This is a genomic window from Microbacterium jejuense (assembly GCF_039544225.1).
GTDB lineage: Bacteria > Actinomycetota > Actinomycetes > Actinomycetales > Microbacteriaceae > Microbacterium > Microbacterium jejuense.
Genome location: NZ_BAABLG010000001.1, coordinates 57,672 through 112,668, shown reverse-complemented (window position 1 = coordinate 112,668; position 54,997 = coordinate 57,672). Strand labels below are relative to the sequence as shown.

The window sequence follows — 54,997 nt, the reverse complement described above, 5'->3', positions numbered from 1 at the left end:
GACCATGTCGGCGGATGCGAACGCCTCCAGGCCTTCGTCGACGGCGATGCGGTACCCGGCGCCCGTCACGAGCGAACCCGGCTGCTCGGCGCACACGACCACCTCGTACAGCGGCTCGGCGCTGTCGAGCCCCGCGGCTGCGAACACGAGCGTCGGCACCGAGAGGTGGAACGGGCTGATGCCCTCGAACGCCAGCACGGCGACGCGGCGGAGGGGGGAGGCATCCATGGCCCGATCTTATCGAAATGGTGCCTTCGGGCCACTGTTGCTTCGCTGTCGGCGACGCGAGCATCGTGTCATGACCGAAACGACCGCTCCCGCCTCCCTCTCCGCCCTGCTCGTCGGCGGACCCACCCTGCAGTTCGACTACGCCGGGCTGTCGTTCCTGACCGACCCGACCTTCGACGAGCCCGGCGACTACGACGGCCCCGTGGTGCTGCACAAGCTGACCGGACCCGCCGTCCCCGCCGACGCGCTGGGGGCGGTCGACGTCGTGCTGCTGTCTCACGACCAGCACTTCGACAACCTGGATCACGCGGGTCGCGCGCTGCTCGAGCGTGTTCCCACGGTGCTGTCGACGCCCGACGCCGCAGGCCGCATCCCCGGTGTCACCGGACTCGTGCCGTGGCAGTCGACGACGGTCGGCACCGTCGAGATCACCGCCGTGCCGGCGCTGCACGGGCCCGAGGGCGCCGAGGCGCTGAGCGGCGTCGTGACCGGCTTCGTCCTGCACGCCGACGGCGAGCCCACCGTGTACGTGTCGGGCGACAACGCGTCGGTCGACCTCGTGCGCGAGATCGCCGCCCGGTTCGCGCCGATCGACGTCGCGGTGCTGTTCGTCGGCGCCGCCAACCCCGGACGCTTCGGCGACACCGACGTGACGCTCAACGCCCACACGGCGCTGCAGGCCGCCGACGCGCTCGGCGATGCGCTCATCGTGCCCGTGCACGGCGAGGGCTGGGCCCACTTCAGCGAGACGCTCGACCGCCTCGAGCTCGTGTTCGGCTACGCCGGCAAGGCCGCGCGGCTGCTGGTCCCCGTGCGCGGCGAGCGCCTGACCGTCGCGTAGCCCTCGGGCGGGGGGTGCCGGCGCCCCGGCATCCCCGTCGCGCGTCGCGCGCGCGACCGCCTGCCGCCGCTGGGCGCGTGACGCCGAGAACGGTGGATGCCGCCACCCCGCGCCCCGGTCGGGCAGGGGTGGCGGCATCCATTCGTCTCACTCGTAGCGCAGCGACTCGACCGGGTCGGCCTTGGCCGCGCGGGCGGCGGGCAGGGTGCCGGCGAGGAACGCGATCACCATCACGACGAGGATGATCGTCGCGATCGACACGGGGTCGAACGCGATCAGCGTCAGACCCGGCAGGTCGGCGAGCAGCGAGTCGGCGAGCGCGGCGCTGACTCCCGTGCCGACGAGCATCGCGATGACCACGCCGACCGCGCTCCCCAGGAACCCGAGGAAGGTCGCTTCGAGGCTGAACAGGCTGAAGACGCGTCCCGATCCCATGCCCATGGCCTTCATGAGGCCGATCTCGCGGGTGCGCTCCTGCACCGACATGAACAGGGTGTTCACGATGCCGAAGCTCGCGGCCAGCAGCGCGATGATCGCGAAGGCGTTGAGCACGAGGACGATGCCGTCGATCACCGTCGTGAAGGCGCCGATCTGGTCGGCGACCGTGGTGCCGGTGAAGCCCGCGTCGGCGAGGCGATCTTTGAGCGCGGCGATGTCGTCGTCGCTCGCGTTCTCGTCGAACCACACTGTCGCCTGGGCATAGCGATCGACCTGGTCGGCGGGCACGCCGATGTTCTGCGTCTCGAACAGGGCGTCGGTGAGCGCATCGTTCGGGATGATGCTCGTGCCGTTGGGCGAGGCGAGCGCCTCTTCGGCGACGCCGACGACGGTCGCCTCGATCACGTGCTGCTCGCGGTTCGCGTCGGTGATCGCGATCGACACCGTCGCGCCGAGGGCATCGTCGGCGCCGGCGAAGCCGAGCGGGTCGACGTACGACGTCGGCAGCACGAGCTCGTACGCATCGGTCGTGTCATCGGGGTCGACGCCGGCGCTCAGCTGGGTCGTCTGACCGGGCACGAGACTGCCCACGCTCACGACGAATCTCGTGCCGCCGTCGTGTTGGATGAAGTCGGGGCTGATCGACTTCGTGGCGTGCACGTCGGTGACACCCTCGATCGAGGCGAGCTCGTCGAGGTCGTCCGGGGTCATGGCGGTGACCGTGCCGCCGCCGTTCGGGCCGAAGCCGCCCGCCGACACCGCGTCGGGGTCGTACTCGGCCGGGCCGGAGTCGCCGCCGAAGCCGGCATCCGCATCGCCCGACGTCTTCGTGACGGTCATCGCGTTGGATGCGCCGATGCCGCTCACGGTGTCGTCGATGTAGGCGTTGATGCCGGTGCCGAGGCCGCTGGTGAGCGTGAGGGTGAACGCGCCGACGAAGATCGCGAGGATCGTCAGCAGCATGCGCGTCTTGGAGCGGAACGTGTTCGAGATCGCCGAGCCGACGAGGTCGGTGGTCTTCATGCCGCCACCCCCTCAGGAGCGGAGCCGGAGTCCTCGACGATCTCACCGTCGCGGATGAGGATGCGGCGGTCGCAGCGGGCCGCGAGCTCCTCGTCGTGCGTGACCACCACGAGGGTGATGCCGTGCTCGCGGTTCAGGGTGAACAGGATGTCTTCGACCACCGCGCCGGTGTGCGAGTCGAGGTTGCCGGTGGGTTCGTCGGCGAAGATCACGCGCGGGTTATTGACGAGGGCGCGGGCGATGACGACGCGCTGCTTCTGACCGCCCGACAGGTTCACGGCCTTGTTCTTCGCCTTCTCAGCGAGGTCGAGCTGCGCGAGGGCGGCGAGGCCCCGCCGGCGCCGTTCGGCCCGGCCGATTCCGGCGATCTTCATCGGCAGGATGACGTGCTCGAGCACCGACTGCGAGCCGGTGAGGAAGAACTGCTGGAACACGAAGCCGAAGGTCTTGTTGCGGGTGCGGTTGAGCTTCGCGCCGCGCAGCTCCCGGGTGTCGACGCCTTCGAGCGCCAGACTGCCGGAGTCGGGGGCGTCGAGCAGGGCGAGCACGTGCATGAGCGTGGACTTGCCCGAGCCGCTCTTGCCGACGATCGCCACGGACTCGCCCTCGCGGACGTCGAAGCTCACGCCCTTCAGGGCCTCGAAGCGGTTCTGTCCCTTGCCGTAGGCCTTGCGGACATCACGCGCCGAGAGGATCGGCGCCGTGGCGGGTGGGGAGGAGGACAGGGTTGCGGCATTCACTCTTCCAGGCTCGTCGCAGGGCGCCGTCCGCGCGTCCTCCCGCGGGAGACACCCGCGTACCGCATCCGCGGTATTTCACGCGCCCGGCGTCAGCAGTCCCGTCTCGTACGCGACGATCACCAGCTGCGCGCGATCGTGCGCGCCGATCTTGGTCATGATGCGGTTCACGTGCGTCTTGGCCGTGTGCGGCGAGATGAACAGCTCGGTCGCGATCTCCTGGTTGGAGCGCCCCCGCGCGACCAGCACGAGCACCTCGAGCTCGCGCTCGGTGAGGTGCTGGAGCGCCGAGCGGTCGGCGTCGACCGGCTCAGGCGCGAGGTACCTGGTGATCAGTGCGCGCGTCGCGATCGGCGACAGCAGCGCGTCGCCGGCGTGCACGGCACGCACCGCCCGCACGATGTCGGCGGGCTCAGAGCCCTTGCCGATGAACCCGCTCGCCCCCGCGCGCAGCGCCGACACCACGTACTCGTCCTCTTCGAACGTCGTGAGGATCAGCACGCGGGTCTCGGCGAGCGCCGGATCGGCGCAGATCTCGGCTGTCGCGGCGATCCCGTCGAGCTCCGGCATCCGGATGTCCATGAGGACGACATCGGGATGCCGCACGCGGGCCGCAGCGACCGCCGCGCGGCCGTCGGCGGCCTGACCGACGACCTCGATGTCGTCGGCAGTGGCGAGGATGTCGGTCACGGCCTGACGGATGAGCGCCTGGTCGTCGACGACGAGCACGGTGGTCACGGGGCGGCCCTCTCGTCGTCGCGTGAAGGGGCCAGCGGCAGTCGCGCCTGCAGCCGCCAGCCGCCGGGGACCGGGCCGGTCTCGACGGTGCCGCGCACGCTCGCGACGCGCTCGCGCAGCCCGGTCAGGCCCAGCCGCGAACCCGGAGCCGCGGCATCCACCCCTCCGCCGTCCGTCCGCCCGTCGTCGACGGGGTTGGTCACCACGACCGTGAGCGCGTCGGCCCCGGCCGCCAGCAGCACGTGGGCGCGATGCTCGACGCCGTGCTTGTGCGCATTGGTCAGCGCCTCTTGCACGACGCGGTAGGCGACGCGGCTGGGCGCATCGCCCACCGCGCGCAGGTCGCCCTCGGTGCGGACTGTCACCTCGAGGCCGCCGTCGATGAAGCCCTGCACGAGCCGATCGAGCTGGTCCAGGCTCGGCTGCGGAGCCGTGCGCACGGCCGACGGGTCGCCGGACTCGTCGGCGCGCAGCACCTCCATGAGGTCGCCGATCTCGCCGAGCACGGTGCGCGCCGCGCTGCGGATCGTGGCGAGCGCCTGCTCGGCGCGCTCAGGCCGTGAAGCCAGTGCCGACGAAGCGACGCCCGCGTTGAGGCTGATGACCGATATCTGGTGCGCCACGGCATCGTGAAGGTCGCGCGCGATGCGCAGTCGCTCCTCGCTGACCCGGCGCCGCGCTTCGGCCTCGCGGGTCTGCTCCGCGCGTTCGGCACGCTCCGTGATGGCGGTGATGTAGTCCCGCCGTGAACGCGTCGCGTCGCCGACCGCCGCGCCGATCACCGTCGTGAGACCGTACTGGATGACCCGCGGGTCCCAGTCCGGCAGCACCACGATCAAGCACAGCCCGACCACGACGACGACAGTGAGGGCCGTGGCGATGAACCCGGCGCCCCGTGTCAGCCGGTTGGTGACGCCGAACATGCCGACGGCCACGGCGAGCGCCAGTCCGGGGTTGAGCGCGCCGGTGAACGCCGCGACGGCGAAGAGCACGACGACGCCCGCCAGCACCGGGAGGGGCCAGCGCCGACGCAGCGGAAGGACGAGCACCGCGACGACCGCGAGGCCGATCGTCAGAGGCGCCGGCGGCTGATAGGCGTCGCCGGGCGACGGCGCGAAGGTCAGCATCAGCACGAGCACCGCGACGATGACGTCGCCCGCCGCGCGCGGGAGCCGCGGACGCGGGTCGACGATCGCGGGCGGCGCGTCCTCGGTGCCGGTCATGGGTCCAGTGTGCCGCCTGGTGGCGCGCTGACGCCCGCCGGGAGTCACGCGAACGCGAACTTCAGGGTGTTCAGGTGCGCACGGCTGAGCTCGGCAGCGCGGCGCGCGTCGCGGTCGGCGATGGCGTCGACCACCGCGGCGTGCGCGGCGTGATCGGCCTCATGCGACGCCGTCGGACGGATCTTGAGCATGTCGACCATCGCGGTGCGCACGCGCGGCACGAAGCCGTCGAAGAGCTCGACGAGCACCTCGTTGCCTGAGGCCACGACGATCAGCCGGTGCAGCGCCATATCGACGTCGACGTGCGGCTCTGGCGCGGGATCGGCCGTCGCCCGGGCGGCGAGCGCGGCGCGCAGCGCCCGCAGCTGCGCGGGGCTGCGGCGCTCGGCGGCGAGCGCCGCAGCCTCGGCCTCGATCGCGATGCGCGCCTCGATGACGGTGGTGATGGAGGCGCGGCGCAGCACCGTGTCCCAGTCGTCGGCGACGTCGAGCGCCGTGACGAAGACCCCCGCCCCCTGTCGCGAGTCGAGCACGCCCTTGCCCGCGAGCTCGCGGACGGCCTCGCGGATCGTGGAGCGCCCGACGCCCAGCTGAGCGGCCAGCGTCGTCTCGCCCGGCAGTCGCTGACCGAGCACGAACTCGCCGGCGCGGATGCGGCCGAGCAGGATCTCGGCGGCCTGCGCAGCGAGCGGGGCACGGTGCACGATCGCGGCCATTCACAACCTCCGGTTGTCGGACGGGCGGCGGTCCGACTCATGCACAGCATACCCAGATGCCACGCATCACGGACTTGACTTATCAACTTGTCTGAGGAGTAAGGTACCGCCATGACTTCTGCACCACCCGTCGCCCCACCGCGTCGCGCCCTGTTCTGGTCACTCGTCGGCACGCATCTGATGAACGACTTCCAGACCGGCGCGGCCGCCGCACTGCTGCCGTACTTCGTGATCGAGCAGCGGTACGACTACGCCGCCGTAGCCGGCCTCACGCTCGCCGCGACCTCGCTGTCGAGCGTCTTCCAGCCGGTGTTCGGCTGGCTCACCGACCGCTTCTCGCTGCGACCGCTCATCGTCGTCGGCCTGCTCGTCGCGGCGCTCGGCATCGCGGTGGCCGGACTGACCTCGGAGAACTACTGGCTCACGTGGATCGTGTTCTCGCTGTCGGGCCTCGGCGTGGCCGCCTACCACCCGGCGGCGACGGTCGCAGCGAAGGAGGCGGGCGGGGGCACCAACCGCGCGATGAGCATCTTCTCGGTCGGCGGCAACGTCGGTGCCGCGATCGCCCCGATCGGCGTCGGCCTCACCGTCGGCATCATGGGCCTGCAGGCCACGCCGCTGCTGCTGATCCCCACTGTCGCGATCGCGGCGGTCTACCTCGTGCTCAACCGTCGTGCGGCCCTCACCCCGACCCCGACGATCGCGACCGGGCTCGGCGCGGCGGGAGCGGCATCCATCTCCCCGCCCCGGGACCTGTGGGGGAGGTTCGCGTGGCTGCTGCTGATCGTGAGCCTGTGGTCGGTCGCCTACGTCGGGGCGCGGTCCTTCGTCGCGCTCGACGTCATCGACCGGTTCGACGCTCCCACCGACGTCGGCACTGTCGCGCTCACCGTGTTCTCACTCGCGGCCGCGCTCGGCACGCTGGTCGGCGGCTTCTTCGCAGACCGGTTCGGGCGCACGCGCACGCTCGTGCTCGGCTACGCCCTCGCCACGGCGGCCGCGATCGGGTACGTGTTCGCGCCGGCCGAGGTCACCGCGATCGTGCTGGCGGGAGTGCTGGGGTGGGCGCTGTTCCTGCCGTTCGCGCTGCACGTCACGCTCTCGCACGCGTACCTGCCGCGTCACCTCGGCACCGCGAGCGGCGTGACGCTCGGCATGGCGACGGCGCTGGGCGGGCTGCTCACGCCGCTGCTCGGCGTGCTCGCCGACGCCGTCGACCCGCGCGCCGTGTTCGTCGTGCTGGCGGCGGTGATCGCGGCGGCGTTCGTGTGCGCGCTGTTCGTGCGCGAGCGCACGGACCTCGGCAGAGAAGGGGATGCCGCCACCTCGGCCGATACCGAGATCGAGGCCGCGACCACCCGGACCTGAGGGCCGGCGTCACCCGCTCCGGGGCACTGGTTCGGCGGCGGGAGAAGCCGGCTCGGCGACGGGAGCCCGCTCCGCGCGGAGCGGAGACGACGGCGCAGTGGATGCCACCCGCCGGGCGCGCAGCCCCGTGACCAGCACGCCCCCGACGAGCAGCACGCCGCCGACGATCTCGGCCGGCGCCGGGATCTGCCCGAGCAGCAGTGCGGCGGAGGCCATGGCGACGACGGGCGCGAGCAGCACCCAGGGCACGACGGCGGCCGAGGGGTTGCGCGCCAGAAGGCCGTTCCAGATCGAGTAGCCGACGATCGTGCACAGCCCCGCCGTGTACAGCGTCGACAACGCGGACTCCCACCCGAACGCGGCGAGGCCGGCAGCGATCGCGTCAGGCCCCTCGACCGCGAACGACAGCGCGAGCGCGGGGACGGGCACGACGATCGCCGACCACACCGTGAGCGACAGCGAGCCCAGCCGGCCGGGTCCGCTCACGGCGCCGGCCCGCCGCGAGATGACGTTGCCGATGCCCCACGAGAACGCGGCGGCGAGCGCCAGCGCCACCGCGAGCGCCGGGGCGTCGCCGCCGCGGCCGGCCGCGACGATCGCGAGCCCGACGATGCCGAGGCCGACGCCGATGATCTGCGGCACGGTCGGGCGCTCGCGCAGCACCGCCGCGGCGATGAGGATCGTGAACACCGCCTGCGCCTGCAGCACGAGAGCCGCGAGCCCCGGCTGCAAGCCGAGCGCCATCGACGTGTAGAGCAGCCCGAACTGGCCGAGGCTCATGAACAGGCCGACGCCCACCACGGTGCGCCACGAGGTGCGCGGTCGCGGCACGACGAACGCGGCGAGGGCGACGGCCGAGAAGCGGATCGCGACGAACAGCACCGGCGGGACGCCGTCCATGCCCCAGTCGATCACGACGAAGTTGAAGCCCCAGAAGGCAGCGACGATCGCCGCCAGCACCATGTCACGCCTGTTCATGGATCCAGCTTCGGGGTGATACTCAATGAAGCACAAGCAACCCTTTTCGCATGGAATCTTGTAGCGTTGCTTCATGATCGATCTCGAAGCCGTACTGTCGCTCCGCGCCGTCGCGACCCAGGGCAGCGTCGTCGCCGCGGCGACGAGCCTCGGCTACACGCCGTCGGCCGTCTCGCAGCAGGTCAAACGGCTCGAGCGCGAGACCGGCATCGCCCTGCTGGAGCGCGCCGGCCGCGGCGTCATCCTCACCGAGGCGGGCACGCGCCTCGTCGTCGCGTCCACGCCGATCCTGGCCGACCTCGAACGCCTCCGCGCCGACCTGCAGCTCACGGCCGGCGCCGACGACCGCGTCGTGGGCGAGATCCGGCTCGCCGCGTTCTCGACTGTGGTGCGCGGCCTCGTCATCCCGGTGCTCCACGAGCTCGCCGACCGCCACCCCGATCTGGCGCTGCCGCTGCGCGAGAGCGAGCCGTGGGAGACGATCGCGCTCGTCGCGTCCGGCCAGCGCGACCTCGGCATCGTGCACCGCTGGGGCGGGGTCGCCCTCGCGATGCCCGACGATCTCGTGTCGACGCCGCTGTTCATTGACGTCGCCGACGTCATCCTGCCCCGCGACCACCCGCTCGCCGATCGCACCGAGCTGCACCCCGAGGAGCTGGCGGGCGAACGCTGGGTCGCCACGTTCGAGGCCACGATCTGCCGGCAGTGGCTGCGGCGCCTGTTCGACGGCGTGCCCAACGCGCCGCGGATCGTGCACGAGTCGATGGAGTTCCCCAACCATCTCGAACTCGCCCGCGCCGGCCTCGCCGTCGCGCTGGTGCCGCGCCTCGGCCGCGGCGAGATCGGCCCCGACCTGGTCGCGATCCCCACCGTCGCACCGGCATCCACTCGCGACGTCCTGGCCGTGCACCGCCGCTCGCAGGGGGACTCCCCGGCACTGCGTGCCACGCTCGACGCGTTCGTCGCGCAGGCTCGCGACATGTGACCGCGAACGAGTGAGGGAGTGGATGCCGGGCCGCCGGCATCCACTCCCTCCTCAGTCCTGCACGCGGACGTTCAGTTCCAGGCGGTGCGACCGAAGCGCTCCCAGCGTTCGACGACGCGCGAGCCGCCCTCGGCGGGCTCGTAGACCGGGCGGCCCTCGATGAACACGCGCTGCACGCGCGAGTCGACGGCGAGCGGGTCGCCCGACCACACCACGACGTCGCCGTCACGGCCGACCTCGAGGGCGCCGACGCGCTCGTTCAGGCGCAGGATGTCGGCGGGGTTCGCGGTGAGCGCCTCGAGCGCGGTCGTCGCGGGGAGTCCGTCCCGCACAGCCAGGATCGCCTGCAGGCGGATCTGGTCGATCGGCACCACGGGGTGGTCCGTCGTGATCGCGACCTTGACGCCGGCCTCGGCGATGAGCGCCAGGTTGCCGATGGCGCGGTCGCGCAGCTCGACCTTGGATCGCGAGGTCAGCAGCGGTCCGAAGATCACCGGGATCTTCTTCTCGGCGAGCACGTCGGCGATCTTGTGCGCCTCGGTGCCGTGGTTGACGACGAGCGTGTACCTGAACTCGTCGGCGATGCGGATCGCCGTGGCGATGTCGTCGTGACGGTGGCAGTGCTGGTCCCACAGCAGGTCGCCCGCGAGCACCGCGGCCAGCGTCTCCTTGCCGAGGTCCCGCTCGAACGGCTCGCCCTTCTCGGCCGCCGCGTCGCGCTTCTCGGCGTATGCCTGGGCGGCCGCGAACGCGTCGCGGAGGACGGATGCCACACCCAGGCGGGTCTGCGGCGTCTTGCCCTTGTCGCCCCACACGCGCTTGGGGTTCTCGCCGAGCGCAGACTTGACCGAGACGTCGGCGGCGAGGATCTGCTCGTCGACCGTCCGGCCGCCCCATGTCTTGATGGCGACCGTGCGGCCTCCGATCGGGTTGCCCGAGCCGGGCTTGATGACGGCCGTGGTAACCCCGCCGCGCAGGGCGTCGCGGAAGCCCTCCTCCTCGATGTCGATGCCGTCGAGCGCCCGGAACCGTGAGCCGTTCGGGTCGGTCATCTCGTTGGTGTCGTTGCCCGACCAGCCCTCGCCCTCTTCGTGCACGCCGATGTGGCCGTGCGACTCGACGAAGCCGGGGACCACCCAGCTGCCGGCGGCGTCGACCACCTCGGCGCCGTCCGGCACCGGGGTGTCGGATCCGCCGACGGCGGTGATCCTGCCATCGGTGACGATCACTGTGCCGTTCTCGATGGGGTCGGAGCTGACAGGGACGACGTAGCCGCCGGTGACGGCGAGGATGCGAGCCATGCCTCCAACCTACGCCCGCCCTCACGCGACGCCGCCGGCTCATGCCGCCCTGCGAGAATGCGGACATGACGTTCTCGACCGAGGTCTCGTGGCAGCTCGACGGAATCACGATGTACGGCACCGTGACCCGCCCCGACGGAGAGGGACCGTTCCCGGGGGTCGTGCTGGTCGCAGGAAGCGGCCCCACCGACCGTGACTGGAACTCCCCGCTGATGCCCGGGACGAACGGCAGCGGCCGACTCGTCGCCGAGGCGCTGGCCGAGGCCGGGTACGCGTCGATGCGCTACGACAAGCGGGCGTCGGGCCCGCACGTCATGCAGAACCTGCCGGCGCTGGCCGGTCGCATCAGCATGCAGGCGCACCTCGACGAACTGGTCGCGGCCGTCGAGCAGTTCGCGGCGGACCCGTCCGTCGACGCGTGGAGGCTGGTCGGCTTCGGCAACAGCGAGGGATGCCTGCACCTCCTGCACTACGCGACGGGGGACCGGCAGCATCCTCTCTCGGCACTCGTCCTCACCGGAGCACCCGGCCGCTCGGTCGGCGAGGTGTTCGTCACCCAGCTGACGCAGCAGCTGGCCGCGGCCCCCGACCTGCTCCCGCTCGTGCTCGAGGCTGCGGCACGCTACTCGGCGGGCGCGCCCGCCGACCCCGACGAGCGTCTGCCCGAGCCGGTTCGGCTGGCGTTCCAGAGCTTCGAGACGCCCATGAACCTGCCGTTCGCACGAGAGCTGTGGAACGAGGATGCCGCCGACGCGCTCGCCCTCGTCACGGTCCCGACCCTCGTGCTCATCGGTGGCAAGGACGTGCAGATCGACGTGCACGCCGACGGCGATCCGCTGCAGGCCGCCGCGCGGGGCACCGCCGGCGTGAGCTTCGTGTTCCCCGCCGACGCGAACCACGTGCTGAAGGAGGAGCCGCGCTCGCGCGAGGAGGTGCTGGCGAGCGGTGTCTCGTCGTACAACGCGGACGGCACCCGCCTGGACCCCGAGGCGATGGGCGCGATCCTCGGGTGGCTGCGCGCGACGCTCGCCTGACCGACGCGATCAGCCCGCCGAGCCCTGCCGCGGCGCGCTGCTGCGCCCGACGGCCGACCCGCTCAGCTCGGCGTCGAGCGACTCCTGCGCGTACCTCATGTTCTCGGCGTACTCCGGCTGCTGCAGGCGCTGCCACATGACGTCCTCGGGCACCGATTCGACCTGTTGCGTGACCCACCAGATGTTGCCGAACGGGTCCTTGAGCCGGCCGCCGCGCTGGCCGAAGGCGTTGTCGCCGAGGCCGGTCACGACGCTCGCCCCGTGCTCGAGGGCACGTCTGAACGCCGAGTCCGCGTCGGGCACCCACACGCGCAGCAGGCTCGGCATCACCGGCCACTCCGGACGGCGATCGAAGGCCAGCACGACGGTGTCGCCCACCCGGATCTCGCCGTGCCCGATCGACCCGTCCTCGGTCTGCACGCGCGCCAGCTCCTCTCCGTCGAAGGCGGCCGAGACGAAGTCGAGCAGCGCACCGGTGTCGTCGGTGACGACCCACGGCGCGACAGTGCTGTAGCCCTCGGGAGTTGCGGAATCGGTCGTGGCCATGGCGGCTCCTCTCGTCGGTGACACGACGGTACGAAGCATCCCGGTCATCGGCTGTCCTGATTCATCCCGGCGGCGCCCCACGACCTTCGAAATCCACCCTCGCGGTTGGCCACGGCGTCTGTCATCCTTGGCTCAGCAGGTAGGTAGTCGCCGTGAAGCCGCCATCAGAGGTATCTTCGCCGTTCGCGCCAATACCGCGAACCAGGCGCACGGCCGCCGGGGTGCTCGGCGGCATCATCGGAGTGCTGGCTCTCAGCGCGACAGCCGGGGTGCTGATCGTCGCACCGCTCGCCCCGGCCATCGCGATCTCGGGCAATGCGGCCAGCACCGCCGTCTCGCTGTTCGACAGCATGCCGAGCTACCTCGAGATCGACAGGCTGATGCTGCCCACGACGATCTACGCGCGCGATCCCGCCAGCGGGCAGGACGTGGAGCTCACCTCCTTCTACGACCAGAACCGGGTGCCGGTCACGTTCGACGAGGTGTCCCTCGTCATGTACGACGCGATACTCGCCTCGGAGGACCCGCGCTTCTACGAGCACGGCGGCGTCGACCTGCTCGGCACGACGAGAGCCCTCATCAGCAACGTCCAAGGCGGCGTCACGCAGGGCGGCTCGTCGATCAGCCAGCAGTACGTCAAGAACGTGCTGGTGCAGAAGTGCGAGCAGGGCGCGAAGACCGAGTACGAAGTCGACAAGGACGGCAAGACGATCCTCGACGAGAACAAGAACCCCGTCGTCAAGGTGAGCCGTGAGAAGGCGCTCCTGGACTGCTGGCTCGACGCGACCGATGCGAGCGGCCCGGACGGCTATGAGCGCAAGCTGCAAGAGATCCGCTACGCGGTGGCGGTCGAGCAGGAGTACTCGAAGAACGACATCCTGCTCGGCTACCTGAACATCGCCAATTTCGGTGGCACGACGTACGGCATCGAGGCGGCAGCGCGCTACTACTTCAGCACGACGGCCGCGAACCTCACCCTCGGGCAGGCGGCGACCTTGGCGGGGATCGTGCAGAACCCCAACACGTTCCGCATCGACCGCCCGGGCGGGTCGATCACGGGCACCGACGGCTCGATGTTCAACAAGGCCGCCGACAACTCGGTCGATGACGTCAATCCAGGAACGCTGGCAGGACTCGACACCCTCCTTCGCAAGGGGACGATCACGCAGGAGCAGTACCTCGCGGCCGGCGACGCGTACAGCGCGACCAAGGGGCGGCAGCTCTACGTGCTCGACCGGATGAGGGAGGACGGACGCATCACCGAGAAGCAGTACGTCGCCGCGGCGATCGAGCCCATCGCGCCGGTGCTCCAGCCCGCGCACGTCGGATGCGTGGCGAGTCCGGCGCCGTTCTTCTGCCAGTACGTGGTGAACACGGTGCGCAACGACCCCGACTACGCCGCCGCCTTCGGCGAGACGCCGCAGGACCGCCAGCGCTCGCTCACCCGCGACGGCCTGAACATCTACACGACCCTGGACTGGGGGCTGCAGAACGCGTCGCAGGGTGCGATGCAGCAGTACGCCCCGCAGACGGTGGCGGGCATGGACTTCGGCGCGGGGACGGTCAGCATCGAGTCCACGACGGGACGGATCCTGGCCATCAGCCAGAACAACCTGTTCACCGAGGACCGCGACCTCTCCGCCGCGGATCCCGCCTACACGTCGCTCATCTACGCGGGCGACATGGTCCACGGCGTCTCGACGGGCTTCCCGACCGGCTCGACCTTCAAGCTGTTCACCCTGGTGGACTGGCTCGAGAAGGGCCATTCGCTCTACCAGAGCGTCAACGGCAACCTCAGGCTGATCCCGCGGCTGGCCAACCGCTGCGAAGGCGCCTGGATCAACGAGGAGAAGCACATCGTCCGCAATTTCGGCGGCGTGCGCGGCTACACGGGCACCCCGATGCAGTTCACGGCGCAGTCGCTGAACAGTGGGTATCTCGGCATGGCCGAGCAGCTGGACCTCTGCGACATCGAGGAGGTCACCGCGCGGCTGGGCGTGACGCGCGGCGACGGCAAGCCGGTCGACATCGACGGCGCGGCGGCCATCATCGGCACGAACAACATCGCCCCCGTCGCGCTGGCCGCCGCTTATGCCGCCATCGCGAACAACGGCGTCTACTGCATACCGCGCGTGATCGAGCGGGTGGTGGATGCCGACGGCACCGAGCTCTCGGTGCCCGGCGACCGCTGCAGCCAGGTCGTCAGTCCCGGGGTGGCGGCCGCCGCCGATTTCGCGCTGCAGGGCGTCACGCGTTCGGGCGGCACCGGCGCCGCCGGCAACCCGAACGACGGCACCCCCACGATCGGCAAGACCGGCACGCACGAGCAGTACCAGACCTGGTTCGTCCAATCGAGCACGCGCGTGACCACGACGGCATGGGTGGGCAACACCTACGGGTACGGCGACCTGTTCCACACCTCGTACAACGGCCGCCTGCTCTCGGCGATCCGCCTCCCGCTGGTGCGCGACATCCAGCTCGTCGCCGACCAGCTCTATCCCGGCGGGGCCTTCGCCGAGCCACCCGCGGAGTTCGTGCGCCGCGCCGCGCCTCCGCAGCCCAGCACACCGGCGCCTGCGCCGCCGACCACGCCCGACCCCGGCGGCGGTGGAGGTGGCGGCGGCGGTGGTGGGGACGACAACGGCGGCGGCCGCGGTGGAGGAGGCGGCGGCCGCGGCAACGGCTGAGCCGTCACACGCGCGCCGCCCACCGCCGGCCCGGCTAGCGTGAGCGCATGGAGATCGCCGAAGCACGCCGGTTCGCACACGAGTGGGTCGCGGCGTGGAACGCGCACGACATCGACGGGGTGCTGGCGCACTTCGCCGACGATGCGGAGTTCTCATCGCCCGTCGCCGCCCAGCTGCTCCCCGAAACAGGCGGGGTGCTGCGTGGCAAGCCGGCGATCCGCTCCTACTGGGCGGTCGGCATCGAGCGCATCCCCGACCTGCGGTTCGAGGTGGTCGATGTGTACACCGGCCTCGACATCATCGTGATCAACTACCGCAACCACACCGGCGGGCTGGTCAACGAGGTGCTCCGTCTCGGCGCCGACGGCCTCGTCGTGAGCGGCGCGGGAACCTACCTGGTCGCCGATGCGGCGGCGGTCAGCGGCGTCCAGTCCGACTGATCCGCGTCAGAGGCCACGACGATTCCCCTGTCTCGTCGAAGCAGGGGATTCGCGTCGATACCCAGGGCGACGCCCCCGGTCTCGCGACGATTCCTCGGTTTCGGCGCCCAGATCCGCCGGTCCGGGATGCCGCACGCGGGTGAGACCGGTCAGGGCCGGAGCAGAACCTTGCCCACACGGCCGGGACGCGAGTTCGCCTCCACGGCGGCGCGAACGTCGTCGAACGAATGGATGCTGTCGACCGGAAGCGACAGCCGGCCGCTGCCGACCAGCTGGAACAGCTCGCCGAACAGCGCACGGCGCGTCTCGGACGACATCGTCGCCGAGACCTTGCTGCCCCAGAAACCCTTGACGACCGCCTGCTTGAAGATGAGGTCGCCCGACGACAGCTCCAGGCGGTCGGCCGCCATCGCGCCGAACGAGACGAGCGTGCCGCCCTCGCCCAGCAGGTGCAGCAGGTCGCCCGCGGCCGGACCACCCACCGAGTCCACGGCCGCACGGATCGGTCGATCCCCGGCGAGCTCGCGCACCCGGTCCCGCCATGCGGGGTCCTCGGTTGCGACGACATCGGGGATCCCGGCGGACGCCAGCTCTGCGGCATCCGCTTCTCGCCTCACGACGCCGATGACGTGGATGCCGCGACTCGCGCCGATCTGCGCCACCAGCCGGCCGACAGTGCCGTTGGCGGTGTTCTGCACGATCACGTCGCCCTCGGTCACCTCGAGGAAGTCGACGAGCGAGATCGCGCTGAACGGCATCGAGATGAGCTGCGCGGCGACCTCGTCGGGGATGGCGTCGGGCACCGGCACGACGGCGCCGGCCTTGGCGAGCGCGAACTCCGACCAGACGCCGAAGGTGCCACCCGAGGCGACACGCTGGCCGACCGCAATGCCCTCGACCTCGTCGCCGAGGGCGTCGACGATGCCGACCGCCTCGGTTCCGGCGCGGGCGGGCAGGTCGGGCTTGAACCCGTAGGTGCCGCGGACGGTCCACAGGTCGTGGTTGTGGATGGGCGCCAGGAGGATGTGCAGGCGCACCTCGCGGGATCCGGGCTCAGGAAGGGGCAGGTCTTCGACGCCGAGCACCTGGGCCGGGTCGCCGAACTCGTGATGGACGATCGCACGCACGCAGCGAGCCTACGCTCCGCATCAAGCAGCAGCGCCGACGTGCGTTCAGTCGGCCTCCGCGCGTTCCGCGCCGTCTTGCGCGCCGGACCGTCGGTCGTGATAGTCCAGCAGCTTGGCGAGCAGTCCGGTGAGCTGGTCCTGCTCGGCGGGTGACAGCGGCGCCAGCAATGCGGACTGTGTCCGGGCGAGATGCGCCTGCAGCTGACCGAGGTGCTCCCGACCGGCGGCAGTGAGCGAGATGACGTTTCGTCGCCGGTCGGTCGGGTCGGGTGTGCGCTGCACCAGGCCGCGATCCGAGAGCTCGTTGATGGCGGCGACCATGTCGCTGAGGTGGATTCCGCTGCGACGGCCGAGCTGCGCCTGACTGGCCGATCCGTGATCGGCCAGCGTCGACAGCAGGCGGTAGTGGTAGCCGCGTGCGCCGGCGGCGGCGAATCCCTCCGCCACGAGACGGCTGCCGTGGGCCGCGGTCTGACTCAGCAGCCAGCTCGGCATGCGTCGCCATCCCGCCAGGTGCTGGTCGATCGGATCCGTCATCCGCCCAGTGTACTCAATCGTTAGTGTGACAAACGTTTTATGCTATCGTTAGTGCTCCTAACGTTTGTCGCACTAATCTTCTGGGAGTCCAAGATGATCTCACCGTTCCGCATCGCCGTCCCGCAGGCCGACCTCGACGACCTCCATGACAGGCTCGCCCGCACCCGCTGGCCCAACGAGGTCGCCGACGCAGGGTCGGACTACGGCTTCCCGTTGCAGCGACTTCAGCAGCTGGCGGAGTACTGGCGCACCGAATACGACTGGCGCGCGCACGAGGAGCAGCTGAACGATCTCGATCACTTCACGACCGAGATCGACGGTCAGAACATCCATTTCGTCCACGTGCGGTCGTCGAAGCCCGACGCCCTTGCGCTGGTCCTGACGCACGGCTGGCCGGGCTCGTTCCTCGAGTTCCTCGATGTGATCGAGCCGTTGTCGCGCGACTTCCATCTCGTGATCCCCTCCATCCCCGGCTTCGGCTTCTCAGGTCCCACCCACGAGCGGGGTTGGGACGTCGTCCACATCGCTCGCGCCTGGGCCGAGCTCATGAGCCGCCTGGGCTACGAGCGCTACGGGGCGCAGGGCGGTGACTTCGGGGCGGGGATCTCGGCAGCGCTCGGCGGCATCGCCCCCGACCGAGTGGTCGGAGTGCACCTCAACTACCTGCCCACGCCGCCCGTCGCGGGCGTCGAGCTGTCGGAAGCCGACGGGGTGCGGATCGACAAGATCCGTGCGCTCATGGCCGATCGCCCGCCCTATCAGGCCCTCACCGCCCTCACCCCGCAGACCATCGGCTACGCGTTGACCGACTCCCCGGTCGGACAACTGGCGTGGATCGCCGAGCGGTTCGCACAGTGGACCGATCCGCGCACACCACTCACCGACGACAGGATGCTGACCGACATCATGCTGTACTGGCTGACCGCGACTGCGGCCTCGTCCGGACGGCTGCACCACGACACGCCGCGCGGAGCCCACCCCTGCCCGGTTCCCGTCGGCGTCGCCGTGCTCCCGTACGACATCACGCAGTCGGTGCGCCCGCTCGCGGAGCGCCTCTACGACATCACACACTGGTCGGAGTTCGAACGCGGCGGCCATTTCGCCGCCATGGAGGTCCCGGACCTGCTCGCGGCAGACGTGCGCGCCTTCTTCCTGGGGCTGAGCCGAGCGGCGGTATGACCAGGCGCGTCAGCCGAGTGGCGGCCCCTCGAGCACCGTCGGCACGTATTCGAGCAGCTGGCTGCGCTGGTCGAACGTCCGCGCCTCGACCAGATCGAGTCGCACATCGGGGTAGCCGTCGAAGATGCGCTCCTGCCCGGTCGCGCCGGTGATGACCGGGAACACGACGACGCGGTAGCGGTCGACGAGCCCGGCCGTCAGCAGCGACCGGCACAGCGACATGCTGCCGAGCGTGCGCAGCGGCCGGTCGGACTCCGTCTTCAGCCGCCGAACGAACTCGACCGCGTCGTCACGAACGAGAGTCGAGTTCTGCCACGTGAGCGGCTCCTCCAACGATGACGAGAACACGTATTTCGGCACGTCGTCGAGCACATCGGTGCCCTCCTCACCAGCGGCCGTGAGCTCCGACATCACGCGGTACGTGTTCGCCCCCATGAGGATCGGATGATCCTGCTCGGGCAGCTGCTCCAGCCAGGCCAGGTATTCGGGACCCTCGAGCCCCCACCACCCCGGCCAGCCCTCCGCGGCGCCATAACCGTCGAGCGACATGATGAAGTCGATCGTCAATGCCTGCATCCGAGCCTCCTTCGCGTGCGCCTTCCCACGCCTCGCGCAGGAACACTGATCGAGCGGATGCCTCGTCCTCGAGCCTAGGCGGGCGTCCGGCGTCGCGTAACCCCGGCGGCACGAGAGGCGAGCCCTCCACCGGGCGAGGACGGGAGCCGAGCCCTCCGCCGGGCAAGGACGGGATCAGCTCGCGGTGGACGCATCGAGCCCGGCGAGGGCGGCCGCGGCGCGGCGCACGACGGGCTCGCGCAGCGCACCGCGGATGGCGAGCGTGTGCTCCACCTGGCCCTGATCCGCCTCGGGGCGGGAGGGGTGTCCCGCATCGAACCGCGGCGCGGGGTCGTACTCGTAGCCGAGCTGCACGGCCCGGGCCGTCTTCTCGTCGAAGACCTCGGCGAGCACCGTCAATGCGAAGTCGAGCCCGGCGGTCACGCCGCCGCCGGTGATGACATTGCCGTCACGGACGACTCGCGCGCTGTCAGGGGTTGCGCCGAGCAACGCGAGGAGCGCGTGGGAGTTCCAGTGCGTGGTCGCTCGCTTGCCGACCAGCAGACCCGCGGCGCCCAGCAGGAACGCGCCCGTGCACACGCTGGTGACGTACCGGGCGCCGGCGGCCTGCTGCCGGACGAACGCGAGCGTCTCGGCGTCCTCCAGCAGATCGAAGACGCCCTGCCCACCCGGAATCATCAGCACGTCCGCCTGCGGGGCCGAGGCGAAGTCCGTCGTCGGGACGATCGCGAAGCCGACATCGGTCACGACCGGCTCGCGCGTCTTCCACGCCAGGTCGACGGTCACGCCGGCGGGTGCGGAGAAGAACTGCGCGGGGCCGGTCACATCGAGCTGAGTGACGTTCGGGAACACCAGAGCGAGGAATCGCACAGCATCGGCCATGGGCACAGTCTGGCAGGCCCGCCACCGGGTCACCTTCTCGATGTCGGCGCCCCGGCTTACCGTCTCCGTATGGCCTCGACCATCACGATCCGCCCGTGGACGGCTGCAGACCTCGGCATCCTCGAGGCCAACAACGCCCCCGAGATGACGGTGTATCTCGGCGGCCCCGAGACCCCCGAGAAGGTGGCGCGACGCCACCAGGTGATCCTCGACGGCTGGGCGAACGACGACACGTGGTTCTTCGCGATCCTCGCGGACGGCGATCCGGTCGGCTCGGTCGGGTACTGGCCGAGCGTGCACGGCGAGACGCCGATCTTCGAAGCCGGGTGGTCGGTGCACTCCTCGTTCCAGGGGCGCGGCTACGGTGCCGCGGCCCTCGTGCTGTGCGTGGCCGATGCCCGCACGCCCGCCGACGCTCGCCAGGGCGCGCGGGACGCGTGGATGGCCCGCGACCCGGCGTGAGCCGCTCCGTCACACCGGGGTGGGTGTGAGCCCCTGTTCCAGTCGCTCGACGTCCTCGGCGCGGCACAGGTCGGTCGCCGGCAGCGAAGACGTGGCAGAGCCGGCTGCGACGCCGGATCGGAACGCATCGACCAGCGAACGGCCCTGTGCCAGGCGCAGCACGAGCGCGCCGAGAAAGCTGTCGCCCGCGCCGACGGTGCTCTGCACGTCCACCTGCGGAGTGGCCAGGCGCAGCGCGCCCTCGGCCGTGACGAGCACCGCCCCGGCGCCGCCGAGCGTGAGCGCGACGACCTCGCACGAGCCTCGCCCGACAAGTTCGCGGGCGGCCTCGATCAGCCCGATCTCGTCGGAATCAGGCGCCCCCACCAGCTCGCGCAGCTCACGCTTGCTGGGCTTGATGAGGTACACGCCCTCGTCGAGCGCGGCCTGCAGCGCCTCGCCCGAGGTGTCGACGACGCACCGGGTGTCGTGCTCACGGGCGATGCGGGCGATCTGCGCGTACAGGTCGGCCGGCACGCCCTGCGGCAGACTGCCGCTGTTCACCACGTACCCGCCGACCGGGAAGTCGTCCGCGACCGCCGACAGCAGCGCACGCCACTCCGGCTCCGACAGGTCGGGACCCTGCAGCACGAAGCGGAACTGCTCGCCCGTCAGCGTCTCGTCGACCGTGAAGCCTTCGCGGGTGGCATCCGCGATCCCCACCATGCGACTGGCGATCCCCTCGCGGTCCAGCAGCTGTCGATACGCCTGCCCGGTCGGGCCGCCCGCGGTGTAGACGGCGAGCGAGCGCCCGCCGAGGTTGCGAACGACCCGCGAGACGTTCACGCCGCCCCCGCCGGGATCGAGCCGCGTCGGTCCGCAGCGCATCTTGCTCTCACGCATCACACGGGGTGTCGACGTCGACACGTCCAGCGCGGGATTGGGCGTCACGGTCAGGATCGGCGAGTGCGCGAGAGCCATGACCAAAGAATACGAGTGGATGCCGCCGGCCGGTGGAGTTCCGTCGTCATGGCGCCGTAGTCGCCGAACCGGCGGGAGAGGAGGATCCTGAGGGGGAGGCATCCACATGTCATTCACCGACCCGACCGAACCGGTGCCCACCGAGCTGCGTGCCGCGGAGTTCGCGGTGCGACCGATCACGCCCGACGACGCCGAGCGCGACTACGCCGCCGTGATGGAATCGCGCGCCGAGCTGCGCCTGTGGGAGCAGTCCGACTGGCCGGCCGACGACTTCACGGTCGACGACAACCGTTCGGACCTCGTCGACCTGCAGTCCCGCCACGACGCACACCGCGCGTTCACGTACACCGTGGTCGATCCCGCCGGCGCCGAGAGCCTCGGCTGCGTCTACGTGTTTCCGACGGCGGCGACGTTCCTCGCGAGGTCGGCCGTCACGCCCGTCGCCGACGACGCCTGGAAGGACGTGGATGCGGTCGTGTACTTCTGGGTCCGGCGCTCGAGGATCGAGGACCGATTGGACGAACGCCTGCTGGCCGCGCTACGGGCATGGTTCGCCGGCGAGTGGGGCTTCGCGCGGACGGTCTTCGCGACCAGCGAGCGGTTCGACCAGCAGGTGGCGCTGCTGGGCGCCACCGACCTCGCACTGCGCTTCGAGCTGCGCGAGCCCGACAAGCCGGGCACGTATCTCGTCTACGGCTAGCGATGGTGACAGCGGCAGGGTCGGGACGTGTGCTCCCGCCGGTGTCCGAGGGCCGCTCCGACACCACGGTGCTGCCGGGGCGTCAGCCTGCAGCGACGGGCGCATCCGCATCCGTCCGGCCATATCCGGCGACCGCCCGCCCGATCAGGCCGGCGATGGGCCGCCGCTGCAGCGTCCGCATGATGAACAGCATCGTGCGGATGCCTCGCCGGGTGCGTGGGGCGAACGACCGCACGCGTCCCGGATACATCCGCTGTGCTGCCTCGACCCGCGGACGCATGGATGCCTCATAAGCAGTGAGTGCGGCATCCAGATCTTCCGGGACTCGGTCCCCCAGCGCCCGGGCAAGCGCGGCGGCGCCCTGCAGTGCCAGTGCCGTTCCGAGACCGCTGAGCGGGCTGGCGCACCAGGCGCTGTCGCCGAGCAGGACGACACGATCGTCGTGCCAGATCGGCATGACGATCTGGTCGTAGGTGTCGAGGGCGAAGTCGTGTGCCGTACGAGCTGCGGCGAGCAGTTCACGGGTACGCCAGCCAGTGTCACGGAACACCTCCTCGAGCAGCGCGAACCGGGCCTCTGGATCACCACGCGGCGGCAGCGTATCCGCCGCGAACGTGAACCCCACCTCCTGCTCGCCCGCGTGCCCCGGCCGCGCCTCGACCACCCGCGCGCCGACCGCGTTGTGCATGAGGAACCAACCGTCCAGCACGGGTGTCGTCGGCTCCTCACGCAGGGTGAACCACGCGTGCGCGAGGCCGAGCGGACGGCGGAACCGGTCCTCGGGCCCGAAGGCGATCGATCGCACCCGTGAGTGCGCGCCATCCGCACCGACGACGAGGTCGTACTCCTCTGGGAAGTGGTGCCGGAAGTCGACAGTCACGCCGCCGTCGTGGGGGTGCAGGCCGGTGACGGTGTCACCGAATCGATGCACGGTGCGCGATCCGCACGCGGCATGCAGCGTGCGCGCCAGATCGGTGCGGAGCAGCTCTTCGGTCGACACGAAGCCGGCGCCACCGAACGCCTCGACGGGCATCTCGACGACGTGTCGTCCACTCTCGTCGATCCACGCGAGTCCCCGCTGCTCGACGAGTTGCGTGAGGCAGTCGTCGAGCACCCCGAGATCCGCCAGCACTTCTCGGCTGTCGCCCCGCAAATCGACGGTCTGTCCGCCCGACCGCAGCGCCGGAGCGATCTCAACGACCGTGACCTCCCACCCGTGCCGATCGAGCATGATGGCGAGCGCGTCCCCGCCGATCCCCGCACCCACGATGAGCACACGTGACATGTCCATCCTCATTCCCACTCACGCGAACGTATTCGCGTTATGAACATAGAACCTTCGTCACTCTCACGCAACTGTCTTCGCGTTAGACTTCTGGTCATGACCGACGTCGAACGCGCAGACCGCGATCCCGCGGCATCCACCGACGCCTCACCGGTGCAGGCGGTCGGCACCACGCGACCGGGCGGCCGAACCGCCCGCACCCGACTGGCCGTGCTTGCGGCAGTGCGGGAACTGATCGCCGAGACCGGCGAGGCGGTGCCCAGCATCCCGGCGGTCGCGGAGCGGTCCGGCGTTCACGCCGCTACCATCTATCGCCGGTGGCGCACACCGGAGGCGCTCGTGATCGACGTGGCCCTCGCCGACGTCAACGAGCGATCGCCGATCCCCGCGACCGGCGACCTGCGCGCTGACCTCACCGCCTATACGACGCAGCTCATCGGCGACGCCGCGCGTCCGGGAGGGCTCGCGTTCTTGCATGCCCTCACGGCTGCTGCCGGAACTCCCGAGGTCGGCGCGGCTGCGCTACCGAGTCTCGTCGAGCCGCGCATGGAGCACTTCCAGCGCATGCTCGACGCCGGAGGCGCGACCGAGCTCACGCCCATGGACATGCTGAGCCTGCTCATCGCCCCCGTCTCGCTCGGCACGATGCTCGGCTCTCTGCCGGACGATGCGGATGCCGCAGCCGCCCACCTCGTTGACAACGTGATCGCCGTCGAGGAGTATCGGCGCCGGCACGGCAACTGAATGCGACTGCGGCACCTGCCGCGCGCGTCGGCCATCACCTGCCGTGGACCCATCTGACGGAGGTCGCCGTGAAGTTCCTGCTCACCTCCGGGGGAGTCCGCAACCCGAGCATCGGTGCCGCGCTGGTCGAGATGCTCGGCAAGCCGATCGCGGAGGCATCGGCGCTCATCGTCCCGACGGGCATCCACCCGTTCGCGAGTGGCGCGGCCGGGGCCTTCGACGCCATCACGGGCACAGCCTCCAGTCCGCTCGCCGGACTGGGATGGGCGTCGCTGGGCGTGCTCGAGCTCACCGCGCTTCCGACGATCCGCCCTGAGAACTGGGTGCCGCAGGTGCGCGCCGCCGACGCCCTGCTGGTCTGGGGCGGCGACGTGCTCTACCTGTGCCAGTGGATGCGGGAGTCCGGGCTGGCCGATCTGCTCCCGACGCTCGACGACACGGTGTACGTCGGCGTCAGCGCAGGCAGCATCGCGGTCACTCCGTACAACTGCGACGCGGAATTCGACCGGCAGTTCGCGGTCGACGGCGCCGACCTGACCGGCGCCGATCGCGGGCTGGGCCTGATCGATGTGACGCTCTACCCGCACCTCAACGACCCGGGCATGGCCGACACGACGCTGGAGAACATCACGGCATGGGCCGCCGGCATCCCGGTTCCGACGTACGCGATCGACGACGACACCGCCCTCACCGTCGTCGACGGAGTCGTGAACGTGGTGTCGGAGGGGCGGTGGCACCTGCTCGGCGGGTGAGGCGCGGGATATCCGAGGAGGGCGCTGCAGCCGGCATGACCGACTGCAGCGCCCTCGGCTCACGGGATCAGCCGCGGCGCGGGTGTGCGGCGAAGAAGTCCCACATGATCGCGCTCGCGCTGATCTCGGTCGTCATCGATCCCATGCCGAAGTCACCCATCGGCACCAGGCTGCCGGGCCAGGTGTGCCCCGCACCTGCGACGGTGTAGACCTCGACGGCGCCGCCGGCGCGGCAGCTCGTCCACGATGTGCGCGTGACGTGCGCGCTGACCGGAGTCGCGGTGGCGGACGCGGTGCAGTGGTCGATGTCGGCCCAGCGCTCGGCAGCGTCGAGCACGGTGTAGCCCCAGCGCGGGTCGAGGGCATTGCCCTGGTAGGGGTTGATCGGGTCGGCAGTGCCGTGGAAGGTCACGACCGGCACCGGGTGCTGCGGGTCGCACGTCGCAGTGTCGATCGTCGACGGGGCGGCGGGATCCGGACGACCGGCGCGCAGACCGCTGACGGGGGCGATCGCGGCGATCAGCTTCGGTTCGGCGCAGGCCAGCGCAGAGGCCATGCGGGCGCCGCCCGAGTTGCCGGTCGCGTACACGCGGTTGGCGTCCACGCATCCGGCGGCGCCGACCTGGGCGATGACGTCGACGAGGAACTGCACGTCGTCACGGGTGCCGGGCGCGGGGTAGGCGTTTGCCGTGGTGGGAACCCCGGGGACGTTCCACGCGTACGCTTGGCCGATGCCCGGCACGATCCCGTAATCGACCGCGCCGTTCGGCTCGACGACGATGAAGCCCTTCTCGTCGGCCAGCGCATCGAGCCCCGAGACCATCGACTGGATGGTGCTGTTGTTGTTCGACCCGTGCAGGTCGAGCACGAGCGGCAGCTTCGTGCCTCGCGCGGTCGGCGGCGTGTGCACCCGCACACTGTAGGTGCCGCCCTGCGAGACGACGTTCAGCTGCGACGTGCCCGGCGCGAGCGTCGGCGTGCAGCTTCCGACATTCGGTGAGCCGGCTGCGGCCGGGACTGCGGCGGCCGGGGCCGCGACGGCGACGGATGCTGCGGCCGCGGCGATCGCGACGGTCACAGCGGTGCGCCGCCAACGGGCAAGACGAGGCATGGGAACTCCTTCGTTCATGAAAGCCAAATGTCATTCGGGTTTGGCGTTCTATTCTCACATGCGGACTCGGCTGATCAGGTCTCGAAAGCGCATCGATGTCGACGGGGTGTTCTCATGAGGCGTCGGCCAGCCGCGGCGGCACCGAGCTGTGAAACGTGATGTGATTCCGGATGCCGCGGCACCTGGATTCACGTGTTCTGTGCGCCGACCGGCTCGGGGTCGAGGAGCGAGTGCGCGAGGAGAGTCGATCCGGCCACGGCGGCGGGCATCACCGCGATGGCGCCGAGAGGGATGAGGAAGCACAGCTGCGTGGTGACGCCGAAGCCGAGCACGCGCGCGGGGTGGCGGTGGCGGAGGGCCCTGCGCTCGGAGGCGGCGAGCCCACGAGCACTGAGCGCTCGCGACGAGAGCTCGTCGGCGACGACCCAACCCGTAAGCGTCACGCCGACGACGGTGCTCAGCACGCCGCCCACGATCGGGATGAAACCCAGCGCCAACGAGAGCACGGCGATCAGCAGACCCCGGCTGACCAGTGAGAGCGCGTCGCCGACCGATCGCCAGAAGTCGTACGAGGCGTCGAATCGACTGCCCGAATGGTCAGCCTCGACCACACGCCAGATGCGCTCGTAGAACGGCTCGCCGATCAGCAGCGTGAGAGCGGTGAACGAGATCGCGACCAGCACGAGCGCTGCGCCGACCACCGCAGTACCGACCGTGATCCGGATGACGGTCGCCCACAGCGTCGGCCAGCCGTCGGCGAACGGCGTGAGGGCCTCGGTCAGCCCCGGCAGGAACGCGGCCAGGGTGATCAGCCCGCCGACCAGCAGCAGGCCGACGATGACCGCGGGCACCAGGCCGAGCAGCATGAGCCCTGGGCGACGGCGCCAGTACGCGAAGCCGCGGGCGAGCATCCCGGCCCCTCTCAGCAGTTCGCGCATGGGACCAGGGTAGGTGAGGTGATCCGGCGGCTGTGCCGCCGTCGACGGCGGGTGGATAGCCTGGGCCGATGACCACAGACCCCCGACCGCACCCGCTCCCCACTGCCCCGCCGCGGTCGCCGAACACCGGCAAGAAGGTGGCCTCCGCGGTGATCGCATCAGGGATGCTGCTGTTCGGGCTCGTGTTCACGCCGATCGCGATCGTCGCCCTCGTCCGGGCGCAGCCGCTGGGGCCGGATTGGTCGACAGGGTCGAACGTCGTCAACGTCGTGTTCATGTGGATCTTCGGCTTCGCCCTGCTCCTCCTCAGCGCCATCGCCGCCGCGGGCGCCGTCCTCGCAAAGGCGGCCAAGAGCACCGGCCTGTTCGTCTACGCCCTCATCGTCACAGCGATCGTCCTCATCGGGGCTCTCGCGATGCTCGTGGCCGCAGCGATCACGGTCTCGGGCTGACCGCCGCAGACGTCGCCGAGGCCTGGTCCGTCACACCGCGGCATGCAGCGGGACCGCGAACGCCTTCCGCAGCGATCCCGGCGCGACGAGGGGGAGCAGCAGCGCGAGCAGGCGGCCCTTGACGGATCGAGGGCGGCGGGTCAGCTCGACGTCGACGCGCGTGCCCGCCCCCTCCGGCGTCACCTGGAAGACCCACCCGCCGCCGGGCCCGAACACCTTGGAGTCGAGCGTGGTGATGTCGACGCGGCCGCGGGCGGCATCCCATTCGTAGCGGGCGTGCTCCCACGCGGCCGCCGTGCCCTCGGTCACGACGGCCCAGTTGTCGCCGAGCGCGTCGACCTCGAAGTGCTCCGCGTCGATCGTGGGCCACTGGTCGGGGCGTGAGGAGCTGAAATCGGTCAGCACCGCCATGACCTCGGGGGCGCTGAGGGTGGACTGGAGGTGGAAGCGGATGACGGGCATGGGATGGGTCCTTTCGGGTGAGGTGAGGGCGACGGTCGCGCCCACACCACGAAGATCTCGCGATCACGGTGCGCAGCGCGCCCGTGCCTCCTACTGGTCGGCCGCCGGGGGATGCTGCACCAGAGGCTCCCCGGCACCCGGGGTGCGACGCCCGACGGCCGTCGCCGTGGTCGCGGTGATCGCCGCGACCACGATCGGGACGATCCAGGCGGGGTACCAGGCGGAGGACACCATCACGGCCACGATCAGGCCCGCGCCCGCGAGTGACGCCCCGCACCGGTCGCGGAGCAGGATCCACCGGAAGATCTCCAACCCCACGAGGTAGAGCACGATCCCCGCCCCGAGCGCTGCGACGGCCAGTGCGCTCGCGGGCTCGCCGGGCGCGGCGGCCACGTCGTCCAGCAGGAGCGTGCTGCCGATGGCGACGAGCACCACGCCGGCGACGAGCGGGAAGTGCCCGAAGGTGTAGCCGTCGCGCGCGAGCGACGGCTGCGCCGACCGATCCGCGTGCTCGAGCGCCCGGGCGGCGTCCGCCGAGAGCCGACCGAAGAAGGCCCACCAGAGACTCGCCGTGATCAGGAATCCCAGCAGCGCCACCCCGAGCGCGGACAGGTTCGCCGACCACGGATCGACGCGTGCTCCGGAGGCCAGAACGGTCTCTCCGAGGGCGATGATCAGCACGAGGTCGTGCCGTTCCGTGAAGTGCCGCGGGCTGCCCACACGCCACCCGCGGTAGCGCGCCGCCGAGCGGCCGCCTGCGAAGTCGACGACGAATGCCGCCGCCCACAGTCCCGCCTGCCAGCGGTCGCCGAGAAGCGCCCCGGCGACCAGCAGGCCGATCGACACCGTCTGAGGGCCGAGGTCGAGGAGGAGCTGGCGTCGCAGGCGTGGCCGACCCCGGGCCGTCACCGCGAACAGGACGACGTAGCATCCGCGGACGACGGCGAAGGCGGCAGCCAGCACGAGCGCAGGATTCGCGCCGCCGGGATGCCTCGTCCACGCCTCCGGGATGACGAGGGCGACCACGAACAGGCCCGCCATCGCCACCAGCATCCCGACGCGCACGAAACCGCGATCCAGCCTCACCTGGTTCCCGAGCCAGATGAACGCGCACCATGCCCACCACAGCAGGGCGAGCAGGATCGTCGCCCGCAGCAGGGACGCGGGCTCGGGGTCCGCTTCCACGAGCGCGACCACCCGGGTCAGGGCGAAGACGAACACCAGGTCGAAGAAGATCTCGAACAGCGTCGTGCGGTCGCGGTCACGCGTCGCCACCGCGGCCCCGGCATGAGGTGCCGGTTCCGGCGCAGCAGCGTCAGCCCGGAACAGCGGCCTCATCGCATCATCGCTCCGCCCCGGATGCCGCCGGCAGCGGGAAGTCGGCGGAGAGGCTGACGTCCGCCCACGCGGCAGCCTCGTCGGCGCGTGCCCGGTCGTTCTCGATGACCATGTCGACGGCCGCGGACCCCAGCGGGAGCCGCAGCGGCAGCCGTTCCCGATCCGGCAGCGCGACGAGAAGCTGCGCCGCCCGGACGGGATCGCCCGGCTGGCTGCCCTGGCTCGCACGCCGGAAGTCGTGCAGGGCCCCCACCGTCGCCTCGTAGTCGAACCCGACGGCCGCCATCGTCATCGAGCTGCCCTGCCAGTCCGTGCGAAACGCGCCGGGTTCGACGATCACCACGCGGATGCCCAACGGTGCGACCTCGCGGGCCAGGACCTTCGGAGAACCCCTCGACCGCGAACTTCGCCGTCTGGTAGGCGCCCATGCCCGGCGTGCCGCCGACCCGGCCACCTACGGACGAGAACTGCAGGAAGAGCCCGGAGCGCTGGCGGCGCAGGACCGGCAGCGCTGCCCGCGTCACGTTGACCACCCCGAACAGGTTGGTCTCGACCTGAGCACGGAAGTCTGCGTCGGCCATCTCCTCGATGGGCGCACTGTCGGCGTAGCCGGCGTTGTTGACGACGACATCGATGCGGCCGAACCGCTCGACGGCCGCAGCGACCGCCGCAGTGGCGGCACCGGCGTCGGTCACGTCCAGCGTCCGGGTGAGGATCCGGTCCGGCCCGTGCCGACCGGCGAGCTCGTCGAGTGCCCCCGCCGATCGCGCCGTCGCCACGACCGCGTCGCCCCGCTCGAGGGCGGCCTCGACGATGGCGCGGCCGAAGCCGCGCGTGCTTCCGGTGACCAGCCACACCCTGCTCGGCTGCTGCTGCGTGTTCGCGGGCATGCCCGCTCCTTTCGTCCGGCGTCTGTCCCGTCGACCGACGCATCCGTCGTCGATGCTCGTCGCACGGATGCGATCGTCGCGCCCGGTGTTGTCCCGGGTCCGCCCGCGGGTCGACGGCACCCGGGGGTCGGCCAGGGAGTTCCACCGGCGCGCACGGAGCGGGCGTCGACGAGGCTCGGAGCAGCGGCGGCATCATGCGGCCTGCACATCGGCACACCGGCACACACCAGAGGAGCACCCGATGACCATCCAGATCCAGCGGCCAGGCACCGAGGAGGCGACCGCGGTCGCGACCGTGACAGGCTCCGCCGTCGACGTCGCGTCCGGTCGGGACCTTGCCGAGTGATCGCGCCCTCGCCGCTTGACCGGCTCCTCGTGATCGAGCAGCTGCGGCACCTGCAGGCGCGCCTGTGCCGGCTCGCGTCGGCGCGGGACTGGCCGGCCGTCGAGGAGCTGTTCCTGTCCGACGGCCGGTTCCGCGCCTTCGGCGCCGACGGTGCCCTCACGTGCTTCGCCGACGGCCCCGGCATCGGCCAGGCCATCGACCGGGCGCTGGGCCCGGGAACGCTCATCGTGCGGGCGTTCGGAGAGGAGTTCGAGGTGCTCTCGGACTCGCGTGCCGAGGGTCGCAGCTCCGTCGAGGACCTGCTGTTCGTCGGCGACCGCGAGCGGGTGCTCCACGGCTTCGGCTGGCTGAGCGTGGCGTACCGCCGCGACGGCCGGCAGTGGCGGATCCGATCGGCGGAGTTCACGAGGATCGCCCGTGAACAGCGGTGACCGGCCGTGCGCGAGAGCGCTCTCAGGCCAGTATGCTGACCGAACATGGCGCTCCCTGGACCCCCACCGTCGCTGATCGGTCGCCGCCGCGAACGCGAGCGGCTGGACCGGCTCGTCTCCAGCCTTCGCGGTGGCGAGAGCCGATCCCTCGTGATCCGGTCCGAGGCAGGCCTCGGCAAGTCCGAGCTCCTCGACTACCTCGCCGACCAGGCGACGGGTTGCCGGGTTCTGCGCGCCGTCGGCGTCGAGTCCGAGATGGAGCTCCCGCTGTCGGGCCTGCAGCAGCTGTGCGCTCCGATCCTCGACGGCCTGGACGCGCTGCCCGAACCGCAGGCGGTCGCGCTCGGGGTGGCGTTCGGCCGACGGACGGGTCCCGCCCCCGATCGCTTCCTGGTGGGCCTCGCCACTCTCAGCCTGCTCAGTCACGCCGCCGAGACCCAGCCGCTGCTGTGTGTGGTCGACGACGCGCAATGGCTCGATCAGGCGTCGGCGCAGGTGCTGGCGTTCGTCGCACGACGACTCGTGGCCGAGTCGGTCGGACTCGTGCTCGCCGTGCGCGAGCCGGTCGACGAGCGGTTCGCGGCGATCGACGACCTCACGGTGAGCCCGCTGGACGACGACGACGCCCGCGCGCTGCTGGCGATGGTGATGCCCGGTCCGGTCGACCCGGCTGTCCGCGACCGGATCATCGCGGAGGCGCACGGCAACCCGCTCGCGCTGGTCGAGCTGCACCGCGGCGCCGACGCGCCGGACTTCGGCGGGGTCGCGAGCGCGGTGGGCCGCAACGGCGTCGCCGGACGGATCGAGGCATCGTTCCGGCACCGCGTGGAGCTCCTGCCGGCCGAGACGCGCCGCATCCTGCTGATCACCGCCCTCGAGCCGGTCGGCGACCCCGTCCTGGTGCTCGGCGCCGCGGAACGACTCGGGCTGGACGCCTCGGCCTTCACGCCCGCCGTCGAGGACGATCTCGTCGAGGTCGGCGCGAAAGTGCGGTTCCGGCATCCCCTGGTGCGCTCGGCGGTCGTCGCCGCCCAGCCCGCGGCCGACCGGCGTGCCGCTCACGTGGCGCTGGCGGGAGCGACGGATGCCGAGACCGACCCCGATCGCCGCGCCTGGCACCTCGCCGAGGGTTCGATCGGGCTCGACGAGGATGTCGCCGCGGAGCTGGTGGCGTCCGCGGTGCGCGCGCGACTGCGGGGCGGGCTCGTGGCCGCCGCGATGTTCCACGCACGCGGCGCATCACTGACCCCGGATGCGCAGATGCGCTCGCGCCGAGCTCTGATGGCCGCCGAGGACACCTTCCGCGCGGGCGGCATGCAGCAGGCGCTGCGCCTGCTCGACGGGGCCGAGCCCGAGCTGCTCGACGAGCACCAGCGCGCCCGCATCGATCTGGTGCGCGGTCAGGTGCTCTTCTATGTCGCCCCGGGCCGGAACGCCGCCGGCGCTCTGCTCGAAGCGGCGCGCCGGCTGGAGCCGCACGACAGCGATGCGGCGCTGGCGACCTATGCGAACGCCTACATCGCGGCGGTGCTGGTCGGCTCACGCGCGCAGGGCGTCGGCCTCGTCGACGTCGCGCGGGGCATCCTCGCGGCGCGTCCGGTCGAGCCGCTCAATGATGGCGCGCGCGCCGCGGCCGCCGCGCTGGAGGGCCTGGCCGTGCTCGCCATCGAGGGCTACACGGCGGCGGCCCCACGCCTGCGCGACGCCCTCGCCGCGCTGCGGGCGTTGGACCGGAGCCCGGTCGCAGCACCGCCGGCCGCCCGGGACCCACGGCGGGGGCTGGGCGGCGACATCGGCGATGAGATCGGCGCGCTGCGCTGGCTGCCGCTGGCATGCCTGGTCTCGCGGGTGCTGCTCGACGACGACGCGTACTCGGAGCTCGCCGACGAGTTCGTCGGCGCGTGCCGCCGCGAAGGCGCGCTGTCGTCGCTGCTGATGGCCATGGCCGAGTGGTACCCGCTCCAGCTCATGAGCGGGCACATCGCCCACGCCGAGGAGCAGTATGCCGCCGTCCGCGACGTCATCACCGCACGCGACTTCCCTGAACTCCCCGACCGCGAGGGATGGTTCGCGGCCTATCGCGGGGATGCCGTCGCGATGGGACAGTCGCGGGCGCTGGTGCAGGCGCGAGGCGCAGAGGGCGAGGGGCAGTGGCTCCTCTCCAACGCGCTGCAGGAGGGAATCCTGCACAACGCGACCGGGCGCTATGCCGAGGCACTGGCGGCGACGTCCGCAGCCGACGGTCATCCCTTCGACATCGGCCTGGCGGCGTGGGTCCTCCCCGAGCATGTCGAGGCGGCCGTCCGCGCCGGCGAGCCCGACGAGGCCCGCCGCTCCCTCGCGCGACTGCACGAGATCGCCGAGGCCACGGGCACCGACTGGGCGCGTGGCCTCGCCTCCCGTTCGGCCGCGCTCGTGGCCGATGACCGCGACGCGGAGGCGTTGTACCTCGCGGCGATCGCCGAGCTCGGCCGCACCCGGATCACGACCGCGACCGCGCGGGCCCACCTGCTCTACGGCGAGTGGCTGCGTCGGCAGAACCGGCGTGTCGAAGCCCGGGAGGCGCTGCGGCGGGCGCACGAGCTCTTCACACGGATGGGCGCGCACGCGTTCGCCGACCGCGCGGCCCGTGAACTGGGGGCGACCGGGGAGGTCGTGCACCGCGGCGTCGACGGCCCGGTCGACGAGCTCACCGCGCAGGAACGGCAGATCGCGCGGCTGGCGGCCGGCGGCAACACGAACCCCGAGATCGGCGCGCAGCTGTTCCTCAGCCCCCGGACCGTGGAGTGGCATCTTCGGAAGGTCTTCACGAAGCTCGGGGTGACGTCCCGGCGTCAACTGGCGCGTGCGCTGCGCGAGCCGTTGGCCTCGGTCGGCTAGCGCGCACCCCGTCATCGGCCCGTGTGTCCCGGGTGCAGCCAGGGCACTGCCCGGCTCAGTCCCCGGCAGGACCACCGGCGCGCGGGCGCTGCGCCATCGGCGACGGTGGCTGCATGAACAACAACACCCCACGGCTCCGCGCCTCGTCACCGTCGGCGGCCGCCGACGGCATCGGACGAGAAGGCGCCGGACACCCTCTCCGCACCCTGTCCGTCCGTGTCCTGGCGGTGCTCGCCGCCCTCCTCGTCCTCGCGGCCTGCTGGGCCTCGCTGGCTCCGGCGGCGAGCGCCGCAGAGCTCAGCAGGACGGCATCCACCGATTCATCGTCGCCGGCGACGCTGGTCACCGTCGACAGCGGCGCACTCCAGGGCGTCGCGACCGCGACCGGCGTCGAGTTCCGCGGCGTCCCCTACGCCGCGGCTCCGGTCGGCGACCTGCGCTGGCGATCGCCGCAGCCCGTGTCGGCCTGGACCGGCGTCCGTGACGCCACCGTGTACTCGCCGGTCTGCCCCCAGGCGCCGCCGAGCCCGAACGGGTCGAGTGAGGACTGCCTGTACCTGAACGTGACCGTCCCCGCGGCGGGTGCCGCGGCACGCGGTTCACATGATCTGCCGGTCATCGTCTGGATCCACGGCGGCGGCTTCGAGATCGGCGAGGGCGCGGACTACGAGGCGTCGGATCTCGCGTCGAAGGGCGCCATCGTCGTCACCATCAACTACCGGCTCGGTCTGCTCGGGTTCCTGTCGCACCCGGCGCTCGCTGATGGCGACGGCGCCTCGGGCAACTACGGGCTCATGGACCAGCAGGCAGCCCTCCGCTGGGTGCAGCAGAACATCGGGCGCTTCGGCGGGGATGCCGGCCGGGTGACCATCGCGGGGCAGTCGGCCGGTGGCCTCTCGGTCGAGATGCAGCTGGCCTCGCCCGGCGCGAAGGGCCTGTTCCAGCGCGCGGTGATCCAGAGCGGCGCCTTCGCGCCGATCCAGAAGTCGCTCGCCCAGGCCGAGACCGAGGGACGCGCCGCGGCAGCGGCCCTCGGCTGCGCCGATCAGACGGCCGAGTGCCTGCGCCACGTGCCCGTCGACGCACTCGTCGCGAACCAGCCGCTTTCGATCACCCCCGGCGTGGTGGACGGCACCGTGCTGAAGAGCTCGGTGGGCGTCGCGATCGCGACCGGGCGCTTCAACCGCGTGCCGATCATCAACGGCGTGAACACGCAGGAGGAGCGCATCTTCGTGCCGCTCGGCGTCAGCGTCACCAAGGGCGCCACGGTGATCGGCCCGGGACCGGTGGATGCCGCGAACTACGAGTCGGCGATCGCCTCAAGCCTCGGCGTCGGCGAGCGGACAGCGGCGCGCATCGCGGCGGCGTATCCGCTGTCGGCGTATGCGACCCCCGAGCACGCGTTCACGGCGCTCAACTCCGACGCGAACTTCTCCTGCCCCGCGCTCGCGCTCGACGCGGCCGCGGCGGCCTGGGTGCCCACGTACGCGTACGAGTTCAACGACGCCGAAGCGCCGCAGCTGTACGTGCCCGACGCACTGGGGGCGCCCTCCGCGGCGACGCATCAGTCCGAGCTCGCCTACCTGTTCGGGCAGCCCAACGCGCCGCTGCCCGGTGCACTGACGGCGGACCAGCAGCAGCTCGCGTCGACGATGCAGCAGTCCTGGGTGCAGTTCGCTGCGACCGGGTCGCCGACGACGAGGGATGCCGCGTGGCCCCGGTTCGACCTGCGCATGCAGGTGCTGTCGCTCGATGACCCGGCACCGGCGGTCGAGCGCGGCTTCGCCGTGGATCACAGGTGCGCCCTCTGGGCAGGGGTGGCCCTGTTCGGCTCCCGCTGATCCGTCCACTTCACCTGCCGATCGGATGCCGGCCCCTTCTGGGGGCCGGCATCCCTCATGTTCAGAGCCCGTCGCGCAGGCGCGTCACGCGCGTACCCGGGCCGCATCCCAGTGCCCCGGGCCCGCACCCCCGGGGGTCGAGCCGGTAGGCGGAACCGGCGCCGTGCGAAGCGCTTCGGCGGGATCGTCGAAGCACGTCGCGGCGATCCCGCCCGACGTCACAGGACGAGTGGCCCGGCGGTCATTCGCTCATGAGACGAAGGAGCATCCATGTCCATCCAGGACGTCATGACCACCGGCATCCACACCGACCGGGTCTCGGTCGAAGGCGACGAGCTCGTCTTCGACGTGCGCGGCACGGGGGCGCCCATCATCCTGCTGCCGGGCACCCCCGGCGACGCCTCCGCGTACGGGTTGATCGCCGACCCGCTCGCCGCCGACCACACGGTGATCACGTACGACCCGCGGGGGTTCGGACGCAGCACGGGCGACGCGCCGCGGCAGTACGAGATCGGGCAGCAGGCACGAGATGTCCGCGCGGTGCTGCGCGCGGCCGGCGTCGGCCGCGCGCTCGTGTTCGGCAACAACGCGGGTGCCCTGGTGGGGCTCGAACTCGCGAAGCACCACCCCGAGCTCATCGACGGCTTCGTGGCCCATGAGCCGCCGGTGATCAGGGTGCTTCCCGACGGGGACGACTTCCGCGCGGCGATCGCCGGCATCTACCGCACGGCATGGACCGAGGGTTCCAAGCCCGCCTTCTTCGACTTCCTGGCGCTGACGCAGCTCCCGTTCAACGCGGGCAAGCCGTTCAGCCAGGCCGAGGTCGACGCGCTGCGTCCGAACCTGGACGCGCTCCCGGGCCTGGACTTCGCGGACTTCTACGTGAAGGAGCAGATGCTCCCGCTCACGAACTACGCGCCCGCCCTCGCGGCGATCACGGCGAACGGCGTGAAGGTCGTGGCAGGCGCGGGCGAACTGAGCCTCGGGCTCCCCTTCGGGCGGACCTCGCGCCGCATCGCCGACGAACTGGGGGTCCCGTTCGTCACCTTCCCGGGCCACCACGGCTCGCACACCGACCCGGCGACCGCCGACGCGTGGCTGGCCGTGCTGCGCGAGGCGCTGGCCGCGCTCTGATCCGGAACCACGGACGAAAGGAATCAGCATGTCTCAGACACTCCGCCCGACCGAGACCGCGGCGCCGGCCGCCGACCTCTTCTCGGGCCTGCGCCACATCGACGCCGGCGAGCTGAACGTCGCGTACGTCGACGAAGGACCCCGCGACGGCACGGTCGTCCTGCTGCTGCACGGCTGGCCGTACGACATCCGCAGTTTCGTCGAGGTCGTCCCCCGACTCGTCGATGCCGGCCACCGGGTGCTCCTGCCGTACCTGCGCGGTCATGGCGAGACCGTCTTCCGCTCACCTGAGACGCTGCGCAACGCGCAGCAGTCGGCACTGGCGGACGATGCCCTCGCCCTGTTGGACGCGCTCGGCGTGGATCGTGCGATCGTCGCCGGCTTCGACTGGGGCGCCCGCACGGCGGACATCGTCGCCGCCCTGCATCCCGACCGCACTCTCGGACTCGTCTCGGTGAGCGGTTACCTCATCGGCAGCCAAGCCGCCGGCGCCGTCCCGCTTCCGCCGGCTGCCGAGCTGCAGTGGTGGTACCAGTACTACTTCGCCACCGAGCGCGGTAGGGAAGGCTACGACCGATACCGCCGCGACTTCGCGAAGCTGATCTGGCGCCTCGCCTCGCCGCAGTGGGCCTTCGACGACGACGCGTTCGCCGCGGCCGCCGTCGCGTTCGACAACCCCGACCACGTCGACATCGTGATCCACAACTACCGGTGGCGCCTCGGACTCGCCGAAGGCGATCCGCGGCTCGACGCGACCGAGGCCCTGCTCGCGCACGCGCCGTCGATCGACGTGCCGACGATCACGCTCGAGGGCGATGCGAACGGAGCACCGCATCCCGACGCCTCCGCCTACGCATCGAAGTTCTCGGGACGCTACGAGCACCGCGTGATCGCCGGAGGCATCGGGCACAACCTTCCCCAGGAGGCACCGGAGGCCTTCGCCCGCGCGATCCTCGACGTGGGGCGGTGGGCCCGGTGACCCGCGACACCAACGGCAGCGGCACCTCGCCTGCCGTCGTGCTGGTGCACGGGGCCTTCGCCGAATCCGCCTCGTGGAACGGCGTGCTGTCGCGACTGCGTGCGCGAGGTCTCGACGCGTCGGCGATCGCCAACCCGCTCCGGTCGCTCGCGGGCGACGCCGCCTATGTGCGGGACGTCGTCGCGTCGCTCGGGCGACCGGTCGTGCTGGTGGGCCACTCGTACGGCGGGATGGTCATCACGGAGGCGGCGGCGGGCGACGCCGCGGTCGTGGGGCTCGTCTATGTGTCGGCGTTCGTCCCCGCGACCGGGCAGAGCGCCCTGGGACTCTCGAACAGTGAGCCGGGCAGCACGCTGGGCGACGCGCTCGCCTCGTACCCTCTCGCCGCGGGCGGCAACGAGTTCGCGATCCGGCCCGATGCCTCCCGGCCCAGTTCGCCGGGGATGTGCCCGAGGCCGAGGCGCGTCTGATGGCGGCGACGCAGCGTCCCGTCACCGAAGCGGCGCTGACCGCGGGCCTCGTGGCCGACGAGCCGGCATGGGCCCGGGTCCCTTCCTGGCACGTGTTCGGCAGTGCCGACCGGAACATCCCACCGGCGGTCATGCGAGCGGGCGCCGCACGCGCCGTCGCGCGAGGCACGGTCGAGCTTCCGGGCGCCTCGCATGCCGTGGCCGTTTCCCAGCCCGATGCCGTGACCGCGATCGTGCTCGACGCGGTCGCGGGCGTGATGGGCGGGATGCCGGGCGATCCCGACCGCGGGGAGGTGGTCCCATGAGCGCCGTGACCGGACACGACGGGCCGCCCGGACACGACGGGCCGTCCCGGCACGACCGTCGCGCGGCGGCCGACTACGAGCGGGCGCACGTCGCGCACGGACCTGTGCTCTCGCCGATCACGGCCGAAGAGGTCGAGTGGTTCGATCGTCTCACCCCGTCGCAGCTGGACGTGCTCTATCAGCACCTGGTTGAGGCCACGCTCCCGACGGTGGAGCGCGACCGGACCGCACGCGCCGGAACGACCACGCCGGAGGGCGGCGCGTCCGACGGTTCCGCGTTGCGACGCACGCTCTGGGAGCGCGTCCTGGACGTCGTCGGGAAGATCGTCGACACCCTGGCGGCGGGCTCCGTCGCCGGTGCGGTGGCCGCCGGGCTGGTCACTGCGCCGCCGACGCCGTACGCCGTGGACGGCGTGATCTACCCGTACTTCTGGTGGTACGGCTACTGGGCCGGCAGCGCGCAGGCCTGGGAGGATCCGAGGTACTCGCGGACGGACTCGGACGAAGCCTCGTCCTGACGTCGACGAGCGCACCGCCACGCGGGGTGACGGGCCGGCTGCGTCAGCCCGTCACCCCGCGTTGCGGTCGCCGATGCGTGCCACAACCTGGTCAAGTGGCTCGGAACACCGGCCACGAGATCTCTGTGCGGAAGTCCTGTTCTCGCTCGGTGTCGAGTTGCGAGGTCACGAAGTCCTCCCGGATCGGACCGGCTACGCCGATGGCCCGCTCTGCCACCCAGGAGCCGAGGGCACCGTAGGTCATGTCCATGTCACGGTGCGCACCCTCGTGCATCATCACGGCCGTGTCGCCGGCGGGCAGCTCGAACCAGTGCGCCCGCTCCGACCGGATGTCCGCCTGGCTCCGCTCTCGCACGGGCACGAACGCGACGAGTCGCCCTCGCCCGCGTTCGAAGAGTTCCGGATAGAAGAGGGTTCCAGGCACCCCGGCGCGCCGCGCTCCGACCTGATCGGCTTCGGCGAGCAGCTCGGTCAGCGCCTCGACCAGCCAGCCGCCGACATCGGCCATGTTCAGCTCCTCGTCGATCGCGAGTGCGGCCTGCTGCGCGCCGGTGTGGAACGACACGGCGACGGGGGACGACACTGCGGGATCGAGCAATGAGCGGAGGGAGGCGACGGCGGCGCTCGTTGCGGCGAGCTGTTCTTCCATGCGCCGGAGGTGCGCGGCGATGGCGCGGTTGCGGGCGTCCACACCGGGAGTGGTGACGACCTCGCGCACGTCATCTATCGGCATGTCGAGGGCGCGTAGCCGCTTGACCACCTGCGCGATCGGCACCTGATCGGTCGCGTAGCGGCGATACGCGCTGTCGGGGTCGATGCTGCACGGCTCGAGCACACCGACCTCGTGGTAGTAGCGCAGCGCCTTCACCGTGAGATGCGTCATACGCGAGAAGTCGCCGATCGAGACCAGGGTGCGTGCCACGCCGTCGATCCTGCCAGGCACCGCATACACGGCGGGATGCCGGCGCTCGTGCTCGAAGGCGAGCCAGGTCATCGCGCACCCCCTCGCGGCAACAGGCACGTGATGCCGAGCGTGGCTGCGGAGATGACGGCGAGCAGGATCAAACTGACCGCGTAGGCATCCGCGACGCCCCAGCCGTCCAGCATCCCGAAGAACACGGTGCCGATGACGGCGACGCCCAGTGACCCGCCCACCTGCTGCATGGTCGACAGCGCGCCCGAGACAATGCCTGCCTGTTCCGGCGTGGCGGCGGCGAGCACGAGGCGCGTGGACGGCGGGATGCTCAGACCCTGTGCCACGCCGCACAGGGCGAACCCCGGCAGCAGCCACATGACATCGGCACTGGTCAGCGCAACAGCCACGAGCGCCGCGAAGCCGACGAGGTTGCAGACCGCGCCGACCACAAGCACGCCCCTTCCGATACGAGCCGCGATGCGTGGAGCGAACGTGACGGCGACGAGGTAGGGAATCGCGAGACCGAGGAACAGCAAGCCCGCGTCGAGGGCGGCGAGGCCGCGTCCCAACTGGAGATAGAGGGTGAGCACGACGAAGAACGATGCCTGCCCGCACCAGAACACCAGTTGCCACAGCAGGCCGGAGCGGAATGCGGACGTGCGCACGAGCATCCGCGGAAACATCGGCTCACCACCGGCGGCCTCGAGGCGGCGCTGCTGCGCGAGGAACGCGGCGACGAGCGCCGGAACCAGCGCCAGGCACGACCACACCCACAGCGCCCAGCCCGCGTCGCGCCCCTCGATCAGCGGGAGCACGAGCGCGACCACCGCCGTCGTCATGAGGAGCATGCCCCACACATCCAGTCGGCGGGCGAGCCCTCGGGTCGCGGGAACCACGAACGGTGTGAGTACGAGCGCGAGGATGCCCAGCGGCACGTTGATCGCGAAGATGGAGCGCCACCCCATACCCAGCACGTCGCCGCTCACCAGCAATCCGCCGATGATCTGGCCGGCTGCCGCCCCGACGCCGAGCACTGCGGCGTAGTACCCGACCGCGCGTCCCCGAGCCGCACCCGTGAACAGCGCCCCGATCATCGCCAGCACACTGGTCATGACGAAGGCTGCTGCGATTCCCTGCACGAGGCGGCCGCCGATCAGCACCTCCACATTCGGCGCGACGGTGCACAGGAACGAGGCGGCGGTGAACGCCGCCGCGCCGGCGATGAACGACCTGCGCCGTCCGAACCGATCGCCCAGTCGGCCGGCGGTGAGCAGCGTCGCTGCGACACCCAGGGAGTACGCCGCGACCAGCCATTGAAGGGCTCCGGAGGAAGTGTGCAGGTCGGTCTGCACCGAGGGCAGCGCCACGTTGACGATGAAGAAGTCGATCGCCGTGATGAAGGTGCCGATGAACAGCGCGCTCAACGCGCGCCATGGCGGAGGTGCGTCGGCCTGTGCCGGGGCGGACTCTGCTGAGCCGCGGCTGTCGACGCGCAGCTCGGTGTCGTTTGCTGTCATGACACCTTTCTCGAGCCTCCCCTGGCGGGAGAGTCAAGCGGCGCCGCGAATTCGGACGACCGCTCGGTGGATCAGACTGGCAGCGCCCCTCCCAGTAGCGCGTCTCTGCGGACCCCCGATGCGGGTGCGCCTGTGCCACGAGCAACCGGGTGTCTACGGCCCCGATCGCCGTCCAGGGTCGCCGGCGTGTCCTCGGCAACTTCCCCGACGACGGCGAATTCACGCGAAGTATCGGATCCGACTATCAGCCGAAGTCGCCCGGAGCCATGTCGGTGAAGCGCGAGAAGTGCCCCTGGAACGCCACCGTGATCGTGTCGGTGGGGCCGTTGCGGTGCTTGGCGACGATGAGGTCGGCCTCGCCGGCGCGCGGCGAGTCCTTCTCGTAGGCGGCCTCGCGGTGCAGCAGCACGACCATGTCGGCGTCCTGCTCGATCGAGCCCGACTCACGCAGGTCCGACAGGGCGGGCTTCTTGTCGGCGCGCTGCTCGGCACCACGGTTCAGCTGCGACAGCGCGATGACCGGGACCTGCAGCTCCTTCGCGAGCAGCTTGAGCGCACGTGAGAACTCCGAGACCTCTTGCTGGCGCGACTCGACGCGCTTGCCCGAGGTCATGAGCTGCAGATAGTCGATGACGACGAGCTTGAGGCCCGCGCGCTGCTTGAGGCGCCGGCACTTGGCGCGGATCTCGACGAGCGTCATGTTGGGGCTGTCGTCGATGTACAGCGGTGCGTCGTTGATACGGCCGCGAGTCGCGGCCACCGTGGTCCAGTCGCGCGAGTCGAGCGTGCCCTTGCGCATCGACTGCAGCGGGATCGCGCCCTCGGCGCTCAGCAGGCGCATCGCGATCTCGCTGCGCCCCATCTCGAGCGAGAAGAAGATCGTAGGCATGTCGTGCTTGACGGCCGCCGAGCGCGCGAAGTCGAGCGCGAGCGTCGACTTACCCATCGCGGGTCGCGCGGCGATGATGATCATCTGACCGGGGTGCAGTCCGTTGGTGAGCTGGTCGAGACCCGAGAAGCCGGTCGGGATGCCGGTCATCTGGCCGTCCCGGCCACGCGCGGCCTCGATCTCTTCGACGGCGGCGTCGACGGCGATGGTCAGCGGGACGTAGTCCTCGGCCTGCTCGGCGCCGGTGACCGAGTAGATCTCGGCCTGCGCGTTGTTCACGAGGTCGAGCGCCTCGCCCTGCCCCGAGTAGCCCATCTGCACGATGCGGGTGCCCGCCTCGACGAGGCGGCGCAGCAGCGCGCGCTCCGACACGATCGACGCGTAGTAGCCGGCGTTGGCCGCGGTCGGGACGATCGAGGTGAGAGTGTGCAGATAGTCGGCACCGCCGGCGCGCTGAAGGTCGCCGGTCTTGATGAGCTCGTCGGTGACGGCGACGACGTCGGTCGGCTCGCCGTGCGAGTAGAGGGTGAGGATCGCCTCGAAGATCAGCTCGTGCTTCGGGATGTAGAAGTCCGTGCCGCGGAGGGTCTCGATGACGTCGGCGACCGCATCTTTCGAGAGCAGCATTCCGCCGAGCGCGCTCTGCTCGGCGAGGAGGTCATGCGGGGGAGTGCGTTCGTACTCGCTGCGTCCGTTGTCACGGGGCCCACCCATGCGCTCTTCGGAGATGTCGGCGATCGACATAGGGTCCGCGGCCTCCTATCGTTCGCTCTTTGGACGAAGACGCGCGCGATCCTGCGCCCCCGGGTAGCCACAGGCCACGCTAAGGAGGGCCTCGGACACGCGCAACACGGCCTGTGGATAACTGTGTGGAAAGCCTGAGAGAAACGCCGACACACCTGTGAAGAACCTCTGTGGAGAACTCCTGGGGTATCTGGGGGATATATCGCAGAAATCGGCTCTGATCAGGCATCCACGATTCCACAGCCTGTGGAGGGATTCGTGGTTGAAGCAGAGGTTGAAGGTTTGGCGGAACGCTGTGGCCTGTGCACAATTCCGGGGACGCGCGATCCCCTCGCGCGAGTGACGCGTACGAGCCGCCGATCACGAAGACACTCTGGACACGGTGCGGAACGGCACGCTACCCTCGGAGCTCCAGGCACCCTCACGCACGATCCGTTCGGCCGTTCCACTGTCCGTTCTGGATGTGCGGCATATTCGTCGTGGGAGGTGAACGTGGAGATCGCAACCTCGCAGCTGCTGAGGATCGTGCGGCTGGCCCTCATCGGGGTCGGGACCGCGTTCGCCTGGATCGTCGTCTCACTGGTCCTGGGCCTCGGGCTCGGGCAGGCGCACGCCGACGACAACGACCACGACGGACTGCTCGGGGGTGTCCTCGGCGCCGTGACCTCGACTGTCGACACGACCGCATCGACAGTCACGAAGACCGTCACCGAGACCGTCTCGACCACCACCACGACCGTCACCGATGTCGTCGACACGGTGGTCGCGGTGGTTCCGGCGCCGGTCCAGAAGCCGGTGAGCGAGGTCGTCCAGGCCGTCGGCTCCGTTGTCACCGAGACCGTGACGACGGTCACCGAGCCCGTCACGGACGTGGTGTCGGGCGGCGTCGTCAGCGGGATCACGAAGCCCGTCGTCGACGTGGTGACGCAGGTCCCCGTCGTCGGAGACGTCGTCAGCGGCATCGGTCTGGACGACGCTGTGGACGACCTCGGCGAGACCGTCGACGAGACGGTCGGCGGGGTCGTCGGGGGTGTCGTCGACGCAGTGGAAGACACCGGCTCGACCATCGGCGACCCGCCGGCAGACCCCGGGACCGGCGTCGTTCCGGTGCTCCCGGAGCTTCCGATCATCTCCGAGCTTCCCATCGTCTCCGAGCTTCCCATCGTCTCCGAACTGCCGATCGTCGGCCAGCCGGTCGCCCCGACGATCCCCGACGGCTCCGGCTCGACCGACCCCGCCTCCGACCTGCCCGCTGCCGTCGTCGTCGACACTGCCGTCGTCGATGACGTGGATGCCGCCCCCGCGACACTCCCGTCGGCATCGGCCGTGCGCGACGCGTGGAGCGCGGCATCCATCGCCGTCACCGCGACGCCGGAGGCCACGCTCTCTTCTTCCGCGGCGCTGCCGGGCAGCGCGGGCGGTTCGACCAACGGCGGTGGCGGCGGGCTGTGCCTGCCCACGTCCTCTTCTTCGGCGGGACCCGGCGGTGCGGGTCCCGGCGCCTGGGCGTTCGACGCCCTCGATCCTCTCGACGCAGACCGTGCCTGGGTGCGTCGAGCGGGGCCCGAGGACGAGCACGCGCCACCGGCGCCCATCGGCTCCACCGACGTCTCCCCCGACTGATCGGCTCGCGGCCGTCTTCTGAGCTCCTCCGGAGCCGGACCCGACGGCAGAGCACCGGCGTGCCTTCGCGCGCCTGCAGCGCTGCGCTCTCGCGCGCGCCGCGAACCGATCAATCCATGAAGGGGAACATCATGCGCACTTTCTACAAGCGCGCCCTCTTGGGCACGCTCATCGCCGGCGGCATCACGCTGCTCGGCGCGACGGTCGCCAACGCGGCCGAACCTCCCACCGATCCTGACCTGCTCTCATCCGTGGTCGCCGCCGACGGTCTCGTCGACAGCGTCGTGGGCGACGGCATCGTCGACCCGCTGCTCGGTGACGACGGCGCCGCAGCGCCCGTGACCGATGCGGTGGCCGCGGTGGTCGACGGCGTGACCGGCACCACCGCCGGCACCGCGATCACCGAGGCTCTCACCGGCGACGACAGCGCACTCAACGATGTCGTCGGTGATGGCGCACTCGTCGAGGGCGGAACCGTCGGCAACCTCGCCGCGAACGGCGACGCCGTGCTGGACGATGTCGCGGCCGGCGACGTGCAGGCCGCGGTGACCGATCTCGGCACGACCGTCGAGGACCTCGGCTCCGATGTCGGTCAGACCGTGACCGCGGCAGCCGCGAACGTCGACGACCAGGTCGTCGACGGCGTCGTGGCCGATGCCCTCGCCGATACGGCCGGCATCCTCAGCGGCGACGACCCCGCCGCGGGCCTGGACACCCTGGTGCAGGACCTCGGCGACAACACCGCCGATGCGACCGACACGTCCGGCCTCGCACAGGACGCTCTCGAGCAGACGCTCGAAGGCGGACCGACCGCGACGCCCGCGACGCCGGTCGACGATGCCGACGGTCTGCTGACCGGCCTGACCGAGGACGACGGCCTCATCGACGGACTCGTCGGCGACAGCGTGCTCGACCCGGTCCTCGGCGAGGACGGCGCCCTCGAGCCCGTCACCGACGCAGTTGGAGATCTGCTCGACGGCGTCACCGACACGACCGCCGGCAGCGAGCTGCTGGATGGTCTGCTCGGCGAGGACTCGGGCTTGAACGACGTCGTGGGCGACGGCATCCTCGTCGAGGGTGGTCTCGTCGGCAACGCCGTCGACAACGTCGACAACACGGTCGACGACCTGCTCGACGGTGACGTGGACGGCGTGGTCGACGACCTCGGCACGACGGTCTCCGACCTCGGCTCCGACGTCGGCACCACGGTGACCGACGCGACCGCCAACACCGCAGACCAGGTCATCGACGGCCTCGTGAACGACGCGGTCGGCGACGCCGGCACCATCGTGGACGAGCTGCTCAACGGCGGTGACGTCGTGGGCGCCGTGACCGACACCGTGCAGCACGCGGGCGACAACCTCACCGACGCGGTCGACAACACCGGCCTCGTCGACGATCTGCTGACCGACGTGCTGGGTGACACGGACCCCACGGACCCCACGGACCCCACGGACCCGACCGATCCCACGGACCCGACCGATCCCACGGACCCCACGGACCCGACCGATCCCACGGACCCCACGGACCCGACCGATCCCACGGACCCGACCGATCCCACGGACCCGACGGACCCTGGCACGCCGGGAACGCCCGGAACCCCCGGCACCCCGGGAACCCCCGGAACCCCCGGCACCCCGGGAACCCCCGGAACACCCGGAACCGACGGCACCAACGGCACCAACGGCGGCACCGGATCCACCGGCGCGACCGGTTCGGCCGCTGACGCCGGTTCGGCCACCGCACTCGCTGCGACAGGAGGGGCGGGCGCGTTCCCGTTCCTGCTGCTGGGGCTCTCGCTCCTGGTGGCGGGCGCGTTCGCGCGCGCGTCGCGGCGACGCTCCGCGTGAATCGGCGGGGCAAGTCGACGTTCCCCAGACGCCCCTCGCCCCACCCGCGTGAGCAGGCGGGAGGACCGCCCCCACCGGTCCTCCCGCCCCTGAACCACCCTCGGCCGCGTGATCTGGCTCTTGCCTGGACCCGGCCGCGGCCGAGGGTGCCACACCCATCCCGGCCCCGTGTTCGTCCGTCACTGCCTGGACCGGACGACACGGGCCGGGATGCACCGAGCGGATGCCGCGACCCGGGGGGCTCGCGGCATCCGCTCCGGCATGTCCGGCCCCGCACGCGCGTTGCGCGCCCCACGACGGGAAGCCAGAGTGGAGGGATGCCGCTGCCTGAGCCCTACTCCCTCCTCCCCGTCGGCGAAGAGCGCCACGACGACGTCCTGCTGCTCGACATCTGGGCGTTCCCGACCGGCGAGACCGTCGATGCGCTGCGGGACCTCCCGAGCCCGCTGAGCTGGAACCGCACGTTCGGCGTCGTCCACGCCGACGACGAGAAGCTTCTCGCCGGGTTCCACGGCGCATACCCGCTGCGGGCGTATCCCGTCCCCGGCGCCGAGGTGTCCTGCGGCTGGCTGACGTGGGTCGGTGTGCATCCCGGCCACCGGCGACGCGGCATCCTTCGCGGCATGATCGAGCACCACTTCGCCGACTGCCTCTCGAACGGCGAGCCCATCTCGGGTCTCATGGCCGCCGAGACCCCGATCTACGGGCGCTTCGGGTACGGCATGGCCTCGACCCAGGTGAACCTCACGATCCCGCGCGGCGCGGCCCTGCGCCCGGTGGCGGGATCGGAAGAGCTCGCGGTGACGCTGGAGGTGTGGGATGCCGCGGCCCACGGCGATCTCGTCGCCGGCATCCATCGCGACTATGCGCGGTTGCCCGCCGGCCTCGGCCGGCCGGGCTGGGCGACGCGCGAGACGCCCGCGCAGCGGGTCTCGCGCGACACCGACGCCCCTGCCCGTCGCGGCGGCAAGGAGGCTCTGCGCGTGCTGGTGGTGCGCGACGAGTCCGGCACCGCCGTCGCGTACGCGACGTTCCGCCGGTCGAGCTCGTGGGAGCGCGCCGGCGCCGAGGGCACCGTGCACGTGCGCGAGGCCGTCGCTCTCACTCCGGCGGCCGCGCACCGCATGTGGTCGGTGCTGCTCGACCTCGACCTCACCAGCAAGGTGCAGATCGCCAATCTGCCGATCGACGACCCGATCGTGTCGCTTCTGGTCGACATCCGCCCCGCGGTGCCCGACTACCAGGACAACAGCTGGATCCGCATCCTCGACCTGCCGGCCGCGCTGTCGCAGCGCGCGTTCGCGGGCGACGTCGACGTCGTGCTCGAGGTGACCGACGCGATGCTCCCGGCCAATGCGGGCCGCTGGCGCGTGCGGGCTGATGCGTGGGGCCGCGCCGAGGTGACCGCATCCGACGCCGAGCCCGACCTGGTGCTCGACATCCGCGAGCTCGGCGCCGCCCACCTCGGCTCGGTGACGCTCTCGTCGCTCGCCCAGGCCGGTCTGGTCACCGCCCGCACGCCCGAGGCGCTGCGCCAGGCGTCCGCGGCGTGGTCGTGGCCCGTTGCCGCCGGCGCGAACTGGATCTTCTGACCCGCCGCAAAACGACGGATGCCGCAGACCTGAGGGTCTGCGGCATCCGTTCGTGTGCGCCAGAGTTACTTGGCGGCGACCACCTGCAGCGTGATCACGGCGGTGAGGTCGTCGCGGAGGCGGATCGTCGCCTCGTGCTCGCCCACCGACTTGATCGGGGAGGTGATGTGGATCTTGCGCTTGTCGAGGTCACCGAGACCGGCGGCCTTGACCGCGTCAGCCACGTCGACCGTCTTGACCGCACCGAACAGACGGCCCTCGGCGCCGGCCTTGACGGCCAGGCGGACCTTGTTCGACTCGAGGTTGTTCTTGAGCGCCACAGCCTCTTCGTGGTCGTGGATCGCGCGCGCCTCGCGGGCGGCGCGGATCGACGCCACCTGCTTCTCGCCACCGCGGGTCCACGCGACCGCGAAGCCCTGGGGAATGAGGTAGTTACGGGCGTACCCGTTCTTGACCTCGACAACGTCACCGGCGCTACCGAGCCCGGCGACCTCGTTCGTGAGAATGAGCTTTGCCATGTGGGTACTCCTTAGCGGCCAGCGCCGGCGTAAGGCAGGAGCGCCATTTCGCGCGCGTTCTTGATCGCCTTGGCGATCAGACGCTGCTCCTGCACCGAGACACCGGTGATACGACGGGCGCGGATCTTCCCGCGCTCCGAGATGAACTTGCGGAGGGTGGCGACGTCCTTGTAGTCGATGACGCCGACACGGATCGCCTTCGCGGGAGCGGCGTTCTTCGCGCCCTTCCGCGGCTTCCGGCGATCGCCGGTTGCCTTTCCAGCCATGGTGTTTCCTTTACGTTTTGCTGATCGGATGCCTCGTCACGGGGCATCCGGAATCTGTTTCTGAGATCAGAACGGGGTGTCGTCGCCGTAGGCGCCCGGAGCCGCCCACGCGTCGCCCGCAGGGGCGCCGTTCGAGGAGCCGGGCGTCGACCACGGCTCGTCGGCGACCTGCGCCGGACGCGACTGACCGCCGCCGCCGAAGCTGCCGCCGCCCCCGCCGGAGCCGCCCGCTGCGCGGGTGACCGAGGCGGTCGCGTAGCGCAGCGAAGGGCCGATCTCGTCGACCTCGAGCTCGATCGCGGTGCGGTTGTTGCCCTCGCGGTCCTGGTAGCTGCGCTGCTTGAGGCGGCCGGTCGCGATGACCCGCATGCCCTTGGTCAGCGAGCCGGCCACGTGCTCGGCGAACTCGCGCCACACGCTCGCGCGGAGGAACAGCGCTTCGCCGTCCTTCCACTCGTTGCTCTGACGGTCGAAGTTGCGGGGCGTCGACGCGATCGTGAAGTTCGCGACGGGGAGGCCGTTCTGCGTGTAACGCAGCTCGGGATCAGCCGTGAGGTTGCCCACGACGGTGATGATCGTCTCGCCGGCCATCTGCCTTACGCCTTCGCAGCCTTGGCGGTCTTGCGGGCCGCACGCTCGTCGGCGCGCTGCTTCTCGGACGCGATCATGGCGATCGCCTCTTCGGCGCGGAGGACCTTGGTGCGCATGATCTGCTCGCTGAGGTTCAGCTGGCGGTCAAGCTCCTGCGTGGTCTCGGCGGTCGCCGTGAAGTTGACGACGGCGTAGATGCCCTCGTTCTTCTTCTGGATCTCGTAAGCAAGACGGCGCTTGCCCCAGATGTCGATGTTCTCGATGGTGCCGCCGTCGGTCGTGATGACCTTCAGGAACTTGTCGAGGTTGGCGCCGACCTGGCGCTCGTCGATCTCGGGGTTCAGGATGACCATGAGCTCGTACTGGTGCGTCACTAACCCACCTCCTTCGGACTAGAACGGCTGTCGGGCATTTCCCGGCAGCAGGAGGGTGTGTTGCACGTCATCCGGACGGCGCGCGGGCGCGCGCTCACACGGACAACCCTCCTATGGTACCGGATGCCGCAACAGGCGCCCAATCGGCCCGTCAGCGGAATGCGCCCAGCCCGGTCAGGTGCTCACCGAGGATCAGGGTGTGCACCTCGTCGGTTCCCTCGTACGTCCGCACCGACTCGAGGTTCGCGGCATGGCGGATCGGCGAGTTCTCCAGCAGCACGCCCTCGCCGCCGAGGATCGTCCGCGCCTCGCGGGCGATCGCGATGGCCTCGCGCACGTTGTTGAGCTTGCCGAGCGAGACCATCGCGGGCGTCAGGGCGCCGGCATCCTTCGCCCGCCCGATCTGCAGCGCGAGCAGCGCGCCCTTCTGCAGCTCGACGACCATGTCGACGAGCTTGCGCTGGGTCAGCTGGAACCCGGCGATCTTCCGCCCGAACTGCTCGCGCCGCAGCGCATGCCGCAGTGCCGCCTCGTAGCTGTCGCGCGCCGCACCGAGTGCGCCCCACACGATCCCGTACCGCGCCTCGTTCAGCGCCGAGAAGGGTCCCCGCAGCCCGCGTGCCTCCGGGAGGAGAGCGGATGCCGGCACCCGCACCCCGTCGAAGGTCAGCAGCGTCTGCACCGACGCCCGCATCGAGCCCTTCGGCTCGAGCACGGCGATGTCGAGCCCCGGCGCGTCGGTGGGCACGAGGAAGCCGCGCACGCCCTCATCGGTCTGCGCCCACACCACCGCGACCTGAGCGATCGACGCGAGGCCGATCCAGCGCTTGGCGCCCTCGATGACCCAGTCCGACCCGTCGCGGCGCGCGAAGGTCGTCATGCTCGCAGGGTCGGACCCCGCGCCCGGCTCGGTGAGCGCGAAGCTGCCGATGACCTCGCCCGCCGCCATCCGCGGCAGCCACTCGCGCTTGTGCTCCTCGGAACCCCAGCGGTGGATCGACCCCATCGCGAGCGAGCCCTGGACTGACACGAAAGTGCGGATGCCGGAGTCCCCGGCCTCGAGCTCCAGCGCGGCGAGACCGTATTCGACGGCGCTGCGGTGGCGGCATCCATATCCGTCGAGGGTCATGCCGAGCACGCCCAGGCGCCCCAGCGCGGGAGCGAGCTCGGCGGGAAAGACGCCCCGGTCGAACCAGTCCGCGATGTGCGGCCGGATCTCGGCGTCGACGAAGGCCCTCACCCGGTCGCGCTCGGCGCGTTCGGCGTCGGTGAGCAGCCCATCCAGACCGAGGACGTCGGATGCCGCACGCAGCGCATCGAGGTCGTCGGGGTCACGGGTGACATCGGTCATGTCACGATTCTGCCGGGATCGTGGTTCACGATTCCGTCCGAACGCCGAAGGCACGCCGGTGTTGAGCGGGTCGGCGGCAGCCACGCAGCAGCCAGACTGAATTGCGCACGGAGGTAGCGTGTGCGCATGGAGTGGACGGGTGACGCGACCGCGGGCGACTGGCTGCGCGAGGGCATCGACACGCCCTGGCGGGGGACGATGCACGACATCATGCCCCGCGGGTTCGCGGCGTACGCGCGGGTGTTCCACCCCGCGACGCGCGAACGGCCGGTGGGCCGGGCGTGGCCGACCGGGCGGGACAGCCGCGAGTGGGACGCCATCCTGCACGACGGCATCGACGTCGAGCGGGCTCGCTGGGCCGACGCCGCAACGGCATTCGGCACGACCATGCACGCCGGCGCGCAGTGGCACCGCCTGGTGCGCGGCGACCTCCAGGCAGGCGACGCTGAGCCGGTCGACGGTGAGGGCTGGCGCTACTCCGAGCCGCGGGAGGGATGCCTCGACCCCGAGTCCGTCGCCGTGCTCGCGACGCTGGCGGCCGAACACACGACGACCCCCGGCGACGCATACGTCGCGGTATGGGAGGGGTGGGGCGGACTGGTCGGTTCGTTCGGTCCGGCACCGACGGCGGCGATGACAGCCTCGGAACCGTGGTTCGCCGGCGATGGGCCGGAGCCGGGATCGGGTGCGGCCCTGCGTGAAGAGATCGAGGCCGCAGCCCTCGAGGAGCACCATCGCCGGATGCTCGGGTTCTCGGTCACCGATCCGTTCAACAACGTCTTCCGCAAGCCGGTCTGGCGCCCCGGACGACTCTCGGACGAGACCTCGCGCGCCGTGGCGAACGGCGCGCGCCTGGAGCTGCCTGCCCGGGAGCACGTGCTGTTCCGCGCACGCCTGGAAGAACTCGCGACCCCGGAGTGGGCCGCGCGCGTGCCCTGGTCCGACCGCACGCCGGAGTGGACGGCATCGCCGAGCTGGATCTGGCCCGCAGACCACGCGTTCGCGATCGCGACCGAGGTGGACTGGGACTCGACGATCGTCGCCGGCACGAACGCGTTCGTGCGTGCGGTGTGCGCGCACCCCGCCCTGGAGGCGCTGCCGATCCGCGAGGACACCGCGCTGACCTGGGACGCCGACGACCTCAACCGCTGAGCACCCTGTTCGCGGGGAGTGCGGTGACGAGCAGCTGCACACCCACCGCTCCGGCCACCCCTGCCACGAACGCGTACCCGCCCCACGGCACGACCGCCAGCGCCACGACGACGCAGAATGTCGCCAGGCCGACCATGCCGGTGAGCGCGCCGGCGAGCGTCGCGCGCACGTGCGCCGCACCCGACTGGGCGTGCACGAAGGCGGCGATGATGCTGACGCCGATGGGGAACGGGGCGAGGATGCCGGTCCAGAACGGTCCGAGTGCGCCCGCGGCCGAGGTCACCGCGATCACGAGGGCACCGGTCGCGACAGCACGGGCGACCAGGTCCCAGCGCGGCGGGGGCGCCGGCATCCCGAGATCATCCGCCGCGCGCGGCAGCAGCGAACGCGCGGTCGCGATGGCCGCCAGCGCGACCGCGAACGCCACGACCGGGAGGAACCGGATCGCGGAGGTGGCGGCATCCATTCCCAGCACCACAGCCCAGCCGGCCAGGAGCGTCAGCGTCCACGGCAGGCTGCGCGCGACCCACGCGTAGACGAGGGCGAAGGCGGCGAGCACGGCGACACCGGTGAGGGATGCCGTCGCCGCGCGACTCGTGAACGCGGCGCCGTGCTGCACGAACACGATGAAGAGGATGGGCCCGGCGACGACCGGCTGCCCGATCAGGACACCCGCGACCCGCGGGCCCCAGCGGCGGCCCGCGAGGGTCGACGCGACCACGAGCGTCGGCGCGAGCAGCAGTTTGAGCAGCAGTGTCTCCACTTGCAGTCAGTATTCCAGCGGCGTCGTGTCGCGGGCTGCGCATTTCTCGCGCCGGACACCCCACAGGCGATAGGTTCGCGACAGCCTCTGGTGTTCCGGCGAGTGGCGCGGGTCACGGGGACCACGCAAGCGATTATCGATTATGCTAACGGAACACGCTCCAACGATGGGAACGCACGGATGCCTCGCACGACCACTCTCGTCTTCGCCGGCGACTCGATCACCGATTCCGGGCGCGACCGCGACGACGTCGCCTCGCTGGGGGACGGGTACGTCCAGCTGATCGCGCAGACCGTCGCCGAGCGCGACGAGACCGTCGTCAACAAGGGCATCTCGGGCAACCGTGCCGTCGACCTCGAGGCGCGCTGGGAAGACGTCCTCGGCGCCGGACCCGACGTGCTGACCGTCTACATCGGCGTCAACGACATGTGGCGCCGCTTCGACCGCGACGACCCGACGTCGGCCGAGGACTTCGAGGCCACCGTCGCGGGCCTGCTGCAGGCGGCTCAGGATGCCGGCGTCGAGCGCATCCTCCTCATCGAGCCGTTCTTCGTGCCGGTGCGCGATGACCAGGTGTCGTGGCTCGACGACCTCAACCCCAAGCGCGACGCCGTCAGGCGTCTGGCCGAACGGTTCGACGCCACCCTCGTCGAACTGCACGACACCGTCACCGCCGCGGCCGCCGAGCACGGCGCCGCCGCGATCGTGCCCGACGGCGTGCACCCGACGCCGCAGGGATCGGCGATCATCGCCGATGCGTGGCTCGCCGCCCACCTGGGCACGGTGGCCGAGACCCCGGGAAAGTAGGTTCCACATGACCGATGCGCTCAGTTCCGTCACCGAGCTCAAGCGCGGCCTGCTGTCGGATCAGATCTACGAGCTCGTCAAGACGATGATCAAGGACGGCTCGCTCGAGCCCGGCGAGCAGCTCGTCGAGTCGCAGCTGGCCCGTCGCCTGCAGGTCAGCCAGGCGCCGGTGCGCGACGCCCTCAAGCAGCTGGTGCACGAGGGTCTCGTCACGCACGTGCGTCACCAGGGCAGCTTCGTCACCAGCTACACCGACGAAGAGGTCGCGCAGGCCCGCGTCGCGCGCGCCGAGCTGGAGTCGATCGTCGGCCGCCTGACGTGCGGCACGCTGTCGGCCCAGACCCGGGCCGACCTCGAAGCCCTCATCGCGCAGATGCACGAGGCCGCCGACGAGAAGGACCTGGGCGCATTCCGCGAGCTCGACTTCGCGTTCCACCGCTCGGTCGTCGAGGCCAGCGGCAATGTCTACCTCCCGCGCATGTGGGACATCATCGAGCCGAGCCTCCGCTCGTTCCACGTGCTCGCGGACCCCGACTACCCGGGCGACTGGCACGTCGCGGCGGACTGGCACCGCAGCCTGCTCGAAGCGCTCGACGGCGGCGACGCCGAGGGCGCGGCACGCCTCTTCTATGCGCACGCGGCAGGGACGCTCCTGCCCGACGAGCAGGACTAGGGCTTCGAGATGCGGATGCCGGCGGCCCCGGCATCCGCATCTTTCATCTTTCTCGCCGCCGATGTCGAGATCGACCGGCCGGTTCCGTCTCCTATCCGAAGCGGCCAGAATGGGCCGCACCGAACGGGAGGCTGTCATGGCCAAGTATCTGATGCTGAAGCACTACCGGGGCGGTCGTCCCTCCGTCAACGAGACGCCCATGGACCAGCTCACACCCGAGGAGTGGGCCGCGCACGTGCAGTACATGCAGGACATGGAGCGGCGACTCTTCGACTCGGGTGAGCTGCTCGCGTCGGAGGGCCTGTCGATGGGGGGCGCATGGGTGCGATTCGACGGCGAAGGACGACCCCCGGTCGTCGACGGCCCGTTCGCCGAGACGAAGGACCTCATCGCGGGCTGGATGATGATCGACGTCGACTCGTACGAGCGCGCGGTGGAGCTCGCCTCAGAGCTGTCGGCGGCGCCCTGGGCAGGTGGCAGGCCGCTCGGCGAGTGGCTCGAGCTGCGCGAGGTCATGTTCTCCACCACCGCAGACTCGGAATGACATGGATGCGACGGCCCTGCGCCGCGCGATCCCCGAGGTCGTCGGCATCCTCGTCCGGCGCGGTGCAGACTTCGCGTCGGCCGAGGATGCCGTCCAGACCGCGCTGTTGCGGGCCGTCGAGCGACCACCCGCAGAAGACGTGCGCGATGTGCGCGCGTGGCTCGTCACGGTCGCGTGGCGGGTGTTCCTCGACCAGGTGCGCGCCGACACCGCCCGCGCGGCGAGGGAGGAGAAGCTCGCCCTGG

At 71.0% G+C, this 54,997-nt stretch carries 56 protein-coding genes and 2 pseudogenes (2 of these 58 only partly in view); 28 read left to right on the top strand and 30 right to left on the bottom strand.

Features of this window, described 5'->3' with window-relative positions; translation table 11 throughout:
* Window positions 1–228 carry the 5' portion of a GlxA family transcriptional regulator gene (locus tag ABEA46_RS00525; protein ID WP_345542359.1) on the bottom strand. Its footprint begins 744 nt before the window's first position, so 228 of the gene's 972 nt are visible here — the first part of the coding sequence; its start codon is at window positions 226–228; its stop codon lies beyond the left edge, outside the window.
* 70 nt (window positions 229–298) lie between these two features.
* On the opposite strand from ABEA46_RS00525, the gene ABEA46_RS00520 reads away from it, so the two are divergent.
* A complete protein-coding gene (locus ABEA46_RS00520) occupies window positions 299–1,069 on the top strand; it encodes an MBL fold metallo-hydrolase (RefSeq protein WP_345542358.1) in 771 nt (256 codons plus the stop codon).
* Between the two features lie 147 nt (window positions 1,070–1,216).
* On the opposite strand, the gene ABEA46_RS00515 is transcribed toward ABEA46_RS00520, so the two are convergent.
* From ABEA46_RS00515 to ABEA46_RS00495, 5 genes are all read right to left on the bottom strand, one after another.
* Window positions 1,217–2,530, bottom strand: coding sequence for an ABC transporter permease (locus tag ABEA46_RS00515; protein WP_345542357.1), 1,314 nt, complete (start codon window positions 2,528–2,530; stop codon window positions 1,217–1,219).
* Window positions 2,527–3,270 (bottom strand): ABC transporter ATP-binding protein, encoded by a 744-nt coding sequence (locus tag ABEA46_RS00510; protein WP_345542356.1) that lies wholly within the window; start codon window positions 3,268–3,270, stop codon window positions 2,527–2,529. The genes ABEA46_RS00515 and ABEA46_RS00510 overlap by 4 nt, the downstream gene beginning before the upstream one ends.
* A gap of 75 nt (window positions 3,271–3,345) precedes the next feature.
* The gene (locus ABEA46_RS00505; protein ID WP_345542355.1) at window positions 3,346–4,005 is read right to left on the bottom strand and encodes a response regulator; all 660 of its coding nucleotides are present in this window, start codon (window positions 4,003–4,005) and stop codon (window positions 3,346–3,348) included.
* Complete coding sequence (locus ABEA46_RS00500) at window positions 4,002–5,228, bottom strand: sensor histidine kinase (protein ID WP_345542354.1); 1,227 nt, start codon at window positions 5,226–5,228, stop codon at window positions 4,002–4,004. The genes ABEA46_RS00505 and ABEA46_RS00500 overlap by 4 nt, the downstream gene beginning before the upstream one ends.
* Before the next feature lie 44 nt (window positions 5,229–5,272).
* Window positions 5,273–5,944, bottom strand: coding sequence for a FadR/GntR family transcriptional regulator (locus ABEA46_RS00495; RefSeq protein ID WP_345542353.1), 672 nt, complete (start codon window positions 5,942–5,944; stop codon window positions 5,273–5,275).
* Window positions 5,945–6,055: 111 nt separating this feature from the next.
* Between ABEA46_RS00495 and ABEA46_RS00490 the strand changes: the two genes are divergently transcribed.
* Window positions 6,056–7,312: an MFS transporter gene (locus ABEA46_RS00490; RefSeq protein WP_345542352.1), complete on the top strand. Its 1,257-nt coding sequence runs from the start codon at window positions 6,056–6,058 to the stop codon at window positions 7,310–7,312.
* A 9-nt stretch (window positions 7,313–7,321) separates the two neighbouring features.
* Here the strand turns inward: ABEA46_RS00490 and ABEA46_RS00485 are convergent, their stop codons facing one another.
* On the bottom strand, window positions 7,322–8,290 hold the full coding sequence (locus tag ABEA46_RS00485; RefSeq protein ID WP_345542351.1) for an EamA family transporter: 969 nt from the start codon (window positions 8,288–8,290) through the stop codon (window positions 7,322–7,324).
* A gap of 73 nt (window positions 8,291–8,363) precedes the next feature.
* Between ABEA46_RS00485 and ABEA46_RS00480 the strand changes: the two genes are divergently transcribed.
* Complete coding sequence (locus tag ABEA46_RS00480) at window positions 8,364–9,275, top strand: LysR family transcriptional regulator (RefSeq protein WP_345542350.1); 912 nt, start codon at window positions 8,364–8,366, stop codon at window positions 9,273–9,275.
* A 71-nt stretch (window positions 9,276–9,346) separates the two neighbouring features.
* Here ABEA46_RS00480 and ABEA46_RS00475 read toward each other — a convergent pair whose 3' ends face one another.
* Window positions 9,347–10,576, bottom strand: coding sequence for an amidohydrolase (locus ABEA46_RS00475; RefSeq protein WP_345542349.1), 1,230 nt, complete (start codon window positions 10,574–10,576; stop codon window positions 9,347–9,349).
* 65 nt (window positions 10,577–10,641) lie between these two features.
* Here ABEA46_RS00475 and ABEA46_RS00470 point away from each other — a divergent pair, with 65 nt between their 5' ends.
* Window positions 10,642–11,610: an alpha/beta hydrolase gene (locus ABEA46_RS00470; RefSeq protein ID WP_345542348.1), complete on the top strand. Its 969-nt coding sequence runs from the start codon at window positions 10,642–10,644 to the stop codon at window positions 11,608–11,610.
* A gap of 9 nt (window positions 11,611–11,619) precedes the next feature.
* Here ABEA46_RS00470 and ABEA46_RS00465 read toward each other — a convergent pair whose 3' ends face one another.
* A complete protein-coding gene (locus ABEA46_RS00465) occupies window positions 11,620–12,156 on the bottom strand; it encodes a VOC family protein (RefSeq protein ID WP_345542347.1) in 537 nt (178 codons plus the stop codon).
* A 221-nt stretch (window positions 12,157–12,377) separates the two neighbouring features.
* Between ABEA46_RS00465 and ABEA46_RS00460 the strand changes: the two genes are divergently transcribed.
* Window positions 12,378–14,843 carry a transglycosylase domain-containing protein gene (locus ABEA46_RS00460; RefSeq protein WP_345542346.1) on the top strand — a complete coding sequence of 822 codons (2,466 nt, stop codon included), beginning with the start codon at window positions 12,378–12,380 and terminating at the stop codon, window positions 14,841–14,843.
* Window positions 14,844–14,890: 47 nt separating this feature from the next.
* Window positions 14,891–15,283 (top strand): nuclear transport factor 2 family protein, encoded by a 393-nt coding sequence (locus ABEA46_RS00455; RefSeq protein WP_345542345.1) that lies wholly within the window; start codon window positions 14,891–14,893, stop codon window positions 15,281–15,283.
* A 149-nt stretch (window positions 15,284–15,432) separates the two neighbouring features.
* Here the strand turns inward: ABEA46_RS00455 and ABEA46_RS00450 are convergent, their stop codons facing one another.
* Window positions 15,433–16,410 (bottom strand): zinc-binding dehydrogenase, encoded by a 978-nt coding sequence (locus tag ABEA46_RS00450; protein ID WP_345542344.1) that lies wholly within the window; start codon window positions 16,408–16,410, stop codon window positions 15,433–15,435.
* A 45-nt stretch (window positions 16,411–16,455) separates the two neighbouring features.
* Window positions 16,456–16,947, bottom strand: a complete 492-nt coding sequence (locus ABEA46_RS00445; RefSeq protein ID WP_345542343.1) for a MarR family winged helix-turn-helix transcriptional regulator — start codon at window positions 16,945–16,947, stop codon at window positions 16,456–16,458.
* 93 nt (window positions 16,948–17,040) lie between these two features.
* Between ABEA46_RS00445 and ABEA46_RS00440 the strand changes: the two genes are divergently transcribed.
* Window positions 17,041–18,126 carry an epoxide hydrolase family protein gene (locus ABEA46_RS00440; RefSeq protein WP_345542342.1) on the top strand — a complete coding sequence of 362 codons (1,086 nt, stop codon included), beginning with the start codon at window positions 17,041–17,043 and terminating at the stop codon, window positions 18,124–18,126.
* Between the two features lie 9 nt (window positions 18,127–18,135).
* On the opposite strand, the gene ABEA46_RS00435 is transcribed toward ABEA46_RS00440, so the two are convergent.
* Together ABEA46_RS00435 and ABEA46_RS00430 are read right to left on the bottom strand one after the other, a co-directional pair.
* Window positions 18,136–18,702: a dihydrofolate reductase family protein gene (locus ABEA46_RS00435; protein WP_345542341.1), complete on the bottom strand. Its 567-nt coding sequence runs from the start codon at window positions 18,700–18,702 to the stop codon at window positions 18,136–18,138.
* 174 nt (window positions 18,703–18,876) lie between these two features.
* Window positions 18,877–19,584 (bottom strand): DJ-1/PfpI family protein, encoded by a 708-nt coding sequence (locus ABEA46_RS00430; RefSeq protein ID WP_345542340.1) that lies wholly within the window; start codon window positions 19,582–19,584, stop codon window positions 18,877–18,879.
* 69 nt (window positions 19,585–19,653) lie between these two features.
* Between ABEA46_RS00430 and ABEA46_RS00425 the strand changes: the two genes are divergently transcribed.
* Window positions 19,654–20,046, top strand: coding sequence for a GNAT family N-acetyltransferase (locus ABEA46_RS00425; protein WP_345542339.1), 393 nt, complete (start codon window positions 19,654–19,656; stop codon window positions 20,044–20,046).
* 9 nt (window positions 20,047–20,055) lie between these two features.
* Here ABEA46_RS00425 and ABEA46_RS00420 read toward each other — a convergent pair whose 3' ends face one another.
* Window positions 20,056–21,006: a 1-phosphofructokinase family hexose kinase gene (locus ABEA46_RS00420; protein WP_345542338.1), complete on the bottom strand. Its 951-nt coding sequence runs from the start codon at window positions 21,004–21,006 to the stop codon at window positions 20,056–20,058.
* A 106-nt stretch (window positions 21,007–21,112) separates the two neighbouring features.
* On the opposite strand from ABEA46_RS00420, the gene ABEA46_RS00415 reads away from it, so the two are divergent.
* Window positions 21,113–21,706, top strand: coding sequence for an N-acetyltransferase (locus ABEA46_RS00415; protein ID WP_345542337.1), 594 nt, complete (start codon window positions 21,113–21,115; stop codon window positions 21,704–21,706).
* Between the two features lie 82 nt (window positions 21,707–21,788).
* Here ABEA46_RS00415 and ABEA46_RS00410 read toward each other — a convergent pair whose 3' ends face one another.
* Window positions 21,789–22,991, bottom strand: coding sequence for an FAD-dependent monooxygenase (locus ABEA46_RS00410; protein ID WP_345542336.1), 1,203 nt, complete (start codon window positions 22,989–22,991; stop codon window positions 21,789–21,791).
* Window positions 22,992–23,087: 96 nt separating this feature from the next.
* Between ABEA46_RS00410 and ABEA46_RS00405 the strand changes: the two genes are divergently transcribed.
* Complete coding sequence (locus ABEA46_RS00405) at window positions 23,088–23,735, top strand: TetR/AcrR family transcriptional regulator (RefSeq protein ID WP_345542335.1); 648 nt, start codon at window positions 23,088–23,090, stop codon at window positions 23,733–23,735.
* A 68-nt stretch (window positions 23,736–23,803) separates the two neighbouring features.
* Window positions 23,804–24,487 (top strand): Type 1 glutamine amidotransferase-like domain-containing protein, encoded by a 684-nt coding sequence (locus ABEA46_RS00400; RefSeq protein WP_345542334.1) that lies wholly within the window; start codon window positions 23,804–23,806, stop codon window positions 24,485–24,487.
* Between the two features lie 67 nt (window positions 24,488–24,554).
* Here the strand turns inward: ABEA46_RS00400 and ABEA46_RS00395 are convergent, their stop codons facing one another.
* Window positions 24,555–25,598, bottom strand: coding sequence for an extracellular catalytic domain type 1 short-chain-length polyhydroxyalkanoate depolymerase (locus ABEA46_RS00395; protein WP_345542333.1), 1,044 nt, complete (start codon window positions 25,596–25,598; stop codon window positions 24,555–24,557).
* A gap of 188 nt (window positions 25,599–25,786) precedes the next feature.
* Entirely contained in the window at window positions 25,787–26,536 is a 750-nt protein-coding gene (locus tag ABEA46_RS00390; RefSeq protein WP_345542332.1) for an EI24 domain-containing protein, read from the bottom strand.
* 68 nt (window positions 26,537–26,604) lie between these two features.
* Between ABEA46_RS00390 and ABEA46_RS00385 the strand changes: the two genes are divergently transcribed.
* Window positions 26,605–26,988 carry a hypothetical protein gene (locus ABEA46_RS00385; RefSeq protein WP_345542331.1) on the top strand — a complete coding sequence of 128 codons (384 nt, stop codon included), beginning with the start codon at window positions 26,605–26,607 and terminating at the stop codon, window positions 26,986–26,988.
* A 30-nt stretch (window positions 26,989–27,018) separates the two neighbouring features.
* Here ABEA46_RS00385 and ABEA46_RS00380 read toward each other — a convergent pair whose 3' ends face one another.
* From ABEA46_RS00380 to ABEA46_RS00365, 4 genes and pseudogenes are all read right to left on the bottom strand, one after another.
* Window positions 27,019–27,450, bottom strand: coding sequence for an SRPBCC family protein (locus tag ABEA46_RS00380; protein WP_345542330.1), 432 nt, complete (start codon window positions 27,448–27,450; stop codon window positions 27,019–27,021).
* A 90-nt stretch (window positions 27,451–27,540) separates the two neighbouring features.
* Window positions 27,541–28,725, bottom strand: a complete 1,185-nt coding sequence (locus ABEA46_RS00375) for a low temperature requirement protein A (RefSeq protein WP_345542329.1) — start codon at window positions 28,723–28,725, stop codon at window positions 27,541–27,543.
* A gap of 67 nt (window positions 28,726–28,792) precedes the next feature.
* Complete coding sequence (locus ABEA46_RS00370; RefSeq protein WP_345542749.1) at window positions 28,793–29,131, bottom strand: Rossmann-fold NAD(P)-binding domain-containing protein; 339 nt, start codon at window positions 29,129–29,131, stop codon at window positions 28,793–28,795.
* 97 nt (window positions 29,132–29,228) lie between these two features.
* Window positions 29,229–29,678: pseudogene (locus ABEA46_RS00365) on the bottom strand (SDR family NAD(P)-dependent oxidoreductase); the annotation flags it as partial.
* Window positions 29,679–30,020: 342 nt separating this feature from the next.
* Between ABEA46_RS00365 and ABEA46_RS00360 the strand changes: the two are divergent.
* The 8 genes and pseudogenes from ABEA46_RS00360 to ABEA46_RS00325 all read left to right on the top strand — a co-directional run bounded on the left by ABEA46_RS00360 (window position 30,021) and on the right by ABEA46_RS00325 (window position 38,582).
* Window positions 30,021–30,455 carry a nuclear transport factor 2 family protein gene (locus ABEA46_RS00360; RefSeq protein ID WP_345542328.1) on the top strand — a complete coding sequence of 145 codons (435 nt, stop codon included), beginning with the start codon at window positions 30,021–30,023 and terminating at the stop codon, window positions 30,453–30,455.
* A 45-nt stretch (window positions 30,456–30,500) separates the two neighbouring features.
* The gene (locus ABEA46_RS00355) at window positions 30,501–33,335 is read left to right on the top strand and encodes a helix-turn-helix transcriptional regulator (RefSeq protein ID WP_345542327.1); all 2,835 of its coding nucleotides are present in this window, start codon (window positions 30,501–30,503) and stop codon (window positions 33,333–33,335) included.
* A 113-nt stretch (window positions 33,336–33,448) separates the two neighbouring features.
* On the top strand, window positions 33,449–35,176 hold the full coding sequence (locus ABEA46_RS00350; RefSeq protein ID WP_345542326.1) for a carboxylesterase/lipase family protein: 1,728 nt from the start codon (window positions 33,449–33,451) through the stop codon (window positions 35,174–35,176).
* A gap of 270 nt (window positions 35,177–35,446) precedes the next feature.
* The gene (locus ABEA46_RS00345) at window positions 35,447–36,310 is read left to right on the top strand and encodes an alpha/beta fold hydrolase (RefSeq protein ID WP_345542325.1); all 864 of its coding nucleotides are present in this window, start codon (window positions 35,447–35,449) and stop codon (window positions 36,308–36,310) included.
* A 28-nt stretch (window positions 36,311–36,338) separates the two neighbouring features.
* Window positions 36,339–37,289 carry an alpha/beta fold hydrolase gene (locus tag ABEA46_RS00340; RefSeq protein ID WP_345542324.1) on the top strand — a complete coding sequence of 317 codons (951 nt, stop codon included), beginning with the start codon at window positions 36,339–36,341 and terminating at the stop codon, window positions 37,287–37,289.
* The gene (locus ABEA46_RS00335; RefSeq protein ID WP_345542323.1) at window positions 37,277–37,759 is read left to right on the top strand and encodes an alpha/beta fold hydrolase; all 483 of its coding nucleotides are present in this window, start codon (window positions 37,277–37,279) and stop codon (window positions 37,757–37,759) included. Before ABEA46_RS00340 ends, ABEA46_RS00335 begins: the two co-directional genes overlap by 13 nt.
* A pseudogene (locus tag ABEA46_RS00330) lies at window positions 37,729–38,064 on the top strand (alpha/beta fold hydrolase); the annotation flags it as partial. The gene ABEA46_RS00335 and the pseudogene ABEA46_RS00330, both read left to right, overlap by 31 nt.
* A complete protein-coding gene (locus ABEA46_RS00325; RefSeq protein WP_345542322.1) occupies window positions 38,061–38,582 on the top strand; it encodes a hypothetical protein in 522 nt (173 codons plus the stop codon). The pseudogene ABEA46_RS00330 and the gene ABEA46_RS00325, both read left to right, overlap by 4 nt.
* Window positions 38,583–38,673: 91 nt before the next feature.
* On the opposite strand, the gene ABEA46_RS00320 is transcribed toward ABEA46_RS00325, so the two are convergent.
* The 3 genes from ABEA46_RS00320 to dnaB form a co-directional block, all read right to left on the bottom strand.
* Complete coding sequence (locus tag ABEA46_RS00320) at window positions 38,674–39,576, bottom strand: MerR family transcriptional regulator (protein ID WP_345542321.1); 903 nt, start codon at window positions 39,574–39,576, stop codon at window positions 38,674–38,676.
* The gene (locus ABEA46_RS00315; RefSeq protein ID WP_345542320.1) at window positions 39,573–41,015 is read right to left on the bottom strand and encodes an MFS transporter; all 1,443 of its coding nucleotides are present in this window, start codon (window positions 41,013–41,015) and stop codon (window positions 39,573–39,575) included. The genes ABEA46_RS00320 and ABEA46_RS00315 overlap by 4 nt, the downstream gene beginning before the upstream one ends.
* Before the next feature lie 244 nt (window positions 41,016–41,259).
* The gene (dnaB, locus tag ABEA46_RS00310; RefSeq protein WP_425563144.1) at window positions 41,260–42,648 is read right to left on the bottom strand and encodes a replicative DNA helicase; all 1,389 of its coding nucleotides are present in this window, start codon (window positions 42,646–42,648) and stop codon (window positions 41,260–41,262) included.
* Between the two features lie 492 nt (window positions 42,649–43,140).
* Here dnaB and ABEA46_RS00305 point away from each other — a divergent pair, with 492 nt between their 5' ends.
* The 3 genes from ABEA46_RS00305 (at window position 43,141) to ABEA46_RS00295 (ending at window position 47,713) form a co-directional block, all read left to right on the top strand.
* Complete coding sequence (locus ABEA46_RS00305; protein ID WP_345542319.1) at window positions 43,141–44,271, top strand: hypothetical protein; 1,131 nt, start codon at window positions 43,141–43,143, stop codon at window positions 44,269–44,271.
* A 131-nt stretch (window positions 44,272–44,402) separates the two neighbouring features.
* On the top strand, window positions 44,403–46,121 hold the full coding sequence (locus ABEA46_RS00300; RefSeq protein ID WP_345542318.1) for a hypothetical protein: 1,719 nt from the start codon (window positions 44,403–44,405) through the stop codon (window positions 46,119–46,121).
* Window positions 46,122–46,438: 317 nt separating this feature from the next.
* The gene (locus ABEA46_RS00295) at window positions 46,439–47,713 is read left to right on the top strand and encodes a GNAT family N-acetyltransferase (RefSeq protein WP_345542317.1); all 1,275 of its coding nucleotides are present in this window, start codon (window positions 46,439–46,441) and stop codon (window positions 47,711–47,713) included.
* Between the two features lie 65 nt (window positions 47,714–47,778).
* On the opposite strand, the gene rplI is transcribed toward ABEA46_RS00295, so the two are convergent.
* From rplI to ABEA46_RS00270, 5 genes are all read right to left on the bottom strand, one after another.
* Window positions 47,779–48,231: a 50S ribosomal protein L9 gene (rplI, locus tag ABEA46_RS00290; protein WP_345542316.1), complete on the bottom strand. Its 453-nt coding sequence runs from the start codon at window positions 48,229–48,231 to the stop codon at window positions 47,779–47,781.
* 11 nt (window positions 48,232–48,242) lie between these two features.
* Window positions 48,243–48,497: a 30S ribosomal protein S18 gene (gene rpsR, locus ABEA46_RS00285; protein ID WP_005054609.1), complete on the bottom strand. Its 255-nt coding sequence runs from the start codon at window positions 48,495–48,497 to the stop codon at window positions 48,243–48,245.
* Between the two features lie 66 nt (window positions 48,498–48,563).
* The gene (locus ABEA46_RS00280) at window positions 48,564–49,088 is read right to left on the bottom strand and encodes a single-stranded DNA-binding protein (protein ID WP_345542315.1); all 525 of its coding nucleotides are present in this window, start codon (window positions 49,086–49,088) and stop codon (window positions 48,564–48,566) included.
* Between the two features lie 5 nt (window positions 49,089–49,093).
* On the bottom strand, window positions 49,094–49,462 hold the full coding sequence (gene rpsF, locus ABEA46_RS00275; RefSeq protein WP_018173635.1) for a 30S ribosomal protein S6: 369 nt from the start codon (window positions 49,460–49,462) through the stop codon (window positions 49,094–49,096).
* Between the two features lie 151 nt (window positions 49,463–49,613).
* Window positions 49,614–50,813, bottom strand: coding sequence for an acyl-CoA dehydrogenase family protein (locus ABEA46_RS00270; RefSeq protein ID WP_345542314.1), 1,200 nt, complete (start codon window positions 50,811–50,813; stop codon window positions 49,614–49,616).
* A gap of 126 nt (window positions 50,814–50,939) precedes the next feature.
* Between ABEA46_RS00270 and ABEA46_RS00265 the strand changes: the two genes are divergently transcribed.
* Entirely contained in the window at window positions 50,940–51,965 is a 1,026-nt protein-coding gene (locus ABEA46_RS00265) for a hypothetical protein (protein WP_345542313.1), read from the top strand.
* Here ABEA46_RS00265 and ABEA46_RS00260 read toward each other — a convergent pair.
* Window positions 51,955–52,728 (bottom strand): hypothetical protein, encoded by a 774-nt coding sequence (locus ABEA46_RS00260; protein ID WP_345542312.1) that lies wholly within the window; start codon window positions 52,726–52,728, stop codon window positions 51,955–51,957. The genes ABEA46_RS00265 and ABEA46_RS00260 overlap by 11 nt on opposite strands.
* A gap of 180 nt (window positions 52,729–52,908) precedes the next feature.
* Between ABEA46_RS00260 and ABEA46_RS00255 the strand changes: the two genes are divergently transcribed.
* The 4 genes from ABEA46_RS00255 to ABEA46_RS00240 form a co-directional block, all read left to right on the top strand.
* Window positions 52,909–53,535 (top strand): SGNH/GDSL hydrolase family protein, encoded by a 627-nt coding sequence (locus ABEA46_RS00255; RefSeq protein ID WP_345542311.1) that lies wholly within the window; start codon window positions 52,909–52,911, stop codon window positions 53,533–53,535.
* 7 nt (window positions 53,536–53,542) lie between these two features.
* Entirely contained in the window at window positions 53,543–54,208 is a 666-nt protein-coding gene (locus tag ABEA46_RS00250; RefSeq protein WP_345542310.1) for a GntR family transcriptional regulator, read from the top strand.
* 136 nt (window positions 54,209–54,344) lie between these two features.
* Window positions 54,345–54,752, top strand: a complete 408-nt coding sequence (locus tag ABEA46_RS00245; RefSeq protein ID WP_345542308.1) for a YciI family protein — start codon at window positions 54,345–54,347, stop codon at window positions 54,750–54,752.
* 1 nt (window position 54,753) lies between these two features.
* Window positions 54,754–54,997, top strand: the beginning of a protein-coding gene (locus ABEA46_RS00240) for an RNA polymerase sigma factor (protein ID WP_345542307.1). Its footprint extends 893 nt past the window's final position; only the first 244 of its 1,137 coding nucleotides appear in the window; its start codon is at window positions 54,754–54,756; its stop codon lies beyond the right edge, outside the window.

Excerpts from the sequence above, each read along its gene's own strand:
- rpsR (WP_005054609.1), bottom strand. The coding sequence starts at position 48,497 with ATGGCTGGAAAGGCAACCGGCGATCGCCGGAAGCCGCGGAAGGGCGCG.
- ABEA46_RS00420 (WP_345542338.1), bottom strand. The coding sequence starts at position 21,006 with ATGGCTCTCGCGCACTCGCCGATCCTGACCGTGACGCCCAATCCCGCG.
- ABEA46_RS00390 (WP_345542332.1), bottom strand. The coding sequence starts at position 26,536 with ATGCGCGAACTGCTGAGAGGGGCCGGGATGCTCGCCCGCGGCTTCGCG.
- dnaB (WP_425563144.1), bottom strand. The coding sequence starts at position 42,648 with ATGTCGATCGCCGACATCTCCGAAGAGCGCATGGGTGGGCCCCGTGAC.
- ABEA46_RS00315 (WP_345542320.1), bottom strand. The coding sequence starts at position 41,015 with ATGACAGCAAACGACACCGAGCTGCGCGTCGACAGCCGCGGCTCAGCA.
- ABEA46_RS00300 (WP_345542318.1), top strand. The coding sequence starts at position 44,403 with ATGCGCACTTTCTACAAGCGCGCCCTCTTGGGCACGCTCATCGCCGGC.
- ABEA46_RS00465 (WP_345542347.1), bottom strand. The coding sequence starts at position 12,156 with ATGGCCACGACCGATTCCGCAACTCCCGAGGGCTACAGCACTGTCGCG.
- ABEA46_RS00455 (WP_345542345.1), top strand. The coding sequence starts at position 14,891 with ATGGAGATCGCCGAAGCACGCCGGTTCGCACACGAGTGGGTCGCGGCG.
- rplI (WP_345542316.1), bottom strand. The coding sequence starts at position 48,231 with ATGGCAAAGCTCATTCTCACGAACGAGGTCGCCGGGCTCGGTAGCGCC.
- ABEA46_RS00475 (WP_345542349.1), bottom strand. The coding sequence starts at position 10,576 with ATGGCTCGCATCCTCGCCGTCACCGGCGGCTACGTCGTCCCTGTCAGC.
- ABEA46_RS00495 (WP_345542353.1), bottom strand. The coding sequence starts at position 5,944 with ATGGCCGCGATCGTGCACCGTGCCCCGCTCGCTGCGCAGGCCGCCGAG.
- ABEA46_RS00425 (WP_345542339.1), top strand. The coding sequence starts at position 19,654 with ATGGCCTCGACCATCACGATCCGCCCGTGGACGGCTGCAGACCTCGGC.
- ABEA46_RS00325 (WP_345542322.1), top strand. The coding sequence starts at position 38,061 with ATGAGCGCCGTGACCGGACACGACGGGCCGCCCGGACACGACGGGCCG.
- ABEA46_RS00245 (WP_345542308.1), top strand. The coding sequence starts at position 54,345 with ATGGCCAAGTATCTGATGCTGAAGCACTACCGGGGCGGTCGTCCCTCC.
- ABEA46_RS00470 (WP_345542348.1), top strand. The coding sequence starts at position 10,642 with ATGACGTTCTCGACCGAGGTCTCGTGGCAGCTCGACGGAATCACGATG.
- ABEA46_RS00320 (WP_345542321.1), bottom strand. The coding sequence starts at position 39,576 with ATGACCTGGCTCGCCTTCGAGCACGAGCGCCGGCATCCCGCCGTGTAT.
- ABEA46_RS00520 (WP_345542358.1), top strand. The coding sequence starts at position 299 with ATGACCGAAACGACCGCTCCCGCCTCCCTCTCCGCCCTGCTCGTCGGC.
- ABEA46_RS00440 (WP_345542342.1), top strand. The coding sequence starts at position 17,041 with ATGATCTCACCGTTCCGCATCGCCGTCCCGCAGGCCGACCTCGACGAC.
- ABEA46_RS00265 (WP_345542313.1), top strand. The coding sequence starts at position 50,940 with ATGGAGTGGACGGGTGACGCGACCGCGGGCGACTGGCTGCGCGAGGGC.
- ABEA46_RS00410 (WP_345542336.1), bottom strand. The coding sequence starts at position 22,991 with ATGTCACGTGTGCTCATCGTGGGTGCGGGGATCGGCGGGGACGCGCTC.
- ABEA46_RS00340 (WP_345542324.1), top strand. The coding sequence starts at position 36,339 with ATGTCTCAGACACTCCGCCCGACCGAGACCGCGGCGCCGGCCGCCGAC.
- ABEA46_RS00380 (WP_345542330.1), bottom strand. The coding sequence starts at position 27,450 with ATGCCCGTCATCCGCTTCCACCTCCAGTCCACCCTCAGCGCCCCCGAG.
- ABEA46_RS00405 (WP_345542335.1), top strand. The coding sequence starts at position 23,088 with ATGACCGACGTCGAACGCGCAGACCGCGATCCCGCGGCATCCACCGAC.
- ABEA46_RS00385 (WP_345542331.1), top strand. The coding sequence starts at position 26,605 with ATGACCACAGACCCCCGACCGCACCCGCTCCCCACTGCCCCGCCGCGG.
- ABEA46_RS00295 (WP_345542317.1), top strand. The coding sequence starts at position 46,439 with ATGCCGCTGCCTGAGCCCTACTCCCTCCTCCCCGTCGGCGAAGAGCGC.
- ABEA46_RS00430 (WP_345542340.1), bottom strand. The coding sequence starts at position 19,584 with ATGGCCGATGCTGTGCGATTCCTCGCTCTGGTGTTCCCGAACGTCACT.
- ABEA46_RS00345 (WP_345542325.1), top strand. The coding sequence starts at position 35,447 with ATGTCCATCCAGGACGTCATGACCACCGGCATCCACACCGACCGGGTC.
- ABEA46_RS00480 (WP_345542350.1), top strand. The coding sequence starts at position 8,364 with ATGATCGATCTCGAAGCCGTACTGTCGCTCCGCGCCGTCGCGACCCAG.
- ABEA46_RS00280 (WP_345542315.1), bottom strand. The coding sequence starts at position 49,088 with ATGGCCGGCGAGACGATCATCACCGTCGTGGGCAACCTCACGGCTGAT.
- ABEA46_RS00490 (WP_345542352.1), top strand. The coding sequence starts at position 6,056 with ATGACTTCTGCACCACCCGTCGCCCCACCGCGTCGCGCCCTGTTCTGG.
- ABEA46_RS00515 (WP_345542357.1), bottom strand. The coding sequence starts at position 2,530 with ATGAAGACCACCGACCTCGTCGGCTCGGCGATCTCGAACACGTTCCGC.
- ABEA46_RS00350 (WP_345542326.1), top strand. The coding sequence starts at position 33,449 with ATGAACAACAACACCCCACGGCTCCGCGCCTCGTCACCGTCGGCGGCC.
- ABEA46_RS00255 (WP_345542311.1), top strand. The coding sequence starts at position 52,909 with ATGCCTCGCACGACCACTCTCGTCTTCGCCGGCGACTCGATCACCGAT.
- ABEA46_RS00395 (WP_345542333.1), bottom strand. The coding sequence starts at position 25,598 with ATGCCTCGTCTTGCCCGTTGGCGGCGCACCGCTGTGACCGTCGCGATC.
- ABEA46_RS00435 (WP_345542341.1), bottom strand. The coding sequence starts at position 18,702 with ATGCAGGCATTGACGATCGACTTCATCATGTCGCTCGACGGTTATGGC.
- ABEA46_RS00415 (WP_345542337.1), top strand. The coding sequence starts at position 21,113 with ATGTCATTCACCGACCCGACCGAACCGGTGCCCACCGAGCTGCGTGCC.
- ABEA46_RS00500 (WP_345542354.1), bottom strand. The coding sequence starts at position 5,228 with ATGACCGGCACCGAGGACGCGCCGCCCGCGATCGTCGACCCGCGTCCG.
- ABEA46_RS00485 (WP_345542351.1), bottom strand. The coding sequence starts at position 8,290 with ATGAACAGGCGTGACATGGTGCTGGCGGCGATCGTCGCTGCCTTCTGG.
- ABEA46_RS00250 (WP_345542310.1), top strand. The coding sequence starts at position 53,543 with ATGACCGATGCGCTCAGTTCCGTCACCGAGCTCAAGCGCGGCCTGCTG.
- ABEA46_RS00270 (WP_345542314.1), bottom strand. The coding sequence starts at position 50,813 with ATGACCGATGTCACCCGTGACCCCGACGACCTCGATGCGCTGCGTGCG.
- ABEA46_RS00355 (WP_345542327.1), top strand. The coding sequence starts at position 30,501 with ATGGCGCTCCCTGGACCCCCACCGTCGCTGATCGGTCGCCGCCGCGAA.
- ABEA46_RS00445 (WP_345542343.1), bottom strand. The coding sequence starts at position 16,947 with ATGACGGATCCGATCGACCAGCACCTGGCGGGATGGCGACGCATGCCG.